The sequence below is a fragment of the Micromonospora sp. RTGN7 genome (genome assembly GCF_033804645.1).
GTDB lineage: Bacteria > Actinomycetota > Actinomycetes > Mycobacteriales > Micromonosporaceae > Micromonospora.
The window spans coordinates 1-57,671 of record NZ_JAPZLF010000019.1; the positions used below are offsets into that span (position 1 = coordinate 1).

Consider the following 57,671-nt stretch of genomic DNA (forward strand, 5'->3'; position numbering starts at 1 on the left):
GGCCGGCGGGTGGGTGGGTCTCCCCCCGGGGGCCGCTCCCCCGGCGGCCCCCACCCTCCCCGCTCCGCCCCCCCCCCCCGCGGGCCGGGCCCCGCGGCCCCCCGCTTCGCTGTGCCTCCACCCGGCGCTGGGTGCCGCATACCGATGCGCACGGAAGGAGACACGCACAGAAGGACCGGACCGGACCGCTCTGTGCAGCGGTCCGGCCCGGCCTCGGTTGTCGTCGCGGTCAGCTGGCGGACAGTTCCAGGTACGCCTTGGCGAGCGTGCGCGCCCCGGTCTCCACCGTCTCGTGCGGCCGTGCCAGCGAGACGCGGATCAGGCGCAGCCCGGTCGCCGGGTCGGCCCAGTGGAACGGCGCGCACGGCAGCACGTGCACGCCCCGGCCGACCAGATCCTTGTACAGCAGTGAGGAGTCCGGGCCGTCCGGTGGCAGCTCGATACGGGCCACGCTGATCTGGGAGTGCGGGTCGGCCAGCCGCAGCCCGGCCGGCTCGATGGCTGCCCGGACCGCGGCGCGGTTGCCCTCCACGAGGTCCCTGGCGCGCTCGTAGCCGCCCTTGCCCCAGTCCTCGGCCAGCGCCCGCACGAGCTGCAGCACAACCGGCGAGGCGGCCAGCAGCGACTCCGAGAACGCCCGCTCGATGGGCAGGTCGAGGCCCTCGCTGTACGCCAGGAGCCCGATCTTCAGCTCGTGCACCGGCCACAGCTTGCCGGTGTCCTCGATGACGACCCAGTCGGCGCCGGCGGCGTCCAGGACGGCGTACGTGTCGTACTGCGCGTCGCGTACCTGGCCCCGGAAGCTGGCGTCGATGATGACGATCTGCCCGTGGCGGGCGGCGTGCTCGGCCAGTGACCGAAGGTGCCCCTCGGGCGTGATCAGGCCGGTCGGGTTGTTCGGGTGGGTGACCACGATCGCGCGTACCGGCGGGGCCGGCCACTCCTGCGCCAGCAGCGCCTCCTCCGACAGCGGCACCAGCTTCAGGCCGCGGGTCACGAACAGGTCGGCGATGTTGTCGAAGGTGGGGTGCAGTACGGCGATCGTCGCGCCGGACGGCAGGGCCCGCGCCAGGATGTCGGTGGCCAGAGTCGACGAATAACAGCTGAGGATCCGGCCGGTGCCGATCGGCGCGCTGTGTTGGCCGATCGCGTGTAGGAAGGCGGTGTGCGCCTCCAGCTCGATCTCTGGGAACGGCCGGCGCGACGCCTCGGCGAACATGTCCGGGATACCGTCCACGATGGTTGCCTGCTCCGGCGAGAGAAAGAGCCGGGCATGTCCATCGGTCAGGTTGAGGCCACGGTCCACGTCGGTCAGCGCGCTGACCTCCATTGTGGTCAGATTAGCTAGCTCGCTCATCTCTCGATCCCTCGAACGTCTCGTTGAGTCGCTGATCGATCGCGGCTGAACAACGGCGCCGCGCGGTATGAACCGCCGACGGCGGCGCGGACCGGAACAGCAGAGTCTCGGCGTGTTCCCGAACAGTAAGGGCCAGCTGAGCGGCCTACCTGTCCCTTCTAACGGGGACCGATGCGAGGGCCTCGGTTGCTCATAGACTCGGCGATGGAGTCGGTGCGCGCAGTCGCTGGCGCAGCGCGACCGTGGTCAGCCGTGGCTGGCGCGGCCCGCGGTCAGCGGGAGGGAGACGGAGTGCATCACCTGACGCTGACCGCGGAGGACAACGCGGAACTGTCCCCGATGCTCGAAGAGCTGGCCAAGACCTATGCCACGATCGAGAACCGGGAGCTGATCCGGCGGGCGCCGGTGCTGGCCCGGTCGCTACCGGTGCGCCTGCTGGAGTTCCTGGAGGAATACCGCATCGGGGAGCCGTCGGCGCTGTGCATGGTGTCCGGCCTGGCGGTCGACGAGGCCTGGCTGGGACCGACGCCGCAACACTGGCGCGACAGCCAGTACGATTCGCCGGCCCTGCAGCAGGAGATCTTCTTCCTGCTGTGTGCGGCCGTGCTCGGTGACGTCTTCGGCTGGGCCACCCAGCAGGACGGCCGCATCATGCACGACGTCCTGCCGATCCAGGGCCACGAGCACTACGAGCTCGGGTCGAACAGCCTGCAGCACCTCTCCTGGCACACCGAGGATGCGTTCCATCCGTGCCGGGGCGACTACGTGGCGTTGATGTGTCTGAAGAACCCCGACGCGGTGGAGACGCAGGTGTGCGACGTCGGCGACCTGGACTGGTCGCGGCTGGACATCGACGCCCTGTTCGAGCCGGTGTTCACCCAGATGCCGGACAACTCGCACCGGCCGGACGCCAGTCACGCCACCGGTGACCCGCTGGTGGACAAGCTGCGGGCACGGAGCTTCGCGCTGATCCAGTCGTGGAACGAGGACCCGGTCAAGGGGCCGGTGTTGTTCGGCGACCGGGATCAGCCGTACACGGCGCTGGATCCGTACCACATGAAGACCGACGGCTGGTCCGAGCGCTCCCGGCTCGCCTTCCAGGGGCTGTGCGACGAGATCGAGGCGCACATGCGGGACGTGCCGCTGCACCCGGGCGACTGCGTGTTCATCGACAACTTCCGCGCCGTCCACGGGCGCAAGTCGTTCCGCCCCCGCTACGACGGATCGGACCGGTGGCTCAAGAGGCTGAACGTCACGCGTAACCTGCGCGGCTCGCGCGCCTGGCGGCGCGCGGCCGACGACCTCATCATCTACTGACGCTGCGGAGTCGCGACGCCGGCCGCCATGAGGCGGCCGGCGAAGTCGTCGATCGCCTCGAGGCCGGCGTTGCTGAAGCTCACCCGCAGTTCCCCGTGATCGTCCGGCTGGAAGGCGGTGCCGGGGATGACGAGCGTGTCGTACTCCTGGGCGAGCTCGCGGACGACGTCCTCGGTGGGGCGCCCGGAGAACGGGTGCCGGACCCACCCGAAGAAGCCGCCGGCGGAGACGAGTTCGAAGCCGCCCGGGCGGTCCGCCATCACGGCGGTGAACCGGTCCCGCTTGGCGACCAGCTCCCGGGACCGCTCCCGGCGCCAGGATCCGGCTGCGGTCAGGCCGGCCCAGGCGGCCTCCTGGCCGATCCGCGGGGCGCAGATCGCCACACAGTCCAGCAGTTTGAGCACCGCGCGGCCGAGCTCGGGCGAGGTGACCACGGCACCTACCCGGTAGCCGGGGATGGCCAGATCCTTCGAGAAGCTGTGCAGGCTCACCACCGTGTCGGTCCACCGCGGATCGGCGAACAGCCGGTGGGCCGGCTCGTCGGTGCCACGGAACGACCGGTACGTCTCGTCGAGGATGAGCGCGACGTCGTGCCGGCGGGCCACCTCGGCGAGCGCGGCGAGGCCCGCCGGCGGCACCGTGACCCCGCTGGGATTGCCCGGCGACACCACCACGATCGCGCGGGTGCGCTCGCCGATCAGCGCCGCGGCGGCCTCCGGAGTGGGCAACAGGTCGGGGCCGGGATTGAGGTAAACCGGGATGATGTTGTTCATCCGTAGCCACATGTCGTGGTTGAAGTAGTACGGCAGGGCGAGGACGATCTCGTCGCCCGGCCCGGCAAGTGCCGACGCCACGAGGCAGAACGCCTGGTTGCAGCCGGCCGTGACGACGACGTTCTCGGCGCGTACGGCGCCGTCGTAGGCCGCAGCGAGCTCAGCCGCGAAGGCGGCCCGCAGCCGGGGCAGGCCGGCGATCTCGACGTAGTCGCCGCCGTGCGGGTCACGCGCCACCGCCGTGACGTGCTCCAGTACCTCCGGTGCGGCCGGGTACTGCGGCGCAGCCTGGGCGAAGTCGAGCAACTCCCGCCGCCCCGCCCGGCCGTCGAGCAGGGCGTAGGTGGTGCCGATCGGCGAGTCGACGGCACGGGTCGTCGCGGGGTTCAGTCGCACGGCGGTTGACCTTTCACGGACGCGCCCGCACCGGTACGGCGGTCAGGATCTGATGCGGCAGCCGGCGCGGACCTTGGACTCGGGCAGGGTGAAGCGCAGGCAGCAGGTCTTGCGCCGAACGTCGGCTGACCGGCCGGGCCGGGAACCAGCTCGATGAGGTCCTCGATCCGGCGTGTCCGGCCCCGTCCGCGGTCACGCCGCGGTGACAGCTCCGCCCGAGGGCGGGTGGTCGACAGCCAGCCGGCCGAGCAGCGCCGCGCGGGTGAGCTCGGCCTTGTTGCCGACGCCGAGCTTGGCGCGGATGCGTTTGACGTACGTGTCGACAGTGTGCGGGCTGATCCCGAGCCGGGTGGCGATCTGTCCGTGGGTGAGCCCGCGCGAGATCTGGCGGAGCACCTGCTCCTCCCGCTCGGACAGGTGGTGGCCGGGTGTCTCCTGCTGGTCGGCCGGCCTGTTGCCCGTGTCGCTCGGCCGGGAATGGGCATGGGGACGGGAACGTGGCGACACCGGGATGCGCTCGGTGACATCCCGGACGGCCGTCACCAGGTCCGCGGCGGTCGTGCACCGGTCGATCACGCCGCTGGCACCGGCGTTCAGGTAGGCATCGGTCTCACCGTCGGCGGTCAGTACCAGCACCGTGGTGCACCTGGCGATCGTGGCGATGTGGTTCAGGCGTTCTTCGGGTGGGATCGCCTCGACGTCGATGAGGGCCGCGTCGGCCAGCCAGGACACCTCCTCCGCCGAGGAGGTCCGGTCACTGACGACTTTTATGTCCGTACCGGCGAAAATCTGGGTAAGGCCGATTAGGTAGATGGGCGCATTTATTAGGACATCGAGGCGAATCACAAAGCCCCCCCGAGCAAATTGGTGTCGGGTTTCGTTGTCTTGAGGAGAGCCTCCGGACGTGCATTAACTGCCGAGGGTCGCTCCGCCACCACGTCGGCCGGACGAAGCAATATCGGCGACTGTCGATCATGGTAGTGCGGTTTAAGCCGTAGACCAGTCCCTGCTTCCGGTGACACGACAACATGATGCCCGCGCTAAAGCCGACAGAAAAGACTTGCGTGGGTGGCTGTTCGGTGGTTGTCCCTCGCCGAGGCGCGGTCGACCCAGGGTTCGGGCGAGACCCGACGCCGGTGGTAAGTAGGGCGCTGACCTGGGCATATGCGGCGGCATGTCCGTCGGGTGGGGCGTGAGAAAACCGGCATCGCGAATATATTTCATGCTTCCCGACGACATAAAAACGTTACTTTCGCGGCCGGCTACTTTGCTGAGCCTTTCCTCACCATAGTTCAGATTCGTGTAAGACTGACTACAATCTGCAATTATGCTGAGGCGGTGTTCGAGTGACGTCTCGTGCACACGGAGAGAAGACCCGGGCCCCGCGATGACCCGTGCGGGTGACCGGCACGGAGGCAGCCCCGTGCAGAACGACGGGGGTGCCCCGGGAAGCAGCGGCGAGGGGTCCGCCGCGAACGGGAGGGGAGCATGACGAATCCGACTGCTGACAATCCGCCGCATCCATGACGAACTGGCAAGCCGGCGGCGGCTGGCCCTCGGATCCGTACCGGCCGCCACGCCTTGGGGTGTGCCCGCCGGTCCCTGCCGACGGACGGGTGGCGCTGGTGACCGGCGGCAACCGTGGCCTCGGCCTGCGTATCGTCAAGGCGCTCGCCGCGCGCGGGATGCGGGTGGTCATGGCCAGCCGGTCGGCCGCGGGCGGGCGGGCCGCCATCGACCTGCTCGGTGACCTGGCCGACCGGGTGGCGGTCCGGCAGCTCGACATCACCGACCCGGCGAGCGTCGACCGGATGCTCCTCGCCGTCCGTGTGCTGCTCGGCCGGTGCGACGTGTTGGTCAACAACGCCGCCGTGCTGCTCGAGGAGGATTCCGACAGCGTTGTCTCGGTCGACCTCGATGTGGCCCACCGCACGCTGGAGACCAACGTGCTGGGCACGTGGCGGATGGCGCAGGCAGTCGTGCCGATGATGCGCGCCCAGCGGTACGGCCGGATCGTCAACATCGCCGGTGACCTGGGCAGGCCGGGTACGGTCGGGCACGGGCTGCCGGCCTACCGCATCTCGAAGGACACGGTGAACTCCCTGACCCGCATGCTCGCCGACGAGCTGGCGGGCGACGGCGTCCTGGTCAACTCCTACTGCCCCGAGGTGGTGCCGCAGGACGACGACCCGTCGCTGTTCTCGGCACCGGTGGAGACTCCCGTGTGGCTGGCCACGCTGCCCGACGGCGGGCCGACCGGAGGCTGCTACCAGGAGCGGGCGCCCAGCCGACGGTGACCCTCTTCCGCCCTGACAATCGACGGGTGCCTGGGTAAGGTGGCCGCCATGACGACTCTCGAGGATCGGCCCAACACGGCGCTTCTCGTCGTGGACACCCAGGCCGGCGTCGTGGCCGGTGCCCACGACCGGGACGCCGTCGTGGCCAGGATCGGCAGGCTGGTCGAGAGGGCACGCGAGGCCGCCGTGCCGGTCGTCTGGATCCAGCACTCCGACGAGAAGTTGGCGAAGAACAGCGACGACTGGCAGATCGCACCTGAGCTCACGCCGGCCGAATCCGAGCCACGCGTCGACAAGAGCTACAGCGATGCGTTCGAGGACTCGGCGCTGGAGAGCACGCTGGCGCGGCTGAGGGCCGGGCAGCTGTTCGTGGCCGGGGCCGAGACCGACGAATGCATCCGTGCGACCCTGCACGGGGCCGTCGTGCGGGGGTACGACGCGACCCTGGTCGCCGACGCGCACACCACCGAGGACCACACCGAATGGGGCGCGCCGAAGCCGGCGGATGTCATCGCCCACACCAACCTGTACTGGGAGTACCACAGCGCGCCCGGCCGCCGGGCGGGCACGGTGGAGACCGAGAAGGCCGACTTCGCGGGCGCCGCCTGATCGGCGGCACCCGCTTCCTCGTCCGTTCTACAGCGGGTAGTCCCGGATGTCCTGGTCCGGGTCCTCGGCGGCGGCGCGCAGCAGTGCCGCCAACTGCTCGGCCAGCAGCTGCATCGTGGCCGGGTCGTAGCGGTCGGCGTCGAACTCCAGCGTCAGCTCGAGAGCGGAGCCGGTCTCCCGCATCGACACGGCCACGTCGAGCTTCGTCGGGGGCACCGGCGTCTCCATCGCCTCGGCCGTCACCCCGCTGATGGAGTCCGACCGGGGCATGTCGATCGCGTTGAGAATCACCTGGAACAGTGGCGTGCGCGCCGGATCGCGCGGCACCTGCAGCCGGCTGACGAGCAGATCGAGCGGGGCGTCCGCGTGCGCGTACCCGCCGAGCGCCGCCCCCCGTACGGCGCCCAGCAGCTCCGTGAACGTCCGGTCCCCGGCCAGACCGATCCGCAGCGGCAGAGTGTTGACGAAGAACCCGATGAGCCCGCCGGTGGCCGGGTCGGTACGGCCGGTGATCGGCACCCCGACCACCACGTCGGACTGCCCGGACCAGCGGCCCAACACGGTGGCGAGGGCGGCCAGGACACCCATGAACGGCGTGGCACCATGGGCGCGGCACAGCTCCGTCACCGCCTTGGTGTCCGGCTCGGTCAGCATGGTGACGGCGCGGCCGCCACGGCCGCCGCCCGACGAGCGCCGCCGGCCGGCCGGCAGGGTAAGAGCGGCCGGCGCGCCGGCGAGGTGCTGCCGCCAGTAGTCCACGTGTTCCTCGAGCGCCTCACCGGTCAACCACCGCCGCTGCCAGACGGCGTAGTCCCGGTACTGGATCGGGAGCGGGGTCAGCCCGGCCCGCGCCGGGTCACCGCCAGCCGCGTACAACGCCGCGAACTCCTGCACGAACAGGCCGATGGACCAGTTGTCGCAGACGATGTGGTGGGCGGTGATGCTCAGGACGTACGTGTCGTCCCGCACCCTGATCAGCAGGCACCGGAACAGCGGCCCGACGGCAAGGTCGAACGGCGCGGCGGCCTGCTCGTCGGCCAGACGGGTGGCTGCCTCGACCGGGTCGCCGGCCACGCCCGCGAGGTCGGCGACGTCGATGTTCCAGTCCGGGCCGGGCTCGTCGTCCACCACCTGGACCGGGCGGCCGTCCGCCATGGTGAAACGGGTGCGCAGCGACTCGTGCCGGCTGACGATCACGCGTACGCTGCGCTCCAGGACCGCCACGTCGAGCGGCCCGGTCAGCAGCCGCCGACCGTGCACGTTGTACGCGGCGCCCGGCCGCAGCTGGTCCTCGAGCCACAGCCGCTGCTGGTCGTAGGAGAGCACCGGCTCGGCCTCCGCCGGCCGCCGCTCGATCGGCGGGCGCCCGGACGGTGCCCTGGCGGCGACCGCCGCGGCCAGCGTGGCGATGGTCGGCGACTCGAAGAAGTCCCGGGCTCGCACGTCCACCTGCCAGGTCTTGCGGATCCGGCTCACCACGCCGATCGCCTGCAGGGACGTGCCGTCGAGGTCGAAGAAGTCGTCCAGGACGCCGATGTCGGAGCGGCCGAGCACCTCGTGCCAGATCGCGGCGACCGCCTCCTCGTACGGTGTACGCGGGGGAACCGGACCCGTACCGTCATCGGCGGCCGGGGGCTGCTGAACCTGGGGGAGGTCTGTCATACCGGAACGCTACGGGCGGGCGCGCCCGCGGGGATGTCGCGGGAAAACCTGACAGGAGGAGTACGGCCCGGTGCGGTTGACTGGGCTACGGTGCCCCTCCGGGCCGACGACCGACTTCGGGAGGACAGCGATGTCAACCACCCAGGCGTGGTTCCCGTACCGCAAGGCAGCGAACGACTTCGAGGTCTTCGCCTTCCCGCACGCGGGTGCCGGCTCGACCGTCTTCAGCGTGCTGCGCTCGGCGCTGGCCGGCACCGGCGTGGCGCTGATCCCGGGTGTGCTGGCCGGGCGGGAACGCCGGTTGCGCGACCGACCGCACCGGGACATGACGGCCCTGCTCGCCGAGTTCGAGGACATGGCGGCGCAGGACGGATTCGCCGCGTTCCAGGGCGACTACGCGCTGCTGGGGCACTGCTCCGGTGCGCTGGTCGCCTTCGAGATCGCCCGCATCCTCGAGCGCTCACCCTGCCGCGACCCGAAGCTGCTGGTCGTCTGCAGCTGCCTGCCGCCGCCGCTGATCCGGGACACCGGCATGAGCTCGCTGCCCACCGCCGAACTGTTCCGCCGCACCAGTGCGATGGGCGGCACGCCGGACGCGCTGCTGTCCGATCCCGATTTCCTCGACATGATCGAGCGGCCGTTGCGCGCCGACTGGGTGCTGTTCGACGGATACCAGTACCGTCCCGGGCCGAAGCTGCGGACCCCGATCCTGGCCACCCGGGGCGTCGACGACCCGGACATCTCGGCGGCCGACGTCGCGCGGTGGGGTGAGCAGACCGAGGCCGAGTTCTCCACCGTCGAGCTGGGGTCCGGGCACTGGGCGCTGACCGAGGCCGGTTCCCAGGTGCTTGCCCGGGAGATTCCCGCGGTGCTGGGCGTCACCCGCCCGGCCTGATCCGCCGGGACCGGGCCGGCCGCGCGGGCCGGCCCGGTCACCGTCATCCGTGGGTGTTCGCGGCCGTCCGCGGCGCCAGCTCCCCGACCGGCCGCCCCGGGTCACCGGCCACCGCCTCCAGCACCGCCACGAAGTCCTCGACGAGCAGCGCGGCCGACGGCTCGTCCAGGTCGCGGTAGCGCAGCAGCCCGTGCAGCCCGGGTCCCACCTGGGCCATCATCAGCTCCAGCGGCAGGGCACCGGCACCCTGCGGGAGCGGGACGTTCTCCACCCGTAACGTGCCGAGCGACCCCGGCATCCCGGCCGGGCCGACGGCGGCCAGCGCGGCCAGTTCGTCGGCGTGCTCCGGGGACCGGTTGAACGTGAACAGCACGTCGTACAGGGAGCCGCCGCGCCGGCGGGTGCGGTGCCGCCGGGCCAGTAGAGCCATCGGGTAATCCTGGTGTTCCACGGCACCGGCGACCCGTTCCCGGGTCCGGTGCAGTAGGTCGCGGAAGGTGGCGCCGTCGGTGACCACCCCACGGATCAGCACCGGGTTCATGCAGCAGCCGACGACGTCGGCGAACTCCGGCCGGCCGCGCGCCGCGACACTGGTGCCGATGGCGAGGTCCGTCGCGCCGGTGCGGTGGTGCAGCAGCACCTGGAACGCCGCCAGCAACAGCATGTACGGCGTGACCCGCTCCGCCGCGGCGCGTTCGTGCAGTCGCCGGCTCAGCTCCGCCGACAACGTGAAGAATCGGGCACCGCCGTCCCCGTCGCCCGGGATGCTCAGCGTGGACACGCCGTCGCCGACCTGCCCGTCCCAGTACCGGGCCAGTTCCGTGCCGCGTACCGGGTCGTCCAGCACCCGGCGCTGCGCCGAGACGACGTCCACATAGGTTGCCCGTGGCGGCGCCGGCGTGACGTCGCGGCCCTGGGCGTACGCGGTGTAGTACTCGCCCAGGTCGCGGGCCAGCACGGTCATCGACCAGAAGTCGGTGACGATGTGGTGCATCGACAGCAGCAGGATGTCGCCACCGGGCCGCCGGTACAGCGCGGTGCGCAGCAGCGGGCCGGACTCCAGGTCGAACGGTGTACGGGCGGCGTCCGCCACCAGCCGCAGCACGGCGTCGTCGGTCAGCCCGCCGGTGTCGTGGTCCCGGTGTGCCGCACGCCCGTCCGGGCTGATCAGCATCACCGGCTCGTCGTCGCGGACCGGGAACGTGGTGCGCAGAACCGCGTGCCGCGCCACGAGGGCATCCAGGGCGCGGCGCAGCGCGGTGCCGTCCACCGGACCCAGCGACCGCAGGGCCACCGAGACGTTGTAGGCGCTGCTGCCCGGCTCGAACTGCTGGCTGAACCAGATCCACCGCTGGCCGTCCGAGACCGGCACCACCTGTTCGCCGGTCGGGATGTCCTCGGCCGGCCGGTCCGCCGCGGCCGGTGCGGCCGGGCTCTCGCCGGTGAGCTGTCCGGACACGGTGGCGGTCAGCTCGGCCAGGCTCGCCCCGGTCAGCAGCGGCGTGAGCGACATGGTCAGCCCCAGGTCCGCCTCGACCCGCTGCTTCAGCTGCAGCACGGCGAGCGAGTCGAGGCCGGCCGCGGTCAACGGCCGGTCCCGGTCCAGGTCGCCGGGCCCGATGCCGCTGACGGCCGTCACCTGTGCACGGAGGTAGTCCTCCAGCACGGCGGTCCGGCGGTCCGCCGGGGCGGACAGCACCTGCCGGCCGTCGGGCGCCGCCGGGCCGCCGTCCGCCGCCGGAGCGGGCCGGGAACGACCGGCCTCGGGCAGTTCGGCCGCCTCGAACCGGGCCCGGCACAGCCGACGCTGCACCTTGCCGCTGGACGTCTTGGGCATGCCGCCGCTGCGGACCAGGACGACGGTGTGCACCTGCAGCCCGTGCTCGGTGGCCACCGCCTCCCGGACGTGTGACGCCACCTCGTCCACGTCGGCGTCGGTCGTTCCGCGCCGGACCTCGAGCACCACGACCAGGTCCTGGTCGCTGCCCTCGGGCCCGGACAGGAACGCGGCCGCGCCGCCCGGCCGCAGCACCGGATGGGCCCGGGTGGCGGTGTGCTCGATGTCCTGCGGGTAGTGGTTGCGCCCGCGCACGATGATCAGGTCCTTGAGCCGGCCGGTGACCACCAGCTCGCCGTCGCGCAGGAAGCCCAGGTCGCCGGTGCGCAGGAACGTCGGGCCGTCCGGCTCGCCGGCGAGGCGGGCCCGGAAGACCTCCGCGGTCTCCGCCGGCTGGTGCCAGTAGCCCCCGGCCACGCTCGGGCCGGACACCCAGATCTCGCCTACCCGGTCCGCATCGCAGACGGCCGCCGTCACCGGGTCGACAACGGCGATCCGCTGGTCCGGGGCGCCGCGTCCGCAACCGGTCAGCGTCACCGGCGGCACACCGTCCATGGGTGGCTCGGCGCGGTGCAGGCTCAGCGCCGTACGGTCCACCGTCAGCTCGGTCCGCGGACCGCCGGACACACCGCCGGCGCCGCTGACGATGAGCGTCGCCTCGGCCAGGCCGTAACAGGGCAGGAACGCCTCGGCCCGGAAGCCCGACGGCCCGAACGTGCCGGCGAACCGGCGCAGCGTGCCGGGACGGACCGGCTCGGCGCCGTTGAACGCGACCCGCCAGCTACTCAGGTCCACCGTTGCGAGCAGCTCCGGCCCGGCCTTGCGGGCGCAGAGGTCGTACGCGAAGTCGGGGCCGCCGGTGACGGTCACCCGGAACCGGTCGACGGCCCGCAGCCACCTCGCCGGCTCCTGCAGGAAATGCAGCGGCGACATCAGCACGACGGGGCAGCCGGCGTACAACGGCTGCAGCAGCCCGCCGATCAGGCCCATGTCGTGGTACGGCGGCAACCAGCTTGCGCCCACGCTGTCCGGGGTGGTGCCGAACAGGCGCTGGATGACGCCCGAGTTGTGCAGCAGGTTGCGGTGCGACAGCATCACGCCCTTCGGCTGCGCCGTCGAGCCCGACGTGTACTGCAACATCGCGGTGGCATCCGGGTCCACCGGTGGCGGCCCGTCCCCGGCCGCGTCGTCGGGCACCTCGTCCACCGCCACCCAGCGCAGCGCATCCAGTTCCGGCGCCAGCCGGGTCAGCTCGTCCAGCAGGCCGAGCACCGGGGAGACGGTCAGCGCCACCACCGGACCGGCGTCGCGCAGGATGCCCAGCAGCCGGGGGAGCGTGCGTTCCAGCTGGAACGGGTCGGGCGGGTAGACCGGCACGGCGATCACCCCGGCGTACAGGCAGCCGAAGAAGGCGTTGACGTAGTCCAGTCCGGGCGGCAGCAGCAGCACTGCCCGGTCGCCCGGCCGGGCGCCGCCGGCACGCAGGGCGGCGGCGACGGCACGCGCCCGCACGTCCGCCGCGCCGTAGGTCAATTCGAGCCGCTCGTCGTCACCGTCGGCCAGAAAGGTGTATCCGCGCCGGTCCGGATCGTGCTGGGCGCGGGAGCGCAGCAGCTCGGCGATGGTTCGGGCGCCGGCGGCGTACCCCTGGTCGGCCACGGTTTTTCCTCCACGGGGGATGCGGTCGGACCGGCGCCTCCGGCCCGCGGGGGCGGGCGCCGGTGACCTGGGACAGCTGCCAGTCAAGCCGAGAGGTGCCGGGTTCTCCCGTCGGGTATTTCGGCGACAGCCGGGCGCGGCCGCGGGTGCCCGGCGGGCGTGAGTCGCCCATTCACGTGACTCCTTGGCCGGCCGTGGCGGTGCCTACGCTGGCCGCCGAGCGCGTCCGCCAGATCGTCCGTTCGCTGGCCCGCAGGAGGCAAGCAGCATGAGTCCATCGGACGACGCGGCGCGTTGGCTGCGACGGCCGCGCGGCGCCGAATCCGCCGCCGTACGGTTGTTCTGCTTCCATCATGCGGGCGGTGCGGCCTGGCTGTACCGGGACTGGCCGCGGCACATGCCCGCCGTCATCGAGCCGATCGCCGTGCAGCTGCCGGGCCGTGGTGAGCGGTTCCGGGAGCCGCCGGTGCAGCGGATGGCACCCCTGGTGGACCGGCTCACCGGCGTCGTCGGCCCGCTGCTGGACCGGCCGTTCGCGTTCTTCGGGCTCAGCATGGGTGCGCGGATCGCCTGGGCGCTGGCCCACGGGCTGCGTGACCGGGGCATGCCCACGCCGATCGCGTTGTACACGGCCAGTGCCGCCGCACCAGCAGAGCCGGACCGGCGCACCGACTGGCAGCAGGACCTGGTCGGCTACCTGCGCAGCATGGGCGGAACCCCGCCGGAGGTCTTCGCCGAGCCGCAGCTGCTGGAGGCCGTGCTGCCGACACTGCGTGCCGATCTCACCCTGCTCGACACGTTCCAATTCCGCCCCCGTACGCCGCTGGACATGCCGATTCTCGCGTTCGCCGGCCGCGACGACCCGGAGGGTTCTCCGCTGCGGATGCGTGGCTGGCGCGCGGAGACCACCGGCCGGTTCGAGCTGGTGGTACGGCCGGGCGGGCATTTTTTCGACGCGGCCGAGGAGTCACGGCTGATCCGCACGGTTGCTGAAGACCTCTGTGCACTCGCGCGCCTCGAGCCTGTGTGACCGACGGATGGGAGTGGTCCGATGACCGATTTGCAGAGCCGAATCGCGGCGTTGTCCCCGCAGCAGCGGGCGCTGTTGGAGTCGCGAGCCGCCGGGATGGTGGCCGACCAGGGCACCATGGACCAGGGCGGCATCACCCCGCGGGACCGTTCCCGGCCCACGCCGCTGTCGTTTGCCCAGCAGCGGGAGTGGGCGCTGGAACGGTTCCGTCCCTCCAACAACATCATCGGCGCGCTGCGCCTGGAGGGTGACCTCGACCTCGACCTGCTGGCCCGGGTGATCACCGAGATCACCGCCCGGCACGAGGTGCTGCGCTCCACGGTGGAGCTGATCGACGGCAAGCCGGTGCAGGTGGTGCAGCCGGTCACCCCGGTGCCGCTGCCGGTGGTGGACCTGCGCGGGTTCGGCCCGCAGGAGCAGGCCGACGAGGTACGGCGGTGCTACGACACCGAGGTGACCCGCCCCTTCCCGCAGGAGCAGGCGACGAAGCTGCGGGCCACCGTGCTGAGGCTGGACGACCAGACGTACGTGGGGCTGCTGATCATGCACCACGCTGCGTCGGACGGGTGGTCGGCGTCCATCGTCGTACGCGAGGCGGTCCTGCTCTACCAGGCCTTCCTGGCCGGTGAGGGTACGAGCCTGGTGCCGCTGCCGATCCAGTACGGCGACTTCGCGGCGTGGCAGCGCGAGCGTCTCGACGAGGAGCGGATGGCCGCCGCGCTCGCGTACTGGAAGGAGACGCTGGCCGACATCCCGCCGCGGCTGGAGCTGCCCACCGAACGGCCGCACCCGGTACGGCGGACGTTCGCGGCCGACCAGCACGCGGTCGAGCTCAGCGCCGACACGGCGGTCGCGGTACGCCGGTTCGCCGAGGCCGAGAGCATCTCGATCGCCATGATCATGGCGGCTGTGTCCTCGGTCGTGTTCCACCGTTACACCGGCCAGGACGACATCGTGCTGGGCTCGGCGATCACCGGCCGGGTGCGCACCGAGACCGAGCAGCTCATCGGCTGCTTCGCCAACGCGCTGCCGCTGCGGCTGCGGGTGGACCGGTCACAGACCCTGCGCGAGGTGCTGCACCAGTCCCGCGACGTGGTCTCCGCCGCCTTCGCACACCAGGACATCCCGTTCGACCGGCTGATCGAGGAGCTGGCGCCGCGGGAGGCGTCGCAGACCCCGCTGATCCAGATGATGGTCAACGTCCTGACCTCACCCGGGGAGATCTCCCGCCCGGTGACGCAGACCCACGAGACGCCGCGGCTGCGGATCAGCCCGGAACCGGTGGAGCTCGGGCCCATCCCGATCGACCTCATCCTCATTGTGCAGCCCCGGCCGGAGGCGATGTCGCTGCTGTGGCACTACAGCAGCGAGCTGTTCGACCACGACACCGTGGCCCGGCTCGCGGAGCACTTCGAGTACGTCCTGGCCCAGTTGGTCGGCGAGCCGGACCGCCGGGTCGGCGACATCGAGCTGGCCGCCCCGGTCTCGGCGGAGGCCGTGGCACCGCTGCCGGCACCGCACCGGGTGGGCACCGGTGTGGTCGAGCGCTTCCAGCGTCGGGCGGCCCTCGCCCCGGACGACCCCGCGGTGGTGTGCGACGGCGTGGCGATGAGCTACGCCGACCTCAACCGGGACGCCAACCGGCTGGCCCGGCGGCTGCGGTCGCTCGGCGTCGGCGCGGAGCAGCCGGTCGGCGTGCTGGTGGACCGCTCGCCGCTGCTGGCCGTGGCGGTCCTCGGGGTGCTCAAGGCCGGCGGCGCGTACGTGCCGATCGACCCGGACTACCCGGCCGAGCGCATCGACCTGCTGCTCGCCGACGCCGGAGCGCCGGTCGTGATCACCACCGGCAAGCTCGCCTCGCTCGCCGGCACGGTGCCGACGGTGCTGGTGGACGAGCCGGGCGAGGACGATGGCACGGACCTGTCCGACCCGCCGGCGCTCACCTCGGCGGCGTACGTCGTGTACACCTCCGGGTCGACCGGGCAGCCGAAGGGCGTGGTGATCGAGCACCGGTCGCTGGTGACGTTCGCGGCCGAGGTCGCCGAGCGGCTCGGGCTGGGTGCCGGCGACCGCTTCCTGCAGTTCGCCTCGCCGAGCTTCGACGTGCTCGCCGAGGAGCTGTTCCCGGTGTGGTTGGCCGGCGGCGCGGTGGTGTTCCCGCCCGCGGACATGACCGGGCTGAACATCGACGTGGACGCGGTGACCGAGCGTGACCGGGTGAGCGTCATGGAGCTGCCCGCCGCGTTCTGGCACGAGTGGGTGCTCGACATCCACCGCACCGGACGTACCCTGCCGCCCTCGCTGCGGCTGGTCATCGTCGGCTCGGAACGCGTGCTGCCGGAGCGGCTGGCGATGTGGCAGCGGCTGGAGATCCCGCTGATGAACGTCTACGGCATCACCGAGACGACGGTCAGCTCGACGTTCTTCCGGCTGGGCCGGCACGCGCCGGAGGCCGACCTGCAGCGCCTGCCGATCGGCACCCCACTGCCGTCGGTACGCCTGCAGATCCTCGACTCCGACCTGCGGCCGGTGCCGGTGGGTGGCGTGGGCGAGCTGTACATCGGCGGCATCTCGGTGGGCCGTGGCTACCTCAAGCGTCCGGAGTGGACGGCACAGCGCTTCATCGCCGACCCCGACCCGGCGTGCCCTGGCGAGCGGATCTACCGCACCGGGGACCTGGTGCGGCAGCGCGGCGACGGCAACCTGGAGTTCCTGTCCCGCGGCGACACCCAGATCAAGATCCGGGGCTTCCGGGTCGAACCGACCGAGATCGAGTCGGCGATCTGCCGGCACCCGCAGGTGGCCCAGGCGGTGGTGACCGTGCACGAGCCGGCGCCGGGGCGGCGCCGGCTGGTCGGCTACCTGGTCCCGGAGCCGCGTACCCGGGTGTTGCTCACCGACCTGCGCCGGTTCCTGGCCCAGGAACTGCCGCACTACCTGATCCCGGCGGCGTTCGTCTCCCTGGAGCGGCTGCCGCTCACCGCCAACGGCAAGATCGACTTCGAGCGCCTGCCGGAGCCCACCGAGGAGCGGCCGGAACTGCCCGAGGAGATGGTGCCACCGAGCTCCGAGGCGGAGCACAAGCTCGCCGCCATCGTCGCCGCGGTCCTGGGGGTCACCCAGGTCGGCGCCAACGACAACTTCTTCGAGCTCGGCGGCGACTCCATCCAGGCGATCCAGGTCGCCGCCCGGGCCAAGGACGAGGGCCTACCGCTGTCTCCGCTCGACCTGTTCGAGCACCCGACGGTGGCACTGCTCGCCCAGCGTTCCGCCGCGGGTGCCGACAAGCCAGGCAGCGCCGACCCGGCCTCGGCACCGGCCGGGCCGGCGGCAGCCGCCGGCCGGCCGGACACCGCCGGTGCGGCCCAGGCCGAGCCCGCGGCGCCGGAGGAGCCGGCGGCGGCGGCCACCCCGGCCACCCCGGCGGACTTCCCGCTGGCCCGCGTCGACCAGTCCCAGCTGGACACCCTGCTCGGCCGGATCGGCGGCGGAGGCAACGGCTGAGCGAGAGACCGCCCGCACCGCGAAGGGGCCGCCCGGACGATGTCCGGGCGGCCCCTTCGCGTACAACTCGGAGGGTCGGCGGCGGCCCCCACCACCGGGCGGATGGTCCGCTCGCTTAGCGGCGGGCCACCACCGAGGTGGGCAGGTAGGAGAAGCCGCGCTGGTGCGGGGAGTGGACACGCCGCGCCGCCGCCATGTCCAGGTCGTAGTCGGCGATCAGCCGGCCGGCCTCCGCCAGCGCCACGGTGATCTCCACCTGGGCGAGTGCGGCACCCAGGCAGAAGTGCGGGCCGTACCCGAAGCTGATGTGCTTGCCGCCGTCACGGTCCAGGACGAACCGGTCCGGATCGTCGAAGGCACGGTCGTCCCGGTTGGCAGACGCGGGCAGCAGCGCGATCCGCGCGCCGGCCGGCAACCGGGTGCCGTGCAGGTCCGTGTCGGCGGTCAGCGTCCGGGCCATCATCTGGCTGGGCGAGTCGTACCGCAATGTCTCATTGCCCCACTCGCGGGCGCGGCCGTCCAGGCCCGCCCGCCGGACATCCGGCATCCGCCAGGCGTGGTACCAGGCGTTGCCGATCAGCTTGCCGGTCGACTCGTTGGTCGCGCTGACCAGCAGGAACAGCAACGCCACCAGTTGCGAGTCGGTCAGCGGCTCGTCGTCGATCCGGGCCGCGATGAGCGCGGACGTGAGGTCGTCGCCAGGCCGGCGCCGCTTGTCATTGATCAAACCGACGTAGTGCACGGCCAGCCGCAGCCCCGCCCCGACGGTCTCCCCGGATCGGGTCTCGCTGCCGTCTTCACAGTGGTTGAGCAGGTCGTTGTCGGCGCGGATGAGCTCGCGGTCGGCCGCCGGGATGCCCATCACCTCGCACATCACGTCGTTGGGCAGCGTCGCGGCGAACTCGCCGGCGAAGTCGAACTCGCCGCGCTCGACCAGCGGTTCCAGCCGGGCGCGGGCGAGCTCCCGCACGCGGGACTCCATCGACTGCACCCAGCGGCCCTTGAAGACGGCACCCATCAGCCGGCGCATCTTGCCGTGGTCCGGCGGATCCATCGCCAGGAAGCTGCTGGTCTTCGCCGAGTCCGGGCCCCACAGGTCCGACTCCAGCGAAATGCCGTTGCGGCTGGAGTACAGCCCGGGACGGCGCAGGGCGTCCAGCACGTCGTCGTACCGCGAGAGCGCCCAGAAGTCCCGCTCGTCGTTGCGGTACAGCGGGGCGTGTTCCCGCATCCAGGCGTACGTCGGGTACGGGTCCTCGTGGATCCGGTAGGAGAACGGGTCGTAGACCGTCAGTACCTCGGACTCTGCCACGCTGTCGAATCTAGGAGCCGCCGGGCGGCCGGTCCTGTCGCCGGTTTCGGTGGCTGGTCGCACGTGAACCGCCGTCGTCCCTGCTTTTGGCGACTGCAGGCCACGCCCGGCCGTTCCTACCCTCCAGCGTTATGGCGACCCTCATCCGTCGGAACCCGTGGCTCACCGCGAAGCCGTCGGCCACCGCCACCGCGCGCGTCTTCCTCATCCCGTACGCCGGCTGCGGTGCCGGGCTGTACCGCAACTGGCCAGCCCGGCACGCCGCGGTTGACCTGGTGCCGGTCGAGTTGCCCGGCCGGGAGACGAGGATCGCCGAGCCCGTCGCCGCCACGTTCGAGGAGCTGGCCGCGGCGATGATCGAAGGGCTGCGGCCCTACCTCGACGTTCCGTTCGCCTTCTTCGGCCATTGCTGGTCGGCGCTGGCCGCGTACGAGGCGACCGCCCAGTTGCAGCGAGCCGGCGGCCCCAGGCCCGCACACCTGGTCGTCTCCTCCCAGGTGGCGCCGCAGGACGGGCCGGTGGGCCGGATGCTGGGCATGACCGACCCGGAGATGGCCGAGGAGCTCACCACGACGATCCAGGCCCTCGGCGGTCAGCCGCATCCCGAGCTTGTCCGGCTCTACACCGACGTGCTGCGCGCCGACGTGGAGGCGAGCCGCCGCTACGTCGTGCCGGAGCCGCTGCGCCTGGACTGCCCGATCACCGCGGTCGGCTGGACCGAGGACAGCGAGGTGCCGGCCGACCGGATGGCCGGCTGGAACGCGTGCGGGGACACCGACTTCGTGCTGTTCGCGGGCCGGCACCACCGGTTCATCGACGCGCCGGGCGAGCTGCTGCGGCTGCTGTCCGCGCCCCTCGCCGCGGCGACGGCCGGCTGACCGGGCGACGCGGAGGAGACGACGATGACGCAACAGCGCTACCGCGAGGACCGTACCGATACTGCCGCCGTGCCCGGCGGCCCGCCCGCCCGGCCGGCGGACGCCGCGGCGAAGCGGTGGCCGACGTGGGTGGCGCTGGCCGTGCTGGTGATCGCCGGGCTGCTGGCCACGCTGCCGCTGCGTACCCCCGCCGCCCGACCCGCATCGGCGCCCACGGACACGTTCTCCGCCGCGCGGGCGATGGACCTGCTCGACGGGATCGCCTCGACCCCGCACCCCACCGGGTCCGCCGCCCAGCCGCAGGTACGCGAGAACATCATCGGTCGGCTGCGCGCGGTCGGCCTCCAGCCACAGGTGACCACCCGCACCGGCCAGGCGCCCAACGAGCTCACGACGCTCGGCACGATGTCCGTCGTGCACGCCCGCATCGCCGGCACCAGGCCGACCGGCACGGTGCTGCTGGTCGCCCACTACGACTCGGTGCCGACCGGGCCGGGCGCCGCCGACAACGGTGCCAACATCGCGGCGCTCATCGAGATCGCGCGGGTGCTGCGTGCCGGGCCTGCGCCGCGCAACAACATCGACATCCTGCTGACCGATGGGGAGGAACAGGGTTCGCTCGGCGCCGACGTCGTACTGCGGTCCGGCCTCTACCCGGACCCGACCCAGGTCGTGGTGGTCAACGTGGAGGCCCGCGGCAACTCCGGGCCGGTGGTCATGTTCGAGGCGCTGGGTACCGGCCTCGACCCGGCGATCCGGGCTTCCCGGGCCGTCACCACGTCGGCCGCCTCGGAGGTCTACCGGCTCCTGAACAACGGCACCGACCTGACGGCGCTGCACGACGGCGGCATGCGCGGGCTGAACTTCTCGTTCTTCGGCGACGCGTGGCGCTACCACACCGCCCGGGACGAGATCTCCGCCATCCAACCCCGGACCGTGCAGGACATGGGCGACGTGATCCTGCGGACGGCCCGGGAGCTGGGGGCGGCCGACCTCGGCGTACGCGGGGGCGAGTCCACGTACTTCAGCATCTTCGGGCTGCTCGTCTCGTACCCCGGCGGGCTGGTGCTGCCGCTGGCCGTGCTCGCCGTGGCGGGTGTGCTCGCGCTGGGGTTGTGGCAGCGTCGGCGTGGCCTGTCCCCGCGTGGCCTCCTCCGCGCCGCCGTGACGTTCCCGCTGGTGCTGATCGTGGCACCGGTCCTGGTGTGGCAGGGCGCCTGGTCCGGGCTGATCGCGGTGCGCCCCGACATCAGGCTGACCCATGGCCAGCTGCCCGGCCTGGTCCCGTACGCGCTCGCCGAGCTCGTCATCGTCGCAGTGGCGGTGATCGCCTGGTACCGCTGGGTGCGGCGCCGCGCCCGCCCGGTGGAGGTCGCCACCGTGGTCGCCGGCTGGTTCGCGCTGATCGGGCTACTGCTCGCCGTCCTCGCACCGGGGACGGCGTACCTGGCGACCTGGCCGGCGCTCATCGGCGTCGCAGGACTTGCCGTCACGCTGCGCTTCGCCCGGGCCGGCGCGCTGCCACCCGCCGCCGGCATCTACGCCCTGGCCGTACCGACGGCGGTGCTGCTCACCCCGGTCGGCGTGCTCCTGGTGCCGGCGCTCGGGCTCGGCCTGCTCGGCGTGCTGCTCGTCCTCGCCGCGTTGTTGGGCGCGGCGGCGGCCGGGGCGGCCGAGCTGCTGCCCCGCCGCCGGGCCACCACCGCCGGACTCGCCGCACTCGCGCTGGCCGCGGTGGCCGCGTTCGCCGGTGCCACCGTGTACGACCGCGAGCCCCGCCCGGGCGCGCCGCACCCGGTCAGCCTCGGCTACCTGCTCGACGCCGACCGCGGGGCCGCCTTCTGGGTCAGCGACGGCGGCCCCGGCCAGCCGGCGGTGGGCCCGCTGCTGACCGCGTCGCCGCGCCGGTTCGACGACCAGATGCCCCAGCTCGGCACCGGCGCGCTGCACAACGGCCCAGCGCCGGTGAGCGGCGCGGCGGCCGATCCGCAGGCGACCACGCCGGAGGTCTCGCAGAGCGGCGACATCCGCACCGTACGCGTCCGACTGTCCGCCCCGGCCGGTGTCTTCCAGCTGGCGGCCTTCGTCGACACGACGAACCACCGCCCGGTCGACGTCACGGTCGACGGTGTCGTGCTGCCCACCGAGGACACCTTGCCGGATGTTGGCGGCGGTTGGCACTGGGGCTTCCTGTACATCGCACCCCCGGCCGGCGGGGTCGAGGTCGTCCTGCGTATCCGGGGCAGCGGTACCGTACCGGTCCGCGTGGTGGCCATCAGCGCCGGGCTGCCGGACGTCGCAGGCGCGCCGGTACTCCCCTCCGACCTGCACTGGGCCCGCTGGCCGTCGCTGGCCGGGCAGTCGTTCGTGGCCCGCACTTTCCGGTTCTGACGTGCGGTTCCCTTGTTTGTGGGACATCCGGTGGCACCCGGCCGGTGGTTAGTTTCTCGATGTGGCGGCGACGGCCCGGGCTGGGCGCCGTCTCTTCCGGCCGACGAGTCCCGGCCCCGCGGGCCCGGCCGCCATGGCGAACGGAGCAACCTCCATGGGTAAGTTCACCGCCCTCGCGCTCGGCCTGTTGACGTCTGTGCTCGGATCGGCGCTCACCGGGCTGGCCCTGGGCGTCTGGGTCTTCCAGCAGACGGGTTCCGCCACCCAGTACGGCGTCACCCTGCTGATCAACCTGCTGCCCGGTGTCCTGTTCGCGCCGCTCGCGGGTGTGTTGGTGGACCGGTTGAGCCGGTGGGCGATCCTGGTCGTCAGCGAAGTGGTCTCCGCCGTCACGGTGGTGGCGCTGGCCGGCCTGTTCCACGCCGGTGTGCTGCAGCCGTGGCACATCTTCGTGGCGGTCGGCATCCAGTCGCTGGTCCGCTCGGTGCAGATGCCGGCGCTGAGCTCGGCGGTCGTGCTGCTCGCCCCGAAGGAGCAGATGGGACGCGCGAACGGGCTGCTCATGCTGGCGCAGGCGCTCGGCAGCACGGTCGGCTTCGCCGGCGGCGGCGTGCTGCTGCTGGCCATCCGGCTCGACGGCGTACTGCTGGTGGACTTCGCCACGTTCCTGCTGAACGTCGTCATCCTGGCGTTCGTACGGATTCCGCGCCCGCCCCGCCCCGCCGCCGAACCCGGGGCGGCCGACGGGCTGCTCGCCGAGATCCGTACCGGGTGGCGGGTGCTGGGCACCCGGCGTGCCCTGCTGACCCTGCTGCTGTTCAGCATGGCGCTCAACGTCAGCCTCGGATACGCCGACGCGCTGCTGACTCCGCTCGTGCTCTCGTTCGCCTCGGCCGCCTCGCTCGGCCTGGTGGTGGCGTGCATGGGCGTCGGGGCGGTGGCCGGCAGCATGGCGCTGGCGATGTGGGGCGGCCCGCTCCGGCGGATCAACGGCCTGGCCGGGTTCGCCCTGCCGTTGGGCGCCTTCCTCTGCCTGGGCGCGCTGCGCCCGAGCGTGCCGCTGATCCTCATCGCGGCGCTGGGCTTCACCTTCTGTTTCACCATCGTCGACGGCACCACCCGCAACGTGCTGCAGCTCGAGGTCGAGCCGGCGGTGCAGGGCCGGGTGTTCGCCACCTACAACATGGTCAGCGGCGCGGTGCTGTCCGTGTCCTACCTGCTGGCCGGGCCGCTGGCCGACCGCATCTTCGAGCCGATGCTGCGTACCGGCGGCCGGCTGGCGGGTTCGGTGGGCACGGTCGTCGGGACCGGGCCGGGTCGTGGCATCGCGCTGCTCATGCTGTTGGTCGGCCTGCTCATGCTGGTCACCGCAGCGCTCGCGTACGTGCAGCCGAGCCTGCGCGGCCTGTCCGACCGGCCGACCGGCCGTCCGGCCCAGGACGACGCTGCCCAGGACGACGCTGTCCAGGACGACGCTGTCCAGGACGACGCTGCCCCGGCCGCCGAGACCGAGCCGGTGCCGGTGCCCGCCGAGGCGGTGACCGTCCCGGTGCCCGGCCGCGATGACGACACCGCGCGCGTGTCCCGCCGGGGCTAGCCGCCGTACCACCGACAGCGAGAGCGAGGGTTGAGTGAGCACGTTCGTCCAGCAGCCAGCGGGCCCCGGCGGCGGTGACCTCGGTCTGCCCGCGCCGGCCGAGCCGCTGCGGCCGGTCGGTGCCCGGCAGCACGCGTTCTGGATCCTGCAGCAGCTCGCGCCGGACTCCGCCGTCTCCAACCTCAGCATCGTGCTGCGCACCACCCGACAGCTGCGCTGGTGGCCGCTGCACGCGGCGATGAACCACCTGGTCGCCCGGCACTCGTCGCTGCGCACCCGGTTCCCCGCCGCGGCCGGGGTGCCGCTGCGGCACGTCAGCGCGGCCGACGACGTCACGCTCACCGTGGAGGTCGGTGCCGCCACCGAGGACGACCTCACGCAGCGCCTGCACGCGGCGGCGCGCCGGCCGTTCGATCTGACGGCCGAGCTGCCGGTGCGGGTGGACCTGTTCCAGATCGCCGGGGGAGGCAGCGCGCTGCTGCTGGTCGTGCACCACGCGGTCAGCGACGCGATGTCCCTGGCGATGCTCACCGACGAGCTCGCCCGGGTTTACGACGCGATGGCGGCCGGCGGTGCCGTCCCGGATGAGCTGCGCGACCCGGTTCACGAGCCCGCCGAGACGCCCGGCTCACCGCAGGACGTACGGTTCTGGGCGGAGCACCTACGCGGCGTGGACACCGCGCTTCTGACGCTTCCCGGCGCCCGGCCCAGCCCTGCCCGGCCGACCTTCGCCGGCGGCACCATGGTCAGCCCGCTCGCGCCGGACACCCGTTCGGCGATCGATTCGCTGCGCCGCGTCCTCGGCAGCACCGAGAACCTGCTGCTACTCACCGCGTTCTACCTCACTCTGTTCCGGCACGGGGCCGGTCCGGACCTGGTGGTCGGCGTGCCGGTCACGGGCCGCTCGACCGCCGGCGTCACCGGGCTCGGTTTCAACGTCAGCACGCTGCCGCTGCGGGTCTGCGTGGATCCCCGGGCCAGTTTCGCCGACCTCGCCCGGCAGGTACGCGACGTCTTCCTCAACGGCGTGCAGCACGCCTCGGTGTCGGTGGAGGAGATCCTCACCGGCCTCGGGCATCACTCCCCGGACTGGCGGGTGCCGCTGTTCCGGCACCTGTTCAACTACCGCCCCTGGGACGATAGCGACATTTCGATCGCAGGGGAGCGGCCGGTCTCCCCGACGATCGAGCGCGACGAGAGCCGGCTCGACATCCAGCTCACCATCCTCGGCGGCGACCGGGGCCAGATGATCACGAACTACAGCACCGAGGTGCACGACCGGGCCGAGGTGTCGGCGCTGCTGGACCGCATGGAGCTGCTGCTGCGCGCCGCGGCCGAGGATCCGCGGCGGCCGGTGTCCGAACTGGACATGCTCACCGACGCGGAGCGGGCGGTGCTGGCCGCGGTCAACCACACGGCCCGCGACGAGTTCACCGGCCGTACGGTCGCCGAGCGCTTCTTCGCACACGCGGCGACCGATCCCACCGCGGTCGCCGTGATCGACGAGGCCGGCCCGGTCACGTACGGCGACCTGGCCGCGACCGCGCGTCGAGCCGCTGCCCGGCTGCGCGCCGAGGGGGTACGCGACGGCGACATCGTGGCGCTCGCCCTGCCGCGTGGCTCCGCCCTGGCCGCCGCCGTGCTCGGCGGGTGGGCGGCCGGCGCGTGCTACCTGCCGGTGGACGCCAGCCACCCGGGGCAGCGGCTGGCTACCCAACTGGCCGACGCGCAGGCCCGGTTCGTGGTCACCGACGGCACGCCGCTCGAGGTCGACGTACCCGCGCTGAACTGGGAAGACCTGGCCGCAGGCGAGCAGGAACCGGCCGCCGCGCAGCCGGCCGCGCCCGCACCGGAAACCCCTGCATACGTCATCTACACCTCCGGCTCCACCGGGACGCCGCGGGGCGTGGTGGTCGAACACGGCAACCTCGCGAACGTGGTGCTCGACTTCGCCGAGCGGCTCGGCGTCACCGCGGGGACGGCGGTGCTCTGGTCCACCACGACCGCCTTCGACATCTCCGGGCTGGAGCTGTGCATGCCGCTGGCCACCGGCGGAACTGTGGTGGTGGCCAGCGCCGACGCGCAGACCCGTCCCGCGCAGCTGCTGGAGCTCGTGGTCAAGCACGACGTCGCGGTGGTGCAGGCGACCCCGACGTTCTGGCGGCTCGCGGCCGGCGAGGTGGACGACGAGCTGCGCGGCCGTACCGTCCTGTGCGGCGGCGAGCCGATGTCCGCAGCCCTGGCGGCCGACCTGCTGCGTACCGGCTGCCGGTTGTTCAACGTCTACGGCCCCACCGAGACCACCATCTGGTCGACCGTGGCGCGCATCGACGGCACGCCGGCCGACCCGGTGCCGATCGGCGGCCCGCTGGCGAACACCACGGTGTTCGTCACCGACGAGTACGGCTCCCCGCTGCCGCCGGGCATGCTGGGCGAGCTGTGCATCGGCGGCGCCGGGGTGAGCCACGGCTACCTGCACCGGCCGGAACTGACCGCCGAGCGTTTCCCGTCCTCGGCGGCGTACGGGCGGTACTACCGCACCGGCGACCTGGCCCGGTGGCACGCCGACGGCACCCTGGAGCTGTTCGGCCGCAACGACCGGCAGGTGAAGCTGCGCGGACACCGGATCGAGCTGCCGGAGGTGGAGGCGGTGCTGCGCGCCCACCCGGACGTGCTGGACGCTGCGGTGGTGATCACCGGCGACCCGCAGACCGACGCCGAACTGCGGGCGTTCGTCCGGGTGGCGCCCGGCACGACCATCCCCGAGCCGGCGCTCGCCGGCGAGCTGTGGCCGTACCTGAGCGAGCGCCTCCCGTCGTACGCGTTGCCGTCACGGCTGCGGGTGCTGGCGGAGTTCCCGGTGAACCCGAACGGCAAGACCGACCACGCGGCGCTGCGGGCGCTCGACCTGTCCGAGGCGCCGGCCGGGCCGCCCGCGCCGGACGACGACGGACCCGATCCCGATCCGGAGCTCACCGCCCGGCTCACCGAGCTCTGGCGTGACCTGCTGCACCGGCCGGCGCTGGGCGAGGCGGACCACTTCTTCCTCAACGGCGGGCACTCGCTGCTCGCCGCCCAGCTCGCCATCCGGGTCGCGGACATCACCGGGCAGCCGGTGCCGCTGCGCATGGTCTTCGACCATCCCACCGCGCGCCGGCTGTCGGCGCACCTGGCCGGGCAGCGATGAGCGCCGTGGAGACGCCGGACAGCACGACGCACGGCTGGTTCCTGCGGCTGGAACGCCGGGACCGGGCCCGCGCCCGGCTCGTCGTGTTTCCGCACGCCGGCGGTGGACCGGGAGCCCTCGCCGACCTCGCTGCCCACCTGCCGGACGACATCGAACCCTGGGCGCTGAACCTGCCCGGCCGGCAGGCACGGCTGCACGAGGCGCCGCGCACCGATGTGGAGCGGCTGATCGCCGACATCGCGGGGGACCTGGCGGATATCCCCGGCTACCGGGCGTACTTCGGATACTGCGGCGGGGCGCTGCTGGCGTACCTCGCCGCACGGGCCGCCACGCCGGACCGGCTCTTCGTCGGCTCGTTCGCCGCCCCGGACGTGGCGCCGCTGCCGCGGCGCCTGCACCAGCTGCCCGAGGACATGTTCTGGGATGCCGTGCTGGATCAGGGCGGGGTGCCGCCCGAGCTGGCGAACCCGGACCTGCGCCCGGTCTTCGAGGCGGCGCTGCGTGCCGACTTCGCCCTGTACGCGGCGTACTACCACCGCCGGACCGCGCCGCTCGAGACACCGGTGACCGTGCTGTACGGCCGCGACGACGACCAACTGACCCGCGGCGGCCTGCTCGGCTGGCGGCGGCACAGTACGTCGCGTCCCGAGCTGTGCGAGCTGGAGGCGGGTCACTGGCTGGTGGCCGAGGACCCGGCCGGGGTGGCCGCGCGCCTGGCCGCCCGGATCCACGACGACGTCCACCCCGCCGCCGGGGTGCCGGCGTGACGGTTTCGGCAGGAGGCGACGGCTGTGATCAGCGAAGTTGACCGGGACGGCGCCCCGACGTGGCCCGTGTTGTCCGGCGAGGCCATGCCGGTCGACGCCGCCGAGGGCGTGCCCGGGCTGATCCGCCGCCGGTACCCGGCCGACCGGGACGTGGTGGTCTGCGCCGACGAGTCCGACTCGCTCACCCTGCACCAGCTGGAGGTGCTCAGCGACATTCTGGCCGAGCGGCTGCGGCGGGTCACCGACGAGTCCGGCCCGGTCGTGCTGCGGCTGCCCCGCTCGGTGCGCCGCGCGGTCGCGGCCCTCGGCGTGCTCAAGGCCGGGCGCGCCTACCTGCCGATCGGGCTCGACGAACCGGCCGCCCGGGTGGCGAGCATGGTGCGCCGGGCCCGGCCGGTCGCGGTGATCGGCGACGGCACCGCACTGCCCGAGCTGCCGGTGCTCGCGGTGCCAGAGCTCACCGAGCTGCCCGCCGACGGGGGTGAGCCGGCGCCGCTCGCGTCGGTGCCGCCGGAGCAGCCGGTGTACGTCATGTTCACGTCCGGCTCGACCGGCGAGCCCAAGGGCGTCGTGCTCGGCAGCGCCGCACTGTGCAACCGTCTGCTGTGGATGCAGCGGCGGTTCCCGCTCGGCCCCGACGACCGGGTGCTGCAGAAGACGCCGTACACCTTCGACCCCTCCGGCTGGGAGGTGTTCTGGCCGTTGATCGCCGCCGGGCGCTGCGAGTTCGCCCCCGAGGGCGCGCACCGCGACCCGGCGCGGCTGGCCGGGTTCATGGTCCGGCGCGGGATCACTGTCTGCCACTTCGTGCCGTCGATGCTCGCCGAGTTCCTCCGCACCCCGCAGGCCGGCCGGATCACCACGCTGCGGCACGTCTTCTGCAGCGGCGAGGCGCTGCCGGCACCGCTGGCCCGCGCGGCACTCGACCGCTGGCCGGTGCGGTTGCACAACCTGTACGGCCCGACCGAGGCGGCCATCGACGTGACCTGGTGGGAGGTGCCCGCCGGGCTGCGCGCCTCGGACCCGGTGCCGATCGGGCTGCCGGTGGACAACACCGTGTTGGCGGTCGTCGGCGACGAGGGCCGCCCGGTGCCGCCGGGTGAGCCCGGCGAGCTGTGGATCGGCGGCGTCCAGCTGGCGCTCGGCTACGCCGGTCGCCTCGACCTCACCGCTGCGGCGTTCCCGGTGGCCGGCGGCCGGCGCTGGTACCGCACCGGCGACCGGGTGCGGCGGGACGAGGCGGGACTGCACTATCTGGGCCGGATCGACGACCAGGTGAAGATCGGCGGGGTACGGGCCGAGCCGCTCGAGGTGGAACGCGTGCTCGCCGACCGGCACCCGGACGTGGCGGTCGTCGCCGTACCCGACCCGGCCGGCACGGTGCTCGTGGCGGCGCTCTCCGGAGATGCCGCGGTGGACGACGACGAACTGCGCGCTCACGCGGCTGCGCATCTGCCCGCCGCGCTGCGCCCGGTCGCGTACCACCGGCTGGCGGGCTTCCCGTTGGGCACCACCGGCAAGCTGGACCGCCGCCGCCTGGCGGAGCTGGTCGGCGCCTGGTGGGGGCACCGCGACACGCCCGGCACCGGCGGTGACGAGTTGCTCTCCGCCTGGGTGAGCGCGCTGAACCCGGGTGGCCCGGTGGACGAGCGGGCCGGCTTCGTCGCCGCCGGCGGCAGCTCGCTGATCGCCATCCGGCTCATCCACGCCGTCCGGGAGGCGACCGGCGTGCAGCTGAGCGTCGGCTGGTTCCTGGAGGAGGACGTCTCCCTCGCCCGGCTGCGCGAGATCGTCACCGCCTCCGCCGGCACGGCCCCGGCGGCACCTGGCCCGGACACCGCCGCACCCCGTGGCACCTCCCCGCTGGCGCCCGAGCAGCGGCGGCTGTGGCTGCTGGGCCGCCTCTACCCGGACTCACCCGCCTACAACGTCACGGCCGTCGTGCGGTTCGCCGGCGCGATCGACGCCGCAGCCCTGCGGCAGGCGCTGGAGGCGACGGTACGCCGCCACGACATCCTGCGGGCGTCGGTCGGCACGGACGCCGCGGGTGCGCCGTTCCTGCGCTACGAGACCAGGCCGGTCGTGGAGCTCGCCGTGGACGCGGCTGCCGAGCCGCTCGAGTCGGTGCTGGACGACTACGCGCGCCGGGCGGCGACCGCGGTGATCGGCGAGGAGCGCGCGCCGATGATGCGCGCCCACCTGCTGCGCCACGCGACCGGTGCGCAAGCGGCGCTGGTGCTGGTCTTCAACCACCTGGTGGCCGACCAGGAGACGGTCGACATCGTCCTCGCGGATCTCGCCACGGGGTACGCGGCGGTGCTGCACGGCGAGCAGCCGCCGGACACCCCGGCGCCCAGCTATGCCGCGTACGCCACGGCGGCGCTTGCCCGCGAGGGCGGGGAGCGGTGGGACGCCGACCTGGCGTACTGGCGGGACCGCCTCGCCGGCGCGCCCCCGGAGCTGCGGCTGCCGTTCCGGCTGCCCCACCCGGTGCAGCGCGACTTCGCCGGCGACGCGCAGACCCTGCGGCTGGGTGCGCCGTTCCGCGAGCGCCTGGGGGCGTACCTGCGGGAGCGCAACGCCACCGCGGCCGGCTTCTTCCTCGCCGTGTTCGGCACGGTGCTCGCCGCCTGGTCCGGGCAGGACACGGTGGTGATCGGGTTGCCGAGCGCGCACCGGCGGTCGGCCGCCGAGCGCGGCCTGGCCGGGTTCCTCGTCGACACCCTGCCGATCCGGCTGGACCTGGACGGAGTGCGCACCTTCGACGACCTGCTGCGGCACACCCGTGGCCGGTACGCCGAGGCGATGGACCACTCGACCCCGCCGTTCGACGCGGTGGTGTCCGCGTTGCCGGCGCCGCACCGGGCGCAGCGCGACCGGGTGTTCCAGGTGTGGTTCAACGATCTCACCGGAGCCAGTCCGGTCCCGTCGTTCGCCGAGGTGAGCGCCGAGCCGGTGCTCGCACCGGTGCACGGCGCCCTGTTCGACCTCGGTCTCTATCTGCACCGCGACGGCGACGGGCTGGCCGTGCAGCTGGTGCACGCGCTGGACGCGTTCCCGCGCGCGGTCGCCCGGGAGATCCTCGCGCAGTGCGCCCGGATCGCCGAGCGGATCCTCGACGAACCCGGTGCCGCCCTCGTGGACCTCGACCTGGTCACCGACCGCGCGGTGCTGCCCCAACCGGACCGGGCGCTGCGGCCCGCCGGTGCCCGTACCGGGCTCTGCGACGACCTGGCCCGGGTGGTGGCCGCGACGCCGGACGCCGTTGCGGTCGCCTCGCCGCGCGGTGAGCTCACCTACCGGCAGCTGGGGGACCGCGCCGGGCGCGCCGCCGCGGCCCTCACCGCCGCCGGTGTCTCCAGCGGCGACATGGTCGCGGTGTACGCCACCCGGGACGCCGACCTGCCCGTCGCGGTGCTGGCCGGCTGGCTCGCGGGCGCCGGGGTGGCCCTGATCGACGCCACCCTGCCGGACGGCCGTCGGCGGGCCGCCCGGGACGCGGTGGCCGCCCGGGTCACCGTGGGCACCGGCGCGGAGGCAGCCGAGGGGACCCGTACGGTCAATGATCTGGTCGCCGCCGGCCTGCCCCCGGTGCCGGCGGTCGCCGCGGCCGGCCTCAGCCACGTGCTCTTCACCTCCGGTACCACCGGCACGCCGCTGGCGGTGGCCGTCGCGCCCGGGCCACTGCGCGACTTCCTGCTCTGGTACACCGACACCTTCCGCCTCGGCCCGGCCGACCGGTTCGCGCTGCTCGCCGGCCCGGGACATGACCCGGTGCTGCGCGAGATGTTCGCCGCGATGCTCTCCGGTGCCCGGCTGGAGGTGCCGCCGGCGGACGTGACCGCGGACGCCGGGCAGCTGCTGGACTGGCTGGCGGACCGCCGGATCACCGTGCTGCACGCCACCCCGGCGCTGCTGGAGCTGCTCGTTCGCGTTGGCCGGGACGTACCGCACCGGGCCCGGCTGGACGCCCTGCGGCTGGTCGTAACCGGTGGGGCACCGCTGGCCTGGGGGCTGGTGCGCCGCTTCCGGGCGCTGTCCGGCGCGGAGATCGTCAACGCGTACGGGACCACGGAAACCCCGCAGATCGCTTCGTGCCACCGGATCACCCCCGGCGACGACGGTGCCGGCCTCCCCGACGGCGCGCAGGTGCCGGTGGGTGCCGGGGTCGCCGGGCAGCAGTTGCTCGTGCTCACCGGGTCCGGGCGGCTCGCCGCCGTGGGCCAGCGCGGCGAGGTGGTGGTCCGTGGCCGCAACCTCGCCGCCGGCTACCCAGGCGACGGGCCGGCGGACCGGTTCGGGACCGACCCGGAGCCCGGCGTGCGGACGTTCCGCACCGGCGACCTGGGCCGGTACGGCCCGGACGGGTCGGTGTGGCTGGACGGGCGCGCCGACCGGCAAGTGGCCATCGACGGCCACCGCATCGAGCTGGGTGAGATCGAGGCGGGCGCGCTGCGGCATCCGCTCGTGCGCGAGGCTCTCGCCGCGCCGGCGGTCCGCGCCATCGGGCCCGTGCTGACCCTGCAGGTGGTAACGGCCGGCACCCTGGCGGAGGGGGAGCTGCGCGAGTTCCTGCGGGGCCTGTTGCCGGCGTACGCCGTACCGGTGTCGGTCGAGGTCGTCGACCGGCTCGGCGTGAGCCGCAACGGCAAGCCGGTGCCGGCCGAGCCGGCCGGGCCGCCCCCCGCCGATTCCGCCGACCCCGCCGACCCCGAGGAGCCAGCAGCGTCATCCGGTGCTGCGGCTACGGACGCCGAGCGGGCGCTGACCGCGATCGAGGAGACCATCCGCGGCGTCCTCGGCCGGCCGATCGGCCCGGACGAGAACTTCTTCGACGCCGGGCTCACCTCGCTGGCACTGGTGCAGCTGCACGAGGTGAGCACCCGCGAACTCGCCACCGCGCTTCCGGTGACCGCGATGTTCGCCTACCCCAACCTGCGTGCCATGCGCCGCTACCTCAGCGGCGGCGAGGCGGCGGCACCGGCCGTCCCGGTCCGGTCGGCCGGCGGTGCCGTGCGCCGCGTCGGCAACGCCCGTCGTGAGCTGCGCAAACGGATCCGATCCGAAAGTGAGCGGCCATGAGCGAGCTGTTCGAACCCATCGCCGTCGTCGGTATCGCCGGCCGGCTGCCCGGCGCGCGCGACGTGCGCGAGTACTGGCGCAACCTGGCCGCCGGGCGGGAGTCCATCACCGCGCTCAGCGACGACGAGCTGCTGGCCGCGGGCGTACCACGGGCCCGGATCGACGACCCCGCGTACGTCAAGATGGCCGGCCTGGTGCCGGGGGTGGACACGTTCGACGCCGAGTTCTTCGCCATGACACCGCGCGAGGCGGAGATCTGCGACCCGCAGCTGCGGCTCTTCCTCGAGGTCACCCACGAGGCCATCGAGGACGCCGGGTACGACCCGGTGCGGATGGCCCGGGATGTGGCCGTGTACGGCGCGTGCGGGCCCAGCCGCTACGGCGACCTGAACGTGTTGGCCAACCCCGCGTACGGGTCGGACATGGGCTTCATGGTGCTCAACAACATCGACTATCTGACCACGCTGGCGTCGTACAAGCTGAACCTGCAGGGGCCCAGCATGGCCGTGCTGACCGCCTGCTCCAGCTCCCTGACCGCCGTCCACCTGGCCTGCCGGTCGCTGCAGCTGGGCGAGTGCGACGCCGCCGTCGCCGGCGCGTCCAACGTGGAAATTCCGTACCGGATGGGCTACCGGTGGAGCCCGGGCGACGTGCGCTCGGCGGACGGGCACTGCCGCCCCTTCGACGCGTCCGGCACCGGCACCATCTTCACCAGCGGGGCCGGGGCCGTGCTGCTGAAGCGGCTCGGCGACGCGATCAGCGACGGCGACCACGTCCGGGGTGTCATCCACGGCATCGGCATCAACAACGACGGCTCCGACAAGGTCAGCTTCAGTGCCCCGAGCGTGGCCGGGCAGTCTGCCGCGATCGTCGACGCGATGGCGATGGCCGGCTTCGGCCCGGACGACATCGGCTGCGTGGAGATGCACGCGACCGGTACGCCGCTGGGCGACCCGATCGAGGTCGACGCGCTGGCCCGGGCGTACCGCCGGCTGGCCGGCACCCCGCTCGCACCGGGCCGGATCCCGATCGGTTCGGTGAAGGGCAACATCGGCCACACCATTCCGGTCGCCGGCATCGCCGGACTGCTCAAACTGCTGCTGTCGCTGGAGCACGAGCAGATTCCGCCGACCGTCAACGTCGCCGCGCCCAACCCCCGGCTGGAGCTGGACCGGACCCCGTTCGTGCTCAACGACACGCTTCGCCCGTGGCCGCGCTCGGCCGGTGCGCCGCGACGCGCCGGGCTCAGCTCGCTGGGCATCGGCGGGACGAACGTGCACCTGGTCGTGGAGGAGGGGCCCGCACCGGTCCGCATCCCGCAGCTCGACCGCCCCCGCGTGGTGATCTGGTCCGGCCGGGACGAGGCCGCGGCCGCCGCCAACCGGGCCGCCCTGGCCGGGTGGTTCGCCGAGTCGGGCGAGGCCGGCTACGCGGAGGCCACCGCGACCCTGCAGCAGGGGCGCACCGCCCACCCGGTGCGTGGCGCCGTGCTCGGCGCGAGCGCCGGGGAGGCGGCCCGGCTGTTGACCGGCGGGGCGGCGGCCGGTGACCGGGCGCTGACCGGCGGGCCGGTCCCGGCCGAGGCGCCCGAGGTCGTCTTCGCCTTCCCCGGCCAGGGATCCCAGCACGCCCGGATGGCCGCCGGCCTGTACGGCACGTACCGGGTGTTCACCGAGACGATCGACGAATGCCTGGACGAGCTGGCCCGGCACGGCGCCGACCTCACCGGCCTGTGGACCGCCGGCGATCCGGGCGAGGCCCTGAACGAGACCACGAACACCCAGCCGCTGCTGTTCGCCGTCGAGTACGCGCTGGCCCGGCAGTGGATGCACTGGGGCGTCACGCCGGCGGCCGTGGTTGGCCACAGCGTCGGCGAGTTGGTCGCGGCGACCGTCGCCGGGGTGCTGGAGCTGCCCGACGCGCTGCGCCTGGTCGCGCTGAGGGGCCAGGCGATGCAGCGCCGGCCGCGCGGCGGGATGCTGGTGGTCGCGGCCGGGTCGGAGCGGCTGCGCCCGCTGCTGCCCGACGGCACCGGGGTCGTCGCCGCCGTGGCGAACGCCGCTGACCAGACCGTCCTTGCCGGGCCCGCCGACGAGCTCGCCCTGGTGGCCGCAGAGCTCGCCGCGGCCGGCGTCCGGACCCGCCCGCTGCGTACCTCGCACGCCTTCCACAGCCCGGCCATGCGTCCCGCGGCCGGCGAGTTCGAGACCGGTTTCGCCGGGGTGACCCTGCGGCCGCCCCGTACTCCGGTCTACTCGGCGGCCACCGGGGCACTGCTCACGGCGGAACAAGCAGTCCGGCCCGAGTTCTGGGCGGGACAACTTGCGGATCCGGTCCTGTTCGGCGCCGCCCTCGACGCCGTGGACGCGGCGGGTACGGGCGGCGGTGGCCGCATCGTGCTGGAGGTCGGCCCGGGCCAGGTGCTGTCCGGGTTGGCCCGGCGGCACCCCGCCGCGCGCGCCGGCCGCTGGCGCGCGCTGTCGTCCCTGCCCCGCCCCGGCGAGCCCGGCCGCAGTGAGCCCGGCCGCAGTGAGCCCGGCCCCAGCGAGCTCGGCGACGACGAACGGCACCTGCTCGGTACGGCCGCAGAGCTGTGGGTGGCCGGTTGCCCGGTGGACTGGTCAACGGTGTACCCCGACGAGCGGCCGCAGCGGATCTCGCTGCCCGGATATCGGTTCCAGCGGCGGCGCCACTGGGTGACGCCGGAGACCGGACCGGCGGCACCGCAGCCGGTTGGTCCCGTGGCGCCGGCACCCGCCCCGACGGTCGAGACGGCGAAGGCCGAGGCCCCGGCCGGGCCGTTCACCGTTCCGGGCTGGGTGGAGACGGCCCGACCTGCGGCGAGCCTCCCCGTACCGCCGGCCGCGTCCCTGGCGCTCGTCCTGGTGCCGGAGGGCCGGCAGGCGGCGCTGCCGATCGTCAACGCGTTCCAGCAGGCCGGATATGAGGTGTGCCGGGTGCGGCCCGGCACCACCTTCGGCGAGCACGCGGGCGAGTTCACCGTCCCTGCCAGCGACCTCGCCATGCACCTGGACGAGGTGATGCGCCGGCTCGCCACGGCCGGCCGCACCCCGGCCCTGCTCGCGCACGCCTGGGCGGTGGGCACCCCGCCCGCCCGCACGGACCTGCGCGACGAGCTCGACCGGACGTACTTCGCGCTGCTCGACCTGGTGCAGCGGGCCGGACGCGGGCCGGTCGACGGGCGGCTGCCCGCGCTCGTGGTCCTGACCGGCAACGCGGTCGACGTCTCCGGCGCCGAACCGGTCGTGCCGGCCCGGGCCGCGCTGATCGCCGCGGCCCGTGCCTACCGGCTGGAGTCGCCGGAGACCGCCTGCCGGGTGATCGACGTGGGCCGGCTGCGCACCGAGGAGGAACTCGTCGCCGAGCTGCGCTGCGCCACGACTGACCCGGTCGTCGCGCTGCGCGGCACCCGCCGCTGGCTGCCGGTGCACCGGCCGTGGTCGCCGCCGCCCGCCACCCATCCGGTGCTGCGGCGCAACGGTGTGTACGTGCTGACCGGCGGCCTCGGCGGGCTGGGCCGGGCGGTGGCCAAGGGGCTCGCCGGAACCGGGCTGCGGCCCGCGCTGGCGTTGCTGTCGCGTACCCCCGTGGACGCCGCCGACGACCTCGCCGAGATCGAGTCGCTCGGTGCCCAGGTGCGGACCGTCGCCTGCGACGTGGCCGACCCGGCCGCGCTGCGGCGGGCGCTGGACGAGGTCGCCGCCGCCTTCGGCCCGGTCAACGGCGTGTTCCACCTGGCCGGCCTGGCCGGGGACGGCATGCTGCAGTTCCGTGGCCGGGACGCCGCCGAGCGGGTGCTGCGCCCCAAGACGTACGGCACCGTGGCGCTCGCCGATGTCCTGGACGACCGGCCGCCGGTCGACTTCGTGGTGTGCTTCTCCAGCCAGGCGGCGCTGACCGGGATGGTCGGCGGGGCCGACTACGCGGCGGCGAACGCGTTCCTGGACGCCTTCGCCGCCGGTCGCCCGGGCTGGCTGAGCATCGACTGGCCGGGATGGACCACGGTCGGGATGGCCGGCGGCGGCGTCCTGGAGAACCTCGCCGCGGCCGTACGCGACGCCCGCGCGGGCCGGGCCGGGTTGTCCGGTGCCGTGCCGGACGGCGTGCCGTACCACGAAACGGTGCTGTCCGCGGCCACCCACTGGGAGCTGGACGAACACCGGATCAGCGGTGCGGCTGTGCTGCCCGGCACCGGCATCCTCGACCTTGTGCTGCGGGCGTACCGGCGGGCGCTGCCCGGTGACGGCGGCCCGGTGACCCTGCGCGACTTCACCTTCGTCCATCCGCTGTCCGGCGACGCGCCCCGGTGCACCCGGGTGTCCTTCGAACCCGACGGGGACCGCGCCTGGCGGGTACGAGTGGTGTCCCGCCCCGCGGAAGAGGACGGCGACGGCGGCTGGCAGGACCACGCCTCCGGCATGCTCACCGCCGGCGGGCCGGCGCCGCGTACCGTGCCGGTCGCGGAGTTGATCGCCGGACTGGCCGAGGTGGCGCCCCCGTCCATGCTGCCCACCCCGGACGGGTCGTTCCTGTTCGGACCGCGCTGGCACAACATCGCGCGGATGTGGGAGGCCGGGCGGACCACCGTGGTCCGGCTGGCCCTGGCGGCCGCCTTCGCCGCCGAGACGGCTGAGTACCCGCTGCATCCGGCGCTGCTCGACACCGGCACGGGCGTGCTGCGCCGCAGCCGTCCCGGCGAGCTGATCGTGCCGTTCACCTACCGGAGCCTCACCTGGTACGCCCCGCTGCCGTCGCAGCTGTACAGCCGGCTGCGTACCGCCGAGGGCGAGGACCTGGTCGCCGACGTCGATCTGGTCGCGGACGACGGCACGGTGGTGGTGGCCGTCGAAGGGCTGCGCATGCGCCCGGCCCGGCCGGACAGCTTCGGCGAGGGGGACGAGCCCGCCGGAGACCCTCCGGCGGAGACCGGCCTCGCGCCCGACGAGGGGGTGCGGCTGCTGCTGCGCCTGCTGGCCAGCGACACGCCGGCGCAGGTCGCCGTGGTACCGCACCACGACGGCCGGCCCGCCGCCACCGAAGCGGTACCGGTGCCGGCTGCCGCCGGTACCCAGCCGGCGGAACAGTCACCGCCCGCGACGACCACGCCCACGGCTGCGGCACCGGCGGGCTCCGTGCAGGACCGGCTCGCCGACATCTGGCGGCAGGTGCTCGGCCGGTCCCAGGTCGAGCCGGAGGACGACTTCTTCGAGCTCGGCGGCGACTCCCTGATGGGCGTCACGCTCACCGGCCGGATCCGCGACACGTTCGGGGTGCACATGAGTATCGGCTCGCTGTTCGACTATCCGAATTTGGCCGCGCTCGCCGCGGCACTGCGGGAACAGGGTGCACGATGACCGGGGCGCCGGAACTCGTCGAGCTGGCCCCCGGCTGGTCGCTGTGGCCGACCGCCGCGCTACGCAGCGCGGGCCTGCCGATCGAGCTGCTCGGCCCGTTCGCCGTGCCGGACCTGCTCGCGGAGCCGCCCGGCGAGCAGCGCAACGCGGCGATCCGCCGGGCTGCGGCCGGTGCGGCGGCGGCCGTGGTCCGCGACGACCGGTTCCGCGAGGCGCTGGTGTGGCAGAACCCCGAGCTGATCGACACCTGGCTCGGCGCCTACGCCACCCGGCTCGCCGACGAGGACTCCGCCCAGCTGTCCAACCGCGCGTACCGCGAGGTGGTGATCGCCCGGTACGCGCAGCGGTACTGCGCGAAGAACGAATCGATCGGCTTCTTCGGCCCGGTCGGCTGGGCCCGCCTCACGCCGTCCGCGACCGGCCTGCAGATGGACGGGTGCGGCGGCATCCGCCGCCGCACGGTCAGCCTGGAGACCTGGGCCGTCAAGGCGCTGGCCGATGCCTGGCGGCGCGACCCCCGCATCCTCGACGACCTGCCGGTCCGCCTCGACCCGGCGACCAGTTGGTCCGGTGACGTGCTGCGGCAGCCCCGCCGCACCCCGGTGCCCTGCGACGGGTTGACCGCCCGGCTGCTCACCGCCGTCGACGGGCACCGCCGCTGCGGCGAGGTGCTGGCCGTCGCGGCCGTCGCGGCCGGCTGCGACCCGGTGGACGCCCGCGCGGAGCTGCTGCGGCTGGACGAGGCCGGGGTGGTCCGGATCGGGTTCCGGGTGCCGTATGGCGACCAGCCCGAGCAGTACCTGCGCCAGCAGGTGGAGCAACTGCCGGCCGAGCGCACCCGGGCCGAGCTGCTGCGCCGGCTGGACGACATCGGCGAGGCGCACGACGGCGTGCCCGCCGGCCGCCCGGAAGAGGTTCGCGCCGCCCTCGGCGAGCTGACCGGCCGCTTCGCCAAGGCGGGCTGGGAGGCGGCGGGGACCCGGCGGTCCGCGTACGCCCGGACGCCCGCCTACCTGGACGCGCGCCGCGACACCGACGTGCGGATCGGCGGCGACCTGCTGGAACCGCTCCGGGCACCGCTGGGCATCCTGCTCGACAGCGCCCGCTGGCTCGGCGACGAGGTGGCCGCCGCAGTCGACGAGGGACTGCTCGACCGCTACCACCGGCTGCGCGGGCGGCGGGCCGAGGTGACCCTCAGTGATTTGCAGTTCGCCGCCAGCGACCTGCTCGCCGCGGACGGCCCGCTCGCGGCCACCGTGCGCACCGACTTCCAACTGCGCTGGGCGGAGATCCTGCCGCCGGACCCGACCGGGGAGATCCGGTTGACCAGCGCGGAGGTCGGCCCGCTGGCCGGTGCGCTGTTCCCGGCTGCCGGTCCGCGCTGGGCCGCCGCCCGACAGCACAGTCCCGACCTGCTGCTGGGCCGGGCCGCCGACGGCTCGCTGCGGTGGGTCCTCGGCGAGCTGCACGTGGCGCTGAACACGCTGGAGAGCCGGGTGTTCCGCACCCAGAGCGACGACCCCGAGGAGCTGGTCCGGCTCACCGCCGCGGACATGAGCGACGGCCGCGTCGTCCCGCTGTACCCGCCGGACGCGCCGGAGGCGACCGCGCGGACCTATCCGCCGCTGGCGCTCGACCCGCCGGGCCTCTACCACTACTGGTCGTACGGTTCGGACGACGGGCATCCCGACGGCGCCGCCTCGGTGGCCGGCACCGACGTGCTGGTCCGCGAGCGTGACGGCGAACTGGTCGGCGAGGTCCGCGGGCGCGGCTGGTCCGCGCCGGTCCTCGAGTTCTTCGGCGAGTTCCTGACCGCGACGGCGGTGAACCTCTTCCAGCTGCGGGCCCGGCGGCCGCACCTGCACCGGGTGTTGCTGGACGACGTGGTCGTCGCGCGGGAGAGCTGGTCGTGTCCGATCGCCGAGCTACCGGTGCCGCCGCCCGGCCGCAAGATCGCCGACCGGGGCTACCAGGAGCTGCGGGAGTGGGCCGCCGCGCTCGGCATGCCGCGGCACGTCTTCGCGCGTACCCCGCTGGAGAAAAAGCCGTTCTATGTGGACTTCGACGCGCCGTTGCTGGTCGGCAACCTGATGCGCGCCGTACGCCGGGTGGTCGCCGAGGCGGCGCCCGGTGACCCGCCAGCCACGCTCGACCTCGTGGAGATGCTGCCGCGGCCGGACGAGCTGTGGCTCACCGACGCGGCCGGCCAGCACTACACCGCCGAGCTGCGTGTGGTGGCCGTGGACGACCGCCGGGTGCCGCCCGTCGTGCGATTCGAGAACTCGCCAGGATCCACCCCGACCCGGCGTGAGTGGAAATGAGGCCGGAATGAGCAGTCCGATCGAACCCATCGCGATCGTCGGCATGGCCGGCCGGTTCCCGGGCGCGCAGGACGTCGAGCAGTTCTGGTCGAACCTGCGGGACGGGCGCACCGGGCTGCGGACGCTCACCGACGAGGAGCTGGCCGCCGCCGGGGTGCTGCCCGAGGAGCTCGCCGACGACCGGTACGTGCGGGTCAACGGGGACGCCCCGGAGGTCGACATGTTCGACGCGGCGTTCTTCGGCATGACCCCGCGCGAGGCGGCGGTCTGCGACCCGCAGCTGCGGATCTTCCTGGAGACCGCGCACGCGGCGATGGAGAACGCCGGCTACGACAACACGGCCATCACCGACGTGGGGGTGTACGCCGGCGTCGGGCACAGCCTCTACTGGGACCACAACCTGCGCCTGGCGGCCACCTCGGCGGGCAGCCGCGACCTGACGGCCGGCATCTTCAACTATCCCGACTACGTCTCGACGCTGGTGTCGTACAAGCTGAACCTCACCGGGCCCAGCATGACCGTGCTGACCGCCTGCTCCAGCTCGCTGCTCACGCTGCACCTGGCCATCCAGGCCCTGCACAGCGGCGAGTGCGAGATGGCGTTGGCCGGTGGCACCGACCTGGAGATGCTCGGGCACGGGTACACCTTCGCCGAGGGCGGCCCGCTCAGCCGCGACGGGCGCTGCCGCTCGTTCGACGCGAACGCCAGCGGCACCGTGTTCTCCAGCGGGGTCGGCGTGGTGGTGGTCAAGCGGCTGTCCGACGCGCTCGCCGACGGCGACGACATCCGGGCGGTCGTACGCGCCACCGCGGCCAACAACGACGGCTCGGACAAGGTCGGGTTCAGCGCGCCGAGCGTGTCCGGGCAGACCGCTGTCGCCATGGAGGCGTTGGCCCTCGCAGGTGTGGCGCCCGAGGACGTCGGCTACGTGGAGGCGCACGGCACCGGCACGCCGCTGGGCGACCCGATCGAGTTCAGCGCGCTCAACGAGGCGTTCCGCCGGCTCGCGTCGGACCGTACGCTGCCGGCCGGCTACTGCGGGCTCGGCTCGGTGAAGAGCAGCGTCGGGCATCTCGGGCACGCCGCCGGGGTGGCGTCGCTGATCAAGATGGTGCTCTGCCTGGAACGCGAGCACCTCGCGCCCACCCTGCACGTCGACCAGCCCAACCCCAAGCTGGACTGGGAGTCGTCGCCGTTCTCGCTGGTGACCGAGCCGCGGCCGTGGCCGCGTACGCCCGGCCGGCCGCGGATCGCCAGCATCAACTCGCTCGGCTTCGGTGGCACCAACGTGCACGCGGTCCTCGAGGAGGCGCCGCTGCGCGAGCCCGCCCCGCAGGCGGACGACCGGCCCCGGCTGATGGTGTGGTCGGCCCGGACCGCGGCTGCCGAGGAGGCGTACCGCCCGGCGCTGTCGGCCCACCTCGCCGGCTCGGGCGCGGAGACCTTCGCCGACACGCTCGCCACCCTGCAGGAGGGGCGGACCGCGCACCCGGTGCGGGCGGCCGCCGTGGTGGACAGCGCGGTCGATGCCCGCGCGGTGCTCGACGAGCAGCCGGAACGCATCATCGGCTCCGGCTCGCCGGTCCGGAAGCGGCCGGTGGTCTTCGTCTTCCCCGGGCAGGGCTCGCAGCACGCCGGTACAGCCCGCGGGCTGTACGGCACCGACCCCACCTTCACCCAGGTCTTCGACGAGTGCCTGGATGCGCTGGCGGCGGCCGGGTCCGACCTGCGGGCCGCCTGGCAGTCCGGTGACGACGCCGCCCTGGAACCCACGGAGGTCGCCCAGCCCCTGCTGTTCGCGGTGGAGTACGCGCTGGCCCGGATGTGGATGTCGTGGGGGATCAAGCCGCGGACGTTGCTCGGCCACAGCATCGGCGAGCTGGTCGCCGCCGCCGTCGCCGGGGTGTTCACGCCGGCCGACGCGGCGCGGCTGGTAGTGGCGCGCGGCACCGCGATGGCCGCGATGCCACCCGGCGACATGCTCGCGGTGCGCCTGAACGCCGACGAGGTTGCCGACCTGTTGCCGGACGGTGTGGTGGTCGCGGCGGTCAACGGTCCCGGCCAGACGATCGTCAGCGGCCCGCCGGAGGCCGTCGGGGAGGCGCTGCGCCGGCTCACCGCGGCCGGAGTGTCGGCACGGCCGGTGCGCACCTCGCATGCCTTCCACAGTCCGTCGATGGCTCCGGCCGCGGAGACCTTCGCTGCGGCGTTCGCGGGCATCGAGGCGCGGGCGCCGGAGATCCCGCTGTACTCCGCGGCCACCGCCGCGCCGCTCACTGCGGCCGAGGCGGCCGACCCCGCCTTCTGGGCCGGGCAGCTCACCGCCCCGGTCCGGTTCGGTGATGCCGCCGACGCCCTGCTGGCCGACGGCGACGTCGTGCTGCTCGAGGTGGGCCCGGAGCGCGTGCTCACCTCGGTGCTCGGCGCCCACCCCGCCGTCCGGGAGGGCCGGCACGTGGTCGTGCCGACGCTGCCGCGGCGCGGCGTGGCGCCGGCGGACGACCTGCGCAGCGCGCTGGCGGCGCTGGGTGCGCTGTGGACCGAGGGCCACCCGGTGGACTGGCCGGCGGTGCGGGACGGCGTCCCGCTGCGCCGCGTCCCGCTGCCCGGCTACCGCTACCAGCGCAGCCGGCACTGGATCGACGCGCGGCCGGAGACCGCCGCGCCGGCCGTCGTGGAGACTCCGGCCGGCATCGTGGAAGAGCTCCCGCCCGCGCCCGCCGCACCCTTCGCCACCCTGAGCTGGGTCGAGCAGGCCGCCACCGCCGGACCGGCGTACGGCGGCGTGCCCACCGTCGCGCTGCTGCCCGAGGACGACACGATCGCGTTGCCGCTGGTACTGGCCCTGCAGCAGGCCGGCCTGCGGATCGTCCCGGTACGCCCGGGCAACGAGTTCCGCGACGAGGGCGTCGAGTTCCGCGTCCGCCCGGGCCGGACCGCCGATCTCGAGCGGCTGCTGCGTACGCTCGCCGACCGCGGCCGGTCCCCGCGGCTGCTCGTGCACGCCTGGTCCGCGAAGGACTGGGAGGCTCCGTCCCCGGCCACCACCGGCGAACAGCTCGACCTGTCCTGCCACAGCCTCGTCGACCTGGTGCAGTGGGGCGCGCGGGCGGCCGGCACCGGGCCCGCGCCGGGGCTGATCGTGCTCACCTCTCGGTCGTTGGACGTCTCCGGCGGTGAGCCGGTCGACCCGGTCAAGGCGACCCTGCACGGGCTGGTACGGACGATGGCCCTCGAGGCGCCGGAACAGACCAGCCGGCTGATCGACGTCGGCACCGGGGTCACCGAGGACGAGCTCGTCGCCGAGCTGTGTGCCGTCGGCGGCGAGCCGGTCGTCGCGCTGCGCCGCGACCGGCGCTGGGTGCGGGCCGAGCGCCCGTACGCCCCGGTGGCTGGCCCGGAGCGGGTGCTGCGTCGCGACGGCGTGTACCTGATCACCGGTGGCCTGGGCGGGCTCGGCCTGGAGCTGGCCAAGGGGATCGCCCGCCTCGGGCTGCGGCCGCGGCTGGCCCTGGTGGGTCGCACCGACCCGGCCGCCGACGGCGAAGCGGGCGCCCGGGCCGGTACGGTCCGCGCCGCGCTGAGTGAGCTGGCCATGCTCGGTGCGGAGGTCCGCGTCTTCCCCGCCGACGTGGCCGACGCCCGGGCGATGCGTCGGGTCGCGGACACCGTGACGGCGCGGTTCGGCCCGGTCAACGGCGTCTTCCACCTCGCCGGCGTGCCCGGCGATGGCATGCTGCTGTTCCGGGACCGGGCCGCGATGGCCGAGGTGCTGCGGCCCAAGGTACTCGGCACCCTGGTGCTGGCGGAGGTGTTCGCCGGCCGCCCGGCGCTGGACTTCGTCGTCGCGTTCTCCAGCCGTGCCGCGGTGGACGGCCTCGTCGGCAGCGGCGACTACGCGGCGGCCAACGCCTTCCTGGACGCGTACGCGCCCACCAGCTCCCTCGCCCGGGGACGCGTCATCAGCGTCGGCTGGCCGTCGTGGTCCCGGGTCGGCATGGCCGCAGAGCCGCCGCAGCCGCCGCGTCGTCCCGGCGTGCGGTCTGCGGAGACCGTCCTGGCCGCCGAGGAGCAGCCGTTCCTCGACGAGCACCGGATCAACGGTGCCCCGGTCCTGCCCGGCACCGGCATCATCGACTTCGTGTACCGCTCGTTCCTGCAGGAGGTGCCGGAGCCGGAGCGGCCGGGCTCGGTGCGGCTGTCCGACGTCGTGCTGCGCACGCCGCTGGTATGCGCGCAGCCGCGCCGGGTGACGGTGGAGTTCGAGCCGCAGGAGCCGGGCTGGAGCTTCACGGTGCGCTCGGTGCCGGTGGCCGGCGGCACCGAGGTCACCCACGTCACCGGCGAGATCGGCACGGTGACCGTGGCGGCGCCCGAGGTGGACCTGACGGCCCTGCTCGCCCGGCTCACCGACCGGCAGGGCCCGGAGCGAACGAACGGGCCGAACCGGCTGTTCACGCTGGGCCCGCGCTGGCAGAACCTGGTGGAAATCGCCTCCCCGGCCGACGGTGGCGGGGACGAGAAGGTGGCCGTGGTCGAGCTGCCCGAGGCGTTCACCGACGACCTCGTCCACCACCCGCTGCACCCGTCCATCATGGATACCGCGCTGTCCTCGGCGCGGGACCCGCGGCGCGACGGGCTCAGCCTGCCGTTCATGTACCGGTCCCTCACCGTGCACGGCCCGCTGCCGCGGCGGGTGTACAGCCACATCGTGCGGCGCCCGGCGTCGGACCGGATGATCGTCGCGGATATCACGATCTGCGACCCGGACGGCCGGGTTGTCGTCGAGTGCGAGGGCTTCACGCTGCGCACGGTGCAGCGTGACTACCTCGGTGACCAGCCCGGGACCGCTGCGCCGGCCGCCCCGGCCGAGCCGCTCGCGCTGGCGCCGGGCAGCGGCATCGACCCCGAGGTGGGGGTGGAGCTGCTCGTCGGCCTGCTCCGGTCCCGCCCGGTGCGGCACGTGGCGGTCCGGCCGTTCCGGGACGGGCAGCCGGTGCCCCTCGCCGGGCCGGCCCTGGTGCCCGCTGTCGCATCCGCGCTCCCGGCTCCGGTCGCGGTGGTGCCTGCTCCGGCGCAGGCGTCGGCGGCTCCGGTCGCGCCGCAGCCTGCCGCGGAGACACCGACGGGCGACGACCCGGTCGTCGAGCGCACCCGGCGGTTGTGGGGCGCGGTACTGGGCACGACCGCGATCCGGACCTCCGACGACTTTTTCGACCTCGGTGGCAACTCGCTGGCCGCGATCGACCTGGTGACGTTGGTACGGAAGGAGTTCGGCGTGGAGCTCAACGTCGCGATGCTGTTCGACTACCCCACCCTGGGGGCGCTGTCCGACGCGTTGAGGGCCCAGGGCGTCACCTCGTGACCGTGCACCACCTGTCCCAAGCCGACGCGCGGCGGATCGCGGTACGCGCCCAGCTGCTCGACAGCCGGGTGCCGGCCGGGCTGGTGGAGCTGACCCGTGAGCTGACCCTGCTGCAGCTCGACCCGACCGCGTACGTCGCGCCCAGCGCGGACCTGGTGTTGTGGAGCCGGCTCGGTAACACGTACGAGCCGGCCCACCTGGTCGCCGCGCTGGAGCGACACGAGCTGATCGAACTGCGGGCGATGCTGCGTCCCGCGGAGGACATGAAGCTGTACCGCGCGGACATGGCGGCCTGGCCGGGCCGCGGCGAGCTGAGCTACTGGCTGCGGGCACAGCGCGACTGGGTGGCGGCGAACGACGCCTGCCGCCGGGACATCCTGCGCCGGCTGGAGGAGTCGGGGCCGCTGCCGTCCCGGGAACTGCCCGACAGTTGCGTGCAGCCGTGGGGCTCGTCGGGCTGGACGAACCGCCGCAACGTGGCGCAGTTGCTGGACTTCATGGTCCGGCGTGGCGAGGTGGCAGTGGCCGGGCGGCGCGGCCGGGACCGGTTGTGGGACCTGGCACACCGGGTCTACCCGGACGAACCGGCCGTGCCCGCCGGGGAGGCCGCACGTATCCGCAACGAACGGCGGCTGCGGGCGCTCGGCATCGGCCGCCCGCGCGGCCCGGAGTGCCCGGTCGAGCCGATCGAGGTGGGCGACGTCGGCGAACCGGCCACGGTGGCGGGACTGCGGCGCAAGTGGCGCGTCGACCCGGCCGCGGTCGAGGCGCTCGGCCGGCCGTTCACCGGGCGCGCGGCACTGCTGTCCCCGTTCGACCGGCTGTTGCACGACCGGCAGCGCACGACGGAGCTGTTCGGCTTCGACTACCAGCTGGAGATCTACCGGCCGGCTGCCAAGCGCCGCTGGGGCTACTACACGCTGCCGATCCTGTACGACGACCGGCTGATCGGAAAGCTGGACGCCCACGCGGACCGTAAGGAGGGCGTGTTCCGGGTGTCGGCCGTCCACCGTGACACCGACTTCACCGCGCCAATGGCCGACGCGGTCGACCAGCAGATCCGCGACCTCGGCGACTGGCTCGAGCTCAAGCCGCTGCTGCCGTAGCCGCTAGGGTCTGACCGCGATCAGCCGCAGCTCGGCGGTGTACCGATTGCCGGCGGTGTCGCGCAGCCACAGCATGTCCAGGTCGGGCAGCATCTCGGTGACGGTCACCTCGCCGGCGCCCGCCTCCGCGGTCCGCCGGATCACCTTGGCGAGCAGGTTGACCAGCGGGAGGCTGCGGAAGTCAACGGCCATCGGCTTGCGCTCGACGGGCACCCGGACGAAGGCGCGCTCCGGCAGCCCGGTGGTGGCCCGCCAGCGCCGGGCGGCCGCGTACCGCTGGCTCTCGTCCCGCAGGAACGCCCACGCCTGCTCGCCGGCGTCGAAGGTCCGCGCGGCGCGGCCGAGAACCAGGCTGTCGATGCTGACGCGCGGCCGCCGTGCGGCGCGCGCGAACGGCCGGAAGGCGTCGGAGGCGAGCGCGGACAGCGGGTCACCGAGCGCCTCGAGGAAGGAGTACGTCGCGCCGGTCGTGCGATGGCGCACCAGCAGCGCCGAGTCGCCGGGCACCACGTCGAGGTCGAGCACCCCGATCGCGGTGGCACCGGGCGGCGGGACCAGCGACTCGGCACCCAGGCACAGGTAGGTGTAGCCGGGCAGCATCGTCTCGTCGGCCGCGGACATCCGGGTGGTGGTCAACGGCGAGTCGGTGCCGGGGATGAGGACGAGACGGTCACCGGACTCCATCGCCTCGACCGCCGCACGTACCCGCTCCGGTTCCGGATGCTGCTGCAGCCACATCTTGTAGCCCAGCGTGTTGGTGGTGCAGTGCACCTCGCCCAGGACGAAGTCCACGTCGCCGGCGACGAGCGCCGCGGTATCGGCAGCGACGACCATGATGTCGGGGGAGTGGTACCGGGCGCCGCTCCAGCGCGGGCGGGAGCGCGGGAACTCCTGCGCCACCAGGCCGGCGATGGCCGCGGCGGTCGTCCGGTGCTCCGGCTGGGCACCGTCGGCCGGTACGCCGAGCACCCGCGCCCAGCGCCGCTGGAAGTCCGCCACCACGCCTTCGACCAGCTGCGAGCGGGCCGCGCCGGTGTTGCCGCCCAGTTCCGGCAGCAATGACGTCAGCATCTTCAGCAGCGGCACGCCCCGCCCGGCGGGCTCGCGTTCGAGCAGCTCCCGGGCCGCCTTCTCCACCTCGTCGGCGATCGCGTTGGCCAGCCACGCGGCGCTGTCCAGGACCAGGCCCAGCGGCTCGGCGAGGCGGTCGAGCGCGGCCTGTCCGACGCGTACGTCGGCCGCACGTACGGTGTCCTCGTAGACCAGCGTCCGTGCGGCGTACACGCCGCTGGCGCGACGGGTGGCCGGCACCCCGGTGGTGCGCTCGAACGTCGTGGCGAGCGCCCGGCCGGCCTCGGCGAGCCGGGTGGGCGCACCGGCCGCCGCGGCGACCGCGTCCCGCGCCTGGACGAGCTCCCGCAGCGACGCGTGCGCCTGGTCCCGCGCCGCCGGGTCGCCGATCGTGTCGAGGCGTTGCGCCAGCTCCAGCTCCGGCCAGGTGACGATCGGGCCGCGCAGATCCATCCGTACGACGCCGTGCCGGCGCAGCTCCAGCAGCGCGCCCAGCACCGCCGGATCGGGCGGATCGCCGGCCAGGTCCCGGACGGTCCGTTCGCCGTCGCACCGCTGCAGCACCCGCAGCACGCGCGGGGACAGCTTGACCGGCTTGCGGAACGGCAGCCGAACCACCGCCCCGGCCACGCTTGCGGACGGCTCCCGCTGCGGCCGCAGCCACGGGAACACCTCCGGGCGGGCCGCGATCGCGTCGGCGAGGGCGTCGACGGCCCAGTTCTCGAAGTAGGTGGTCCGTCGGCCCAGTAGCTGCGGGCCCGGCCGTACGTCGACGCCGCCCGCGCCGGTGCCGAGCCGCGCCCAGCACACCGGGCCGAAGAACCCGATCGTGTCGTTCTTGAGGCAGTACCGCTGCAGATAGCTGGCAATGGTGAGCTCGTGGTTGCGGCCGCGGACGTTGCGCGGCTCGCCGGCCGCGGCCTTGTCCAGGCAGTCCGGCACCAGAACGGGGTTCTGCCAGGTGACCGCCTCGCGGAACAGGTCGTCCGAGGCGGTACGGCGGATCGCCGCGCTCAGCCGCCCGGTGGCGTCCGCGAACGCCTGCGGGTACTCGTCGTCCGCCCGGTCCGCCGCGGCGGCCAGCGCGTCGTCGCAGATCTCCAGCACCCCGTCGGCGGGGAACCCGGCACCCCGCAGGGCCGCGTCGCGCCACAGCACCCAGCCGGTGCCGCCCAGCGCCGTCGTCAGGTCCGCCGCCGGCTGGCCGTGCGGATCAGCCGGGGCCGGGTCCGGAAGCGGGGCCGGAGTCGGATCGTTCGATCTCATTGAGCAGTGCCTCCAGATCGTGGGCGCCCTCCACCTGTCGGCGGACGATGAGCTGAGCCAGGCCGTCGACGGTCGGTGCCTCGAAGATGTCGCGCAGCGACACCTCCGTGCCGAAGCTCTCCCGGATCCGGGTCGCCAGCTGGGTGGCGAGCAGCGAGAACCCGCCGAGCTCGAAGAATGTGTCGAAGACGCCGACGCGCTCGGCCTTGAGCAGTTCCTGCAGGATGCCGGCCAGGTCCGCTTCCAGCGGGGTGCGCGGTGCGACGTACGTCTCCGCGGCGCTCTCCGTGTCGCTGGGCAGCGCGTCCCAGTCGTAGTCGCCCGCCGGCGTCAGCGGCAGCGCGTCCAGGGTGTGCAGCACGGCCGGGACCAGGTGCTCGGGCAGCCGCAGCGACAGCGCCCGGCGTACCGCGGCGGAGTCCGGGCCGAGCTCCGCGCCGACGATGTAGCCCGCCAGTACCGGCTCGCCGTCGTCGTCGATGAGCTCGGTGACCAGCGCGTCGCGCACCTGCGGCAGGTCGAGCAGGGCGGCCGTCGTCTCGGCCGGATCCGCCGAGGGGTCCGTGCCGGCGAGACCGGCGAACTCCAGTGTTCCGTCCGGCCATCGGCGGGCCAGGTCGCCGGTCCGGTACGAGCCCAGGCACATCTCACCGATCTCGCCGAGGCCGGCCACCCGGTCGCGGGCGTTCAGCAGCAGCAGGTCGGTGCCCGCCGTGCCGAGCGGCAGCCGCAGCGGCGCGTCGTCGGCGGCCCAGTCGTCCGGCACCGCGTACACCGCGCGCGGGCGGCCGGTCTGGTCGGTGCGGTACGTGCCGACGCAGCGCGCGCCCGGGGCGACCTGCCGCAGCGCCTCGACGTCGTGCCCGAGCAGCCCGCCGGCATTGTCCACGAAGGCGTACCGCAGCGCGGGCAGGTGTCCCTGCGGTGCGTGCGCCGTCAGGGCGCGGACAACCGGCGTGGTGGTGAACACGACGGTGGCGCCGCTGTCGCGCAACCAGCCGGCCAGGTTCGGCCCGGCGGCGAGGTCGGGTGCCTCGACCAGCAGCGCCGCCCCGGCAGACAGTGCGCTGCACAGTGCCGACACCCAGTGGCCGGGTGCGCCGGACAGCACCGCGAACCGGTCGTCGGCCCGCAGGTCGACGGCGCTCGCCGCCCAGTCGTCGCCGGGTGCCCAGTCGTCGCCGGGGGCCGGTGCGCTGTCCGCGGTGCCCGCGCCGGCCGGAGCCGGATCCGCGGACACCAGCGCGTCCAGGTCGTCCAGCACGGCGGACACGCCCAGGAACTCGGGGGCGACCGGGTCGTCCGGTTCCAGCACCGACGTGGTCAGCCCGGCCTGCAGGCAGCCCAGGACGGCGGCCACGAACACCGCGTCCGGGCGTCGCGTGATGCCGAGGTGTACCGGGCGTCCCGCGTACCGGTCACCGACGACCCGGGCCACCCGGCCGGCCGCATCGGCGAGCCACCGGTAGTCGTGGGCGCCGGCGGCGTCGAGCACCGCCACGCGGCCGGGCTGCTGGGCGTACCGGTTGACCGCCGTGACGACGGCCGGTGCCGTGCCTTCGCGGTCGGCCGCACCGGATTCCGCCGGTACGTCGGACATCGTGGTCATGAGCTCTCCCGCAGGCAGGGGCGTGGCATGGCGCGGTCGTTCATCCGGCGGCGGGCGTGCGCCGCTTGACCGGGGTGCACGGCAGCGTCGCGAAGCCGCGCTGGTGGGCGGAGTGCACCCGCTGGGCGGTCGCCATGTCCAGGTCGTACTCGGCGATGTCCTTGGCGACCTCCTCGAGGATGATGGAGATCTCCAGCGTCGCGAGGGCCCCGCCGAGGCAGTGGTGCGGACCGGCGCCGAAGCTGAGCATCTTGCGCGTGTTTCGGTCGATGTCGTACCGGTCCGGGTCGTCGAACACCCGGTGGTCACGGTTGCCGGAGGCGTGCAGCAGCACGACACGGGACCCGGCCGAGATCGGGGTGCCGTGCAGCTCGATGTCGCGGGTGACCGTCCGCGAGGTCATCTGGCTCGAGGAGTCGAAGCGCAACGTCTCGTTGGTCCAGTCGGCGAACCGGCCGCCGAGCCCGGCCCGCTGCACGTCCGGCAGCCGCCACCCGTGGTACCAGGCGTTGCCGATCAGCTTGCCGGTCGACTCGTTGCCGCCGCTGACGATCAGGAACAGGAAGGCGACGATCTCCGAGTCGGTGAGCCGGATGCCGTCGACATCCGCCTGGGTCAGGATCGAGGTGAGGTTGTCGCCCGGGTGGCGGCGGAGGTCCGCGACCAGGTGGACGTAGTAAGTGGCCAGCCGGAACGCTGCGGCCAGGGTCTCCGACGACCGCTCGTCGGACTCGTCCTCCCGGCGGGTGAGCAGGTCCGTGTCGAAGCGGATGGTGTCCCAGTCCGCCTCCGGGATGCCCAGCATCTCGCACACCACGTCGTTGGGCACGGCCGCGGCGAAGTCCCGCGCGAAGTCGAACGTGTCCTGCTCCAGCAGCGGATCCAGGCGCCGCCGGGTCAACTCCCGGATGCGCGCCTCCTGCTGGGCGACGCTGCGCGGCGCGAACCGCTTCTGCACCAGCCCACGCACCTTGGTGTGGTCGGGCGGGTCCAGGGCGAGGAAGAACACGTTCTTGTACGCCTGCGGCCCCCACAGCGAGCTCTCCAGCGAGATGCCGTTGCGGTTGGTGAAGGTGCCCGGGTCACGCAGCGCGCTGAGCACGTCGGCGTGCCGGGACAGGGCGTAGAAGTCGCGTTCCTCGTTGCGGTACACGGGAGCTTTCTCCCGCATCCACGCGTAGATCGGGTACGGATCCTCCTGGATCTCGTACGAGAAGGGGTCGTACGTGACGGCGGGAGCGTCCGCCTCCACAACAACGTTGTCTGTCTGCACCGATGTACTCCCGTGCCGCAGGTGCACCGTCCACGCCGACCCGTACCGGGCGCGCCGGCCTCCGATGGCAGTCATGCTGACACGGGTAGCGTCCGCCGTCGTGTCGCCGGAACCGGCGACCGCCGGCCCGTCGCTGATTCACGTGACTGCACCGGGCGGGCCGCGCTTTCTACCGTCGGCACGGAGCGCGGACACGTGAGGAGCCAGCCATGAACCCATTCGACGACCCCGACGGAACGTTCCTGGTCCTGGTCAACGACGAGGAACAGCATTCGCTGTGGCCGGCCGGGATCACGGTCCCGTCCGGGTGGCGGTCCGTCTTCGGCGAGGACGGCCGGCAGGCGTGCCTGGACTACGTCGAGGAGCACTGGACCGATTTGCGCCCACTGACGGCGCGGTGACCACCACCGGTGTCACGCTGCGGGGCGCCGCGTGGCTGAAGCGGTACGGCAGCGGCGCCCCGCCCACGGCCCGGCTGCTCTGCTTCCACCACGCCGGCGGCTCGGCCGGGATGTACCGTGGTTGGTCGCAGCTGCTGCCCCCGTCGATCGAACCGGTCGCGGTGCAGCTGCCGGGGCGCGCGGAACGGTTGCGTGAGCGGCCGTACTCGGCGATGGCCCCCCTGGTGGAGGCGCTGGCCGAGGTGGTCGCGCCGCTGCTGGACATGCCGTACGCCTGCTACGGCCTGAGTATGGGCGCCAAGGTGTGCTGGGCGCTGACCCACCGGCTGCGCGACGAGGGCCGGCCGATGCCGCTGGCCCTATACCTGGCCAGCGCAGCCGCACCCGGCCTGCCCGAGGGCCGCGTCGACTGGAATGTGCCCGACGAGGTGCTGGTGGAGTACCTACGCACCATGGGCGGGACGACGCCGGAGATTTTCGCACACCCGCAGTTGCTGGCGTCGCTGCTGCCGACCCTGCGGGCGGACCTCACGCTGGTGGACTCGTTCCACTTCGAACCGGCGACGCCGGTCGCGGTGCCGATCCGGGCGTTCGCCGGCGCCGACGACATCGAGGGCGGCCCCGAGCGGATGCGCGGCTGGGGGCGGCAGACCACCGCCGGGTTCACGCTGGAGGCGGTGCCGGGCGGCCACTTCTTCGACGCCGACGGTGAGCGGCGGTTGACCCAGGTGATCGCGGAGGACGTCGCACGGGCGCTCGGTTGAGCCCTCGTGACTTGAGGAAAGGGAGCAGCGTGGACATCACCGTGGCGGAACTCGAGGAGTGGATGCGGCGGTACTACCACGCCGTGGATCACGACATCGGCAGCAGCGGGGTACGCGACCTGTCGATGTCGGAGCTCCTCACGCTGTGTGACGCCGACCTGTCCGGGTTGACCGGCATGATGCTGCGCGACAGCGAGAGCTTCGGCGGCCACCGGTTGCGGGCCGCACTCGCCGATCGGTGGACCGGCGGCGATGTCGCACCGGTGATGGTGACCCACGGCTCCAGCGAGGCCATCTACCTGGTGATGCATCTGCTGCTGGAACCAGGCGACGAACTGGTGGTGGTGGATCCGGCGTACCAGCAGCTGTACGACATCGCGGCCTGGCGCGGCTGCCGGGTCACCCGCTGGCCGCTGCGGGCCCGCGACGGCTTCCGCCCGGACCTGGACCACCTGCGCCAGCTGGCCCGCAGCCGGCCGCGGATGATCGTGGTGAACTTCCCGCACAACCCGACCGGGGTGAGCATCACCGCGGCCGAGCAGGCGGAGATCGTCGCCATCGCCGCCGAAGCGGGTGCCTGGCTGGTGTGGGACAACGCGTTCGGCGAGATGACCTACACGGCGCCCCCGCTGCCGCTGCCGCTGAGCCAGTACGAGCGCACTGTCTGCTTCGGCACGCTCTCCAAGAGTTACGGCCTGGCCGGCCTGCGGGTGGGCTGGTGCCTCGCGCCGCCGCCACTGCTGAGCCGGATGGCGGTGCTGCGCGACTACATCGCGCTGTACGTGTCGCCGGTGCTCGAGCACTTCGCGGAGATGGCGGTGCGCAACGCGGACCGGATCGTGGGTTTGCAGCGCGAGCACGCCGGGCGTAACCGGCAGACCCTGCTCGACTGGGCCGGCACGCTGCCCGGCCTGGTCCGGGTGACCCCACCGGACGGCGGGGTGGCCACCTTCGTCGAGTTCCCCGAGGTGCCCGACGTGCGGGCGATGTGCCAGGAACTGGCCGAGCGGCACCGGGTGCTGCTGGTGCCGGGCGACTGCTTCGGTGATGCCTTCGGCGGCTACGCCCGGCTCGGCTACGGCGGCACCGCCGCGGAGTTGGCAGCGGGTCTTTCCGCGGTGGAACAGTTGGTGCGCGAGAACGCCGACGGCCAGGCGGCCGCAGCCGGCTGACCGCCCCGGTACGGATAAACAGGAAGACCCCGGCCGCGCGCGGCCGGGGTCTTCCTGCTTCGCGGTCAGAGCACGTCGCCGAAGGCCACCAGCTCCGAGGTGGTCAGGTTGAGCCGGTCGTTGGAGATCATCAGGCGGCCGGAGAGCAGGTCGCGCAGCTGCCGGCTGACCGAGAAGTCGCCGGTCTCCGAGTAGCCCGCCATCCCGCACACCTCGAGCGCCATCATGGCCACGCCCACCGAGTCCGTGGAGACCTGCATCTTCAGCGCGTTGGCGCGGATGTTCAGATCCGCGGCGCCGGGGTCACGGTCGTACGACGTGGCGAACTGCCGGACGGCATCGGTCATCGTGCGCAGGCGGGCGTACATCCAGCCCAGCTGCGGGTTCGGTGCCGCGGTGCCACCGCGCAGCTTGATCTGGACGAACCGTATCGACCGGCGCAGCGCGTCCTCGGCGATGCCGCACCACACCGCGGACCACAGCGCGTGCGACAGCGGCACCATGCACCCGGCCGCGATCTCGCTGAACGGCTGGGGGAGCACCTGCCAGGCGGGCACCCGCGCGGTGAGCTCCTGCGGCCCGCTGCACGTACCCCGCATGCCGAGGGTGTCCCAACCGCCGGTCGGCCGCAGCTGCGCCTGCCGGGCGGTGACCAGCACCAGCACCTGGTCGCCGGCGGCCGCGTCCGGCTCACGTCGGGCGGTGACGAGCAGACTGTCGGCGGCCTCGCCGTACGAGACGGTGGGCGCGCTCTTGGTCAGCTGGACCCCGCCGCCGCCCACCGGCAGGACCGCCGCCCGGCTGGTACGCAGGCTCCCGCCGACGCCCTTCTCCGAGGTCACCGAGCCGATCAGCAGTTGCTCCCGGGCGGCCTGGGCGAGGTATTCGGCGAGCCGCGGCTCCTGTCGTGCGCTGGGCACCATGCAGACCACCTGGATCTGGTGCATCGCCCAGATCATCGCGGTCGATCCGCACAGGTTGCCCAGCCGCAGTGCGATCTCGCCGAGCTCGGCGGTGGTGAACCCGTGTCCGCCGTACTCCCGCGGGATGCCCGCCGACAGCAGGCCGGCCTGGCGCAGCGCGGCAAGGCTCTGCTCCGGGAAGGCGGCCGCGCGGTCGGCCTTCGGGGCCTGCTCGAGCAGCGTGGGCGCGATCTGGTCGACGGCGGCGAGCGCCGCTGCGAGGTCCAGCACCGGTCCGGCCTCGCTCTGCCGGACGGCCCGGCGGCCGATCACGACGCCGCCTGGTCGACGGGCCGGCGCAGGGTGCTGCGCTGCTCGACGGCCGCCGCCACGACGTCCGGGAACTGCTGGTGGAAGTAGTGGTCGCCACCGGGCACGGTGACCAGGTCGATCTCGTCGGTGAACCGGCGCCAGGCGCGGTACCGCCGATGCGGGCGCGGGGTCATCGGGTCATTCGTGCCGGCCAGGACGGTGATGGGGGCGGCCAGCGGGGTCACCTCGCCGCGCCCGGGCCAGCGTTGGGTGAAGTATCGGGCAGCCGTACTGACGTCGTGCCGGAACGCGCGCATGATGAAGGTCAACTCCTCGTCTCCGATGTCTCCGTCGAAGCCGCCGATTGACTTGAGGTAGAGCATCTCGGCCCGGTTGCGCCGGGGACCGCCGTCCTCGGTGGTGCCGACGGTCATCGGCCCGACCCGCAGCACGCCACGCTCCACCAGGGCGGACAGGCTGTTGAGCACCATCCGGCTGAGCGGGCCGGGCTGGTAGAACGGGTACGCACCGCCGAGGTAGAGCCGCTCCACCGGGCGGCCAGCCGCCTCCAACCGGCGGACCAGCTCGACCGCGAGCCCCACGCCGGCGCAATGGCCGTAGACCGAGAGCGGTCCCTGCACGGTGCGCAGCAACTCGTCGGCGGCCTCCTGCGCCACCTCCTCCAGCGGGCGCAGCGCGGTGTCGCCGCCGAGCTCGTGCCCGGGCGGTGAGACGGCGACCAGTGCCATACCGTCCGGCAGGGCGCGGGCCAGCTGCTGGTACGTGATCGCGCTGCCGCCGCCGAACGGCACACACACGAGGGTGTGCGCGGCCGGTTCGGGGTCGGTCATCCGCAGCAGCAGGCGCGGGCCCGCCTGCTGGTCCAGGGCGGCGGCCAGCCCCCGGACGGTGGGGTTCGCGCCGAGCATCCCGACCGTGGCGCCCTCCAGCTGGCGGATCGCGCGTACCGCGTCGTACGAGTTGCCGCCGAGCGCGAAGAAGTCGCCGGTGGCGTCCACCTCCGCGAGCCCGAGGATCTCGGCGAACGTCGCGGCGACCGCCTTCTCGGTGGGCGTGCGCGGCCGGTCGGCGGCCAGGACCGGCGCGGCCGTGGTGGACGGGTCGGGCAGCGCCGCGCGGTCCAGCTTGCCGTTGTGGCTCAGCGGCATGGCCGGCAGCACGGTGACGCTCGCCGGGACCATGTAACCGGGCAGTTCCCGCTGCAGGTGGTCGCGCAGCGCCTGCTGGTCCACGGCGCGCCCGTCATCCGCCGTCACGTACGCGGCGAGCTGGCGCCCGTCGGCCCGGTCGCGGACCACGACCGCCGCGTCCCGGACCTCCGGGTGCGCGGCGAGCAGCTGCTCGATCTCGCCCAGCTCGATGCGGTAGCCGTTGATCTTTACCTGGTGGTCGAGCCGGCCCAGGTACTCCAGGGTGCCGTCCGGCAGCCGGCGGACCCGGTCGCCGGTCCGGTAGAGCCGGCCGCCCGGACCGGCCAGCGGGTGGGCGACGAAGCTCGCGGCGGTGAGACCGGGCCGGCCGAGGTAGCCGTCGGCCAGCTGGATGCCGCCGAGATACAGCTCGCCCGGCACCAGCTCCGGGGCCGGCAGCAGACGCTCGTCCAGCACGACGGCGGTGGTGTTGGCGATCGGGTCACCGATCGGCACGACGCCCGGCTGCGCCGGACGGGAACAGTCCCACCAGGTGACGTCCACCGCGGCCTCGGTGGGCCCGTACAGGTTGTGCAGGGGTACGCCGGACAGCTGTCGCTGGAAGCGGTCGACCGTCGCGGCGGGCAACGCCTCGCCGCTGCACACCACCTGGCGCAGGTCCGGCAGGTCCGTGGCGGTCGGCTCGTCCAGGAACAGCGAGAGCATCGACGGCACGAAGTGGGCCGTGGTGACCCCCTGCCGGGCGATCGTCCGGGCCAGGTACGCGGCGTCCTGGTGCCCGCCGGGCCGGGCCAGCACGATGGCGGCCCCGGTGATCAGCGGCCAGAAGAACTCCCACACGGAGACGTCGAATCCGAACGGGGTCTTCTGCAGCACCCGGTCGGCGGGAGTGAGCGCGAACGTCTCCTGCATCCACAACAGGCGGTTGACGATCGCCCGGTGGCTGACCAGCACGCCCTTGGGGCGCCCGGTCGAGCCGGACGTGTAGATGACGTAGGCGGCGTCGGACGGG

Annotated in this window: 30 protein-coding genes (1 of these 30 running past the window's edge); 19 read left to right on the forward strand and 11 right to left on the reverse strand. The window is 73.6% G+C overall.

Annotated elements, in window-relative coordinates; genetic code table 11:
* Window positions 1–229 precede the first annotated feature (229 nt).
* Window positions 230–1,357 (reverse strand): aminotransferase class I/II-fold pyridoxal phosphate-dependent enzyme, encoded by a 1,128-nt coding sequence (locus SNR22_RS23320; RefSeq protein ID WP_320068781.1) that lies wholly within the window; start codon window positions 1,355–1,357, stop codon window positions 230–232.
* A 291-nt stretch (window positions 1,358–1,648) separates the two neighbouring features.
* On the opposite strand from SNR22_RS23320, the gene vioC reads away from it, so the two are divergent.
* Window positions 1,649–2,674, forward strand: coding sequence for an arginine beta-hydroxylase, Fe(II)/alpha-ketoglutarate-dependent (gene vioC, locus SNR22_RS23325; protein ID WP_320068782.1), 1,026 nt, complete (start codon window positions 1,649–1,651; stop codon window positions 2,672–2,674).
* Here the strand turns inward: vioC and SNR22_RS23330 are convergent.
* Together SNR22_RS23330 and SNR22_RS23335 are read right to left on the reverse strand one after the other, a co-directional pair.
* The gene (locus SNR22_RS23330) at window positions 2,668–3,843 is read right to left on the reverse strand and encodes an aminotransferase (RefSeq protein WP_320068783.1); all 1,176 of its coding nucleotides are present in this window, start codon (window positions 3,841–3,843) and stop codon (window positions 2,668–2,670) included. The two genes, vioC and SNR22_RS23330, sit on opposite strands and share 7 nt — an antisense overlap.
* 192 nt (window positions 3,844–4,035) lie before the next feature.
* Complete coding sequence (locus SNR22_RS23335) at window positions 4,036–4,689, reverse strand: response regulator transcription factor (RefSeq protein ID WP_320068784.1); 654 nt, start codon at window positions 4,687–4,689, stop codon at window positions 4,036–4,038.
* Between the two features lie 779 nt (window positions 4,690–5,468).
* On the opposite strand from SNR22_RS23335, the gene SNR22_RS23340 reads away from it, so the two are divergent.
* Together SNR22_RS23340 and SNR22_RS23345 are read left to right on the forward strand one after the other, a co-directional pair.
* A complete protein-coding gene (locus SNR22_RS23340; RefSeq protein WP_320068785.1) occupies window positions 5,469–6,140 on the forward strand; it encodes an SDR family NAD(P)-dependent oxidoreductase in 672 nt (223 codons plus the stop codon).
* A 48-nt stretch (window positions 6,141–6,188) separates the two neighbouring features.
* On the forward strand, window positions 6,189–6,749 hold the full coding sequence (locus tag SNR22_RS23345) for an isochorismatase family protein (protein ID WP_320068786.1): 561 nt from the start codon (window positions 6,189–6,191) through the stop codon (window positions 6,747–6,749).
* A 27-nt stretch (window positions 6,750–6,776) separates the two neighbouring features.
* On the opposite strand, the gene SNR22_RS23350 is transcribed toward SNR22_RS23345, so the two are convergent.
* Window positions 6,777–8,411: a condensation domain-containing protein gene (locus SNR22_RS23350; RefSeq protein WP_320068787.1), complete on the reverse strand. Its 1,635-nt coding sequence runs from the start codon at window positions 8,409–8,411 to the stop codon at window positions 6,777–6,779.
* A gap of 130 nt (window positions 8,412–8,541) precedes the next feature.
* Here SNR22_RS23350 and SNR22_RS23355 point away from each other — a divergent pair, with 130 nt between their 5' ends.
* Window positions 8,542–9,306 carry a thioesterase II family protein gene (locus SNR22_RS23355; RefSeq protein WP_320068788.1) on the forward strand — a complete coding sequence of 255 codons (765 nt, stop codon included), beginning with the start codon at window positions 8,542–8,544 and terminating at the stop codon, window positions 9,304–9,306.
* Between the two features lie 43 nt (window positions 9,307–9,349).
* On the opposite strand, the gene SNR22_RS23360 is transcribed toward SNR22_RS23355, so the two are convergent.
* Window positions 9,350–12,802, reverse strand: coding sequence for an AMP-binding protein (locus SNR22_RS23360; protein ID WP_320068789.1), 3,453 nt, complete (start codon window positions 12,800–12,802; stop codon window positions 9,350–9,352).
* A 268-nt stretch (window positions 12,803–13,070) separates the two neighbouring features.
* Between SNR22_RS23360 and SNR22_RS23365 the strand changes: the two genes are divergently transcribed.
* Window positions 13,071–13,832: a thioesterase II family protein gene (locus tag SNR22_RS23365; protein WP_320068790.1), complete on the forward strand. Its 762-nt coding sequence runs from the start codon at window positions 13,071–13,073 to the stop codon at window positions 13,830–13,832.
* Window positions 13,833–13,853: 21 nt separating this feature from the next.
* A complete protein-coding gene (locus tag SNR22_RS23370) occupies window positions 13,854–17,336 on the forward strand; it encodes an amino acid adenylation domain-containing protein (RefSeq protein WP_320068791.1) in 3,483 nt (1,160 codons plus the stop codon).
* A 115-nt stretch (window positions 17,337–17,451) separates the two neighbouring features.
* Here SNR22_RS23370 and SNR22_RS23375 read toward each other — a convergent pair whose 3' ends face one another.
* Entirely contained in the window at window positions 17,452–18,648 is a 1,197-nt protein-coding gene (locus SNR22_RS23375; RefSeq protein ID WP_320068792.1) for a cytochrome P450, read from the reverse strand.
* 131 nt (window positions 18,649–18,779) lie between these two features.
* Here SNR22_RS23375 and SNR22_RS23380 point away from each other — a divergent pair, with 131 nt between their 5' ends.
* From SNR22_RS23380 to SNR22_RS23425, 10 genes are all read left to right on the forward strand, one after another.
* Window positions 18,780–19,526, forward strand: coding sequence for a thioesterase II family protein (locus SNR22_RS23380; protein WP_320068793.1), 747 nt, complete (start codon window positions 18,780–18,782; stop codon window positions 19,524–19,526).
* Window positions 19,527–19,550: 24 nt separating this feature from the next.
* Window positions 19,551–21,917: a M28 family peptidase gene (locus SNR22_RS23385; protein ID WP_320068794.1), complete on the forward strand. Its 2,367-nt coding sequence runs from the start codon at window positions 19,551–19,553 to the stop codon at window positions 21,915–21,917.
* A gap of 154 nt (window positions 21,918–22,071) precedes the next feature.
* A complete protein-coding gene (locus SNR22_RS23390; RefSeq protein WP_320068795.1) occupies window positions 22,072–23,514 on the forward strand; it encodes an MFS transporter in 1,443 nt (480 codons plus the stop codon).
* Between the two features lie 34 nt (window positions 23,515–23,548).
* Window positions 23,549–26,701 (forward strand): amino acid adenylation domain-containing protein, encoded by a 3,153-nt coding sequence (locus SNR22_RS23395; RefSeq protein WP_320068796.1) that lies wholly within the window; start codon window positions 23,549–23,551, stop codon window positions 26,699–26,701.
* Window positions 26,698–27,468, forward strand: a complete 771-nt coding sequence (locus SNR22_RS23400) for a thioesterase II family protein (RefSeq protein ID WP_320068797.1) — start codon at window positions 26,698–26,700, stop codon at window positions 27,466–27,468. The genes SNR22_RS23395 and SNR22_RS23400 overlap by 4 nt, the downstream gene beginning before the upstream one ends.
* A gap of 24 nt (window positions 27,469–27,492) precedes the next feature.
* Complete coding sequence (locus tag SNR22_RS23405; RefSeq protein ID WP_320068798.1) at window positions 27,493–32,550, forward strand: non-ribosomal peptide synthetase; 5,058 nt, start codon at window positions 27,493–27,495, stop codon at window positions 32,548–32,550.
* Window positions 32,547–37,925, forward strand: coding sequence for an SDR family NAD(P)-dependent oxidoreductase (locus tag SNR22_RS23410; protein WP_320068799.1), 5,379 nt, complete (start codon window positions 32,547–32,549; stop codon window positions 37,923–37,925). The genes SNR22_RS23405 and SNR22_RS23410 overlap by 4 nt, the downstream gene beginning before the upstream one ends.
* The gene (locus tag SNR22_RS23415; protein ID WP_320068800.1) at window positions 37,922–40,246 is read left to right on the forward strand and encodes a lantibiotic dehydratase; all 2,325 of its coding nucleotides are present in this window, start codon (window positions 37,922–37,924) and stop codon (window positions 40,244–40,246) included. Before SNR22_RS23410 ends, SNR22_RS23415 begins: the two co-directional genes overlap by 4 nt.
* 7 nt (window positions 40,247–40,253) lie before the next feature.
* Window positions 40,254–45,611, forward strand: a complete 5,358-nt coding sequence (locus SNR22_RS23420) for a type I polyketide synthase (RefSeq protein ID WP_320068801.1) — start codon at window positions 40,254–40,256, stop codon at window positions 45,609–45,611.
* Window positions 45,608–46,717 (forward strand): DNA glycosylase AlkZ-like family protein, encoded by a 1,110-nt coding sequence (locus SNR22_RS23425; RefSeq protein ID WP_320068802.1) that lies wholly within the window; start codon window positions 45,608–45,610, stop codon window positions 46,715–46,717. The genes SNR22_RS23420 and SNR22_RS23425 overlap by 4 nt, the downstream gene beginning before the upstream one ends.
* Before the next feature lie 3 nt (window positions 46,718–46,720).
* On the opposite strand, the gene SNR22_RS23430 is transcribed toward SNR22_RS23425, so the two are convergent.
* The 3 genes from SNR22_RS23430 to SNR22_RS23440 are packed head-to-tail and all read right to left on the reverse strand — an operon-like array spanning window position 46,721 to window position 52,011.
* Entirely contained in the window at window positions 46,721–49,054 is a 2,334-nt protein-coding gene (locus tag SNR22_RS23430) for a lantibiotic dehydratase (protein ID WP_320068803.1), read from the reverse strand.
* A complete protein-coding gene (locus SNR22_RS23435) occupies window positions 49,002–50,663 on the reverse strand; it encodes a phosphopantetheine-binding protein (RefSeq protein WP_320068804.1) in 1,662 nt (553 codons plus the stop codon). Before SNR22_RS23435 ends, SNR22_RS23430 begins: the two co-directional genes overlap by 53 nt.
* Before the next feature lie 40 nt (window positions 50,664–50,703).
* A complete protein-coding gene (locus SNR22_RS23440; protein WP_320068805.1) occupies window positions 50,704–52,011 on the reverse strand; it encodes a cytochrome P450 in 1,308 nt (435 codons plus the stop codon).
* Between the two features lie 134 nt (window positions 52,012–52,145).
* Between SNR22_RS23440 and SNR22_RS23445 the strand changes: the two genes are divergently transcribed.
* Genes SNR22_RS23445 through vioD form a run of 3 tightly spaced genes read left to right on the forward strand, consistent with a single transcriptional unit; the run spans window position 52,146 to window position 54,273 of the window.
* Entirely contained in the window at window positions 52,146–52,337 is a 192-nt protein-coding gene (locus tag SNR22_RS23445; RefSeq protein ID WP_320068806.1) for an MbtH family protein, read from the forward strand.
* On the forward strand, window positions 52,334–53,101 hold the full coding sequence (locus SNR22_RS23450; protein ID WP_320068807.1) for a thioesterase II family protein: 768 nt from the start codon (window positions 52,334–52,336) through the stop codon (window positions 53,099–53,101). The genes SNR22_RS23445 and SNR22_RS23450 overlap by 4 nt, the downstream gene beginning before the upstream one ends.
* 29 nt (window positions 53,102–53,130) lie before the next feature.
* Window positions 53,131–54,273 carry a capreomycidine synthase gene (gene vioD / locus SNR22_RS23455; protein ID WP_320068808.1) on the forward strand — a complete coding sequence of 381 codons (1,143 nt, stop codon included), beginning with the start codon at window positions 53,131–53,133 and terminating at the stop codon, window positions 54,271–54,273.
* Between the two features lie 65 nt (window positions 54,274–54,338).
* Here the strand turns inward: vioD and SNR22_RS23460 are convergent, their stop codons facing one another.
* Window positions 54,339–55,508, reverse strand: a complete 1,170-nt coding sequence (locus tag SNR22_RS23460; protein WP_320068809.1) for an acyl-CoA dehydrogenase family protein — start codon at window positions 55,506–55,508, stop codon at window positions 54,339–54,341.
* Window positions 55,505–57,671, reverse strand: the 3' portion of a protein-coding gene (locus tag SNR22_RS23465) for an amino acid adenylation domain-containing protein (RefSeq protein WP_320068810.1). 1,793 nt of this gene lie beyond the right edge of the window; the window shows 2,167 of its 3,960 coding nt (coding positions 1,794–3,960); its start codon lies beyond the right edge, outside the window — the gene reads right to left on this strand; it ends in the stop codon at window positions 55,505–55,507. The genes SNR22_RS23460 and SNR22_RS23465 overlap by 4 nt, the downstream gene beginning before the upstream one ends.

What these genes read in the sequence shown, in the direction of transcription:
- SNR22_RS23320 (WP_320068781.1), bottom strand. Translation starts at nt 1,357, where the DNA reads ATGAGCGAGCTAGCTAATCTGACCACAATGGAGGTCAGCGCGCTGACC.
- SNR22_RS23345 (WP_320068786.1), top strand. Translation starts at nt 6,189, where the DNA reads ATGACGACTCTCGAGGATCGGCCCAACACGGCGCTTCTCGTCGTGGAC.
- SNR22_RS23350 (WP_320068787.1), bottom strand. Translation starts at nt 8,411, where the DNA reads ATGACAGACCTCCCCCAGGTTCAGCAGCCCCCGGCCGCCGATGACGGT.
- SNR22_RS23355 (WP_320068788.1), top strand. Translation starts at nt 8,542, where the DNA reads ATGTCAACCACCCAGGCGTGGTTCCCGTACCGCAAGGCAGCGAACGAC.
- SNR22_RS23365 (WP_320068790.1), top strand. Translation starts at nt 13,071, where the DNA reads ATGAGTCCATCGGACGACGCGGCGCGTTGGCTGCGACGGCCGCGCGGC.
- SNR22_RS23370 (WP_320068791.1), top strand. Translation starts at nt 13,854, where the DNA reads ATGACCGATTTGCAGAGCCGAATCGCGGCGTTGTCCCCGCAGCAGCGG.
- SNR22_RS23380 (WP_320068793.1), top strand. Translation starts at nt 18,780, where the DNA reads ATGGCGACCCTCATCCGTCGGAACCCGTGGCTCACCGCGAAGCCGTCG.
- SNR22_RS23385 (WP_320068794.1), top strand. Translation starts at nt 19,551, where the DNA reads ATGACGCAACAGCGCTACCGCGAGGACCGTACCGATACTGCCGCCGTG.
- SNR22_RS23390 (WP_320068795.1), top strand. Translation starts at nt 22,072, where the DNA reads ATGGGTAAGTTCACCGCCCTCGCGCTCGGCCTGTTGACGTCTGTGCTC.
- SNR22_RS23400 (WP_320068797.1), top strand. Translation starts at nt 26,698, where the DNA reads ATGAGCGCCGTGGAGACGCCGGACAGCACGACGCACGGCTGGTTCCTG.
- SNR22_RS23410 (WP_320068799.1), top strand. Translation starts at nt 32,547, where the DNA reads ATGAGCGAGCTGTTCGAACCCATCGCCGTCGTCGGTATCGCCGGCCGG.
- SNR22_RS23415 (WP_320068800.1), top strand. Translation starts at nt 37,922, where the DNA reads ATGACCGGGGCGCCGGAACTCGTCGAGCTGGCCCCCGGCTGGTCGCTG.
- SNR22_RS23420 (WP_320068801.1), top strand. Translation starts at nt 40,254, where the DNA reads ATGAGCAGTCCGATCGAACCCATCGCGATCGTCGGCATGGCCGGCCGG.
- SNR22_RS23430 (WP_320068803.1), bottom strand. Translation starts at nt 49,054, where the DNA reads ATGAGATCGAACGATCCGACTCCGGCCCCGCTTCCGGACCCGGCCCCG.
- SNR22_RS23435 (WP_320068804.1), bottom strand. Translation starts at nt 50,663, where the DNA reads ATGACCACGATGTCCGACGTACCGGCGGAATCCGGTGCGGCCGACCGC.
- SNR22_RS23440 (WP_320068805.1), bottom strand. Translation starts at nt 52,011, where the DNA reads ATGACTGCCATCGGAGGCCGGCGCGCCCGGTACGGGTCGGCGTGGACG.
- SNR22_RS23445 (WP_320068806.1), top strand. Translation starts at nt 52,146, where the DNA reads ATGAACCCATTCGACGACCCCGACGGAACGTTCCTGGTCCTGGTCAAC.